Origin of the sequence: Pseudomonas sp. ANT_H4, from assembly GCF_008369295.1 — a bacterium.
GTDB lineage: Bacteria > Pseudomonadota > Gammaproteobacteria > Pseudomonadales > Pseudomonadaceae > Aquipseudomonas.
This window is the reverse complement of the sequence record NZ_VOBG01000007.1, coordinates 57,672-115,078: the sequence shown is the minus strand read 5'-3', so window position 1 is coordinate 115,078 and position 57,407 is coordinate 57,672. Positions and strand designations below refer to the sequence as shown.

Here is a 57,407-nt window from a genome sequence, read left to right as displayed (position 1 = left end):
AGTCGCCGCTGGGTGCTCAATTTCGTATCACCGGCCTGAACGGCCAGGGCGAATCGTCTGAGCTGGCGCTGCTGCTACGTGCCGGTGGCCTGGCGGCGCCAATGTACTTTGCTGAAGAGCGCACCATTGGCCCGAGCCTGGGTGCCGACAACATCACTAAAGGTATCGACGCTTCCTTGTGGGGCATGCTGTTCGTGTCGCTGTTCATCATCGCCATCTATCGCTTCTTCGGCATCATCGCCACGGTTGCGCTGAGTGTGAACATGGTGCTGCTGCTGGCCCTGATGTCGCTGCTGGGGGCTACGCTGACCCTGCCAGGCATCGCCGGTATCGTATTGACCATGGGTATGGCGGTGGATGCCAACGTGTTGATCTTCTCGCGGATTCGTGAAGAGATCGCCGCTGGTATGACGGTGCAAAGGGCAATCAGCGAAGGCTTCGGCCGGGCATTTACCGCGATTCTTGACTCCAACTTGACCACCTTGCTGGTCGGCGGGATTCTCTTTGCTATGGGCACAGGCCCAGTCAAAGGCTTTGCGGTGACCATGTCCCTCGGGATCTTTACCTCGATGTTTACGGCCATCATGGTGACCCGCGCAATGGTCAACCTGATCTTTGGCGGACGTGACTTCAAGAAGTTGTGGATTTAAGGGGCTGCCATGTTACGTACAATCAACTTCATGGGCGTTCGCAACGTTGCGTTCGGCATCACTGTGCTCCTTACCGTTCTGGCGTTGTTCAGCTGGTTCCATAAGGGCCTGAACTACGGTCTGGACTTCACTGGCGGTACGCTCATTGAGCTGACCTACGAGAAACCGGCCGATGTCGCCAAGGTGCGGACTCAGTTGGTCGAGTCTGGCTATCACGACGCCATCGTGCAGAGTTTTGGTGCGACCACAGACCTGCTGGTGCGGATGCCGGGCGAAGATCCACAATTGGGTCACCAGGTAGCTGAAGCCTTGCTCAAGGTGGGTGGCGACAACCCGGCCTCGGTCAAGCGCGTTGAGTTCGTAGGTCCGCAAGTGGGTGAAGAGCTGCGCGACCAGGGCGGCCTCGGCATGCTGATGGCTCTGGTCGGCATCATGATTTACCTGGCTTTCCGCTTTCAGTGGAAGTTCGGGGTCGGCGCTATTGTGTCGCTAATCCACGACGTGATCGTGACCGTGGGTATCCTGGCTTACTTCCAGATCACCTTCGATCTGACGGTATTGGCGGCGGTGCTGGCGATCATTGGTTACTCCCTCAACGACACCATCGTGGTATTTGACCGGGTTCGCGAGAACTTTCGGGTGCTGCGCAAGGCGACGTTGATCGACAATATCAATATCTCCACCACCCAGACCCTGTTGCGCACGATGGCGACTTCGATCTCCACCTTGCTGGCAATTACCGCACTGATGGTGTTCGGTGGCGACAACCTGTGGGGCTTCTCCCTGGCGCTGTTTATCGGCGTTCTGGCGGGTACCTACTCGTCGATCTACATCGCTAACGTGGTGTTGATCTGGCTGAACCTCAGCAGCGAAGACTTGATCCCTCCAGTTAGCACTGACAAGGAGGTTGACGACCGTCCTTGATGGGCGATTGTTGATCCGCTGTTACAAAGAAGGCGCGAGTATTGAACTCGCGCCTTTTTTTTTGCTCCAAGGCTGGGTATAGCGCGGACGTTTCAGTCCGTTTGTGATGGTCAGGAGGTTCAAGTGAACAAGTCGTTACTGGTTGGTGCGGTATTGGGTGCTGTCGGTGTGACTGCCGGGGGTGCTGTTGCCACCTACAGCCTGGTAAAAAGCGGCCCTGAGTATGCGCAAGTGCTGGCAGTGCAGCCGGTGAAAACCCAGATCAAAACCCCTCGTGAGGTCTGCAAGGACGTTGCTGTGACCCGGCAGAAGCCGGTGCAGGATCAGCATCAGATCATCGGCAGTGTCGTAGGTGCCGTGGCCGGTGGCTTGCTGGGTAACCAGATCGGTGGCGGCAATGGCAAGAAGATCGCCACTGTAGCCGGTGCGGTCGGTGGCGGTTATGCCGGTAACAAGGTTCAGGAAGGCATGCAAAATCGCGATACCTACACAACCACCCAGACCCGTTGCAACACTGTGAATGACATCAGTGACAAGGTAGTGGGTTATGACGTGCGGTATCTGCTGGATGGTAAGGAAGGCTCCGTGCGCATGGAGCGTGATCCAGGCGGCCAGATTCCGGTCGACAAGGAAGGGCATCTGGTTATCGGTCAGAACCAGCAGTAAGCCAGCCGTTCAGGTAGAACACCAGGTATAAAAAAAGCACCCCTAGGGGTGCTTTTTTGTGCTCGTTCGCTTAACGCTTTAGCGAAGCCGGCAGGTGCGGCTGGATCGCCGTCAGTACTGCCTTGAAGCATTTGGTGTTGCCAGCTACCACGTGACCCTTCTCCAGGAAGTCGTGACCGCCGGTGAAGTCGCTCACCAGGCCGCCTGCTTCTTGAATCAGCAGCGCGCCTGCAGCCATGTCCCACTCGGACAGGCCCGACTCCCAGAACGCATCAAAACGACCAGCGGCCACATAAGCCAGGTCCAGGCTTGCCGAGCCAGCGCGACGGATGCCAGCGGTCTGGCCTACCAGGGCGCGGAACATGCCCAGGTAGTTTTCCAGGTTGTCCATCTGGTCATCACGGAACGGGAAGCCGGTACCCAGCAGGGCGCCATCCAGGCTGGTACGACCGCTGACGCGCAGGCGACGACCGTTCAGCTGGGCGCCACGGCCACGGCTGGCGGTGAATTCTTCCTGGCGAACCGGGTCCAGAACAACGGCGTGTTCCAGGCGGCCACGGTATTTGCAGGCAATGCTCACGGCAAAGTGCGGGATGCCCCGCAGGAAGTTGGTGGTGCCGTCCAGTGGGTCGATGATCCACAGGTACTCTTCGCCTTCGCCGCTACCTTTGTGCAGGCCGGTTTCTTCACCGAGGATGCCGTGGGTAGGGTAGGCCTTGCGCAGAGCGTCGATGATTTTCTGCTCGGCCGCGCGATCGATCTCGGATACGTAATCCTTGGCGTCTTTTTCGTCGACCTTGATGGTATCCAGGCGCTCGATGGAGCGGAAGATCAATTCACTGGCGCTGCGGGCGGCGCGCAGCGCGATATTCAGCATGGGCTGCATGGATGTGTCACCTAAGGTTGTTAAAGAAAGCCGGGCATTCTAGCAGAAACTTTCTTCAGGTGGAGGGCGACGTTAGCTTTCATGGCATAACCTTGGGCTGTTCTGTAAGATTTGCCCCCCTTTCCTGTGTCCGAGAGCGCCTCCCTTGCTGCAAAACATTCGTGTCGTCCTCGTCAATACCAGTCATCCCGGCAATATCGGCGGGGTGGCGCGAGCCATGAAGAACATGGGGCTAACGCGCCTGGTGCTGGTCGAACCGCGCCTGTTTCCGCACCACGAGGCGGATGCCCGTGCCTCCGGCGCCAATGACGTCCTCGCAAGTGCCCAAGTGGTCGCCACGCTGGAAGACGCCCTGGTGGGCTGCAATCTGGTGCTCGGCACCAGTGCTCGCGACCGCCGCATCCCCTGGCCACTGCTTGATCCTCGTGAGTGCGGCACAAAAGTCGTCGAGGAAGCCGCTGGCGGCGCCGAAGTCGCCTTGGTATTCGGTCGTGAAGATTCCGGTCTGACCAATGATGAGCTGCAGCGATGTCATTATCACGTACATATCCCATCAGACCCCGAATTCAGCTCGCTGAATCTCGGGGCAGCGGTGCAGGTGTTGAGTTATGAAGTGCGCATGTCCTGGCTGGCGGTTCAAGGTCAGCCGAGTAAAGTGGAGAAGGGCGAGGTAGCGTCGACCAAAAGTGGCGAGTTGGCCACCATGGACGAATTGGAGCGATTCTATGAGCACCTGGAGCAAACCCTGGTAGCCATCGAATTCCTCGATCCGGAAAAACCACGGCACTTGATGGCTCGCCTGCGCCGGTTGTACGGACGCAGCTCGGTCAGTCGGGCAGAAATGAATATATTGCGTGGCATCCTCACGGAAACCCAGAAAGCGGCCCGTGGCGAGCTTCTTAAGCGGAAGGATTAAAAATGTTCGAGCGTTTGCGAGAAGATATCCAGAGTGTTTTTCATCGTGATCCGGCGGCGCGTAACGCCTTTGAAGTGCTGACCTGCTATCCGGGCATGCATGCGATCTGGATTCACCGATTGTCCGGTGCTCTGTGGAATATGGGTTGGAAGTGGCTGGCGCGGGTGGTCTCCAACTTTGGCCGCTGGTTGACCGGCATCGAGATTCACCCTGGCGCAAAGGTCGGTCGTCGGTTCTTTATCGACCACGGCATGGGTATTGTGATTGGCGAGACCGCCGAGATTGGTGATGACGTGACGCTGTACCAGGGTGTGACCCTCGGTGGGACCACCTGGAACAAGGGTAAGCGCCACCCGACGCTGGAAGATGGCGTTGTAGTCGGGGCAGGCGCCAAGGTGCTCGGGCCGTTTACTGTCGGCGCCGGTGCCAAGGTTGGCTCCAATGCCGTGGTCACCAAGGCTGTGCCGCCCGGTGCAACGGTCGTCGGCATTCCGGGTCGGATCATCGTCAAGGCTGAGGCGAGTGGCGAGCAGGAAGCCAAGCGCAAAGCTATGGCGGAAAAGATTGGTTTCGATGCCTATGGCGTTAGCGAAGACATGCCCGACCCAGTGGCCCGAGCCATCGGCCAGTTGCTTGATCATCTGCAAGCGGTGGACGGCAAGCTGGATGGCATGTGCGGCGCGTTGAAGGAGCTGGGCAGCAGCTACTGCGCCAAGGACCTGCCGGAACTGCGCGAAGAAGACTTCGCCGAGATCAAGGACGAAGGCGCCAGCAAGGCGGGCTAATCCCCTCCCATCTGTAGGTGCGAGCTTGCTCGCGAAAAGCTTGAGAGCGACGCGGGCATCCAGACACCCCGCGTAATCGCTCGCGTCCATCGCGAGCAAGCGCGCTCCTACATTTGATCGGCGTGGCTTCAGCTCCGCTGTTCGATGCCATCTCGCCCTGCTATTATTCGCGCGCCCGTTTTGCGGGTATTCCCGACTAAGGTACTAGGTCTTATAGTTGACTTAAATACTCGGGAATTGCATACTTGCTCCTATTCTGAAACACCTTGGTACTTGTCCATGAGACTGACTACAAAAGGCCGATACGCAGTGACCGCCATGCTTGACTTGGCCCTGCACGCGCAAAATGGGCCGGTGTCCCTGGCCGATATCTCTGAGCGCCAAGGCATTTCCCTGTCTTACCTCGAACAGTTGTTCGCCAAATTGCGCCGCAGCAATCTGGTTTCCAGTGTTCGTGGGCCAGGTGGTGGTTATCAGTTGTCCCGCGACATGCAGGGCATCCAGGTGGCCCAGGTGATCGATGCGGTCAACGAATCCGTCGATGCTACCAAATGCCAGGGGTTGGGTGATTGCCATGCCGGCGACACCTGCCTGACGCACCACTTGTGGTGCGATCTGAGCCTGCAGATCCATGAATTTTTGAGTGGTATCAGCTTGGCTGATCTTGTGACTCGCCGTGAGGTGCAAGAAGTAGCCCAGCGTCAGGACCAGCGCCGCTGTAACACCAGGGCGCCGCGTCTGGACAAGATTGAAGCGTCCGCCGTCGAGTGACAGCCGAAGAGCTAACGGCACGCCAGCCAGCCTGATTTAGGAGAAAGTCCATGAAATTGCCGATTTACCTTGATTACTCAGCGACCACCCCGGTTGATCCGCGTGTCGCGCAAAAGATGAGTGAGTGCCTGCTGGTTGACGGAAACTTCGGCAACCCGGCGTCCCGTTCCCACGTTTTCGGCTGGAAAGCCGAAGAGTCCGTGGAAAACGCTCGTCGCCAGGTCGCTGACCTGGTCAATGCCGACCCGCGTGAGATCGTCTGGACCTCCGGTGCCACCGAGTCCGACAACCTGGCGATCAAGGGCGCAGCGCATTTCTACGCCACCAAGGGCAAACACCTGATCACCACCAAGATTGAGCATAAGGCTGTCCTCGACACCATGCGCCAACTGGAGCGTGAAGGGTTTGAAGTTACCTACATCGAGCCTACTACTGAAGGCCTGGTGACTCCTGCGATGATCGAAGCCGCGATGCGTGAAGACACCATCCTGGTTTCCATCATCCACGTGAACAACGAAATCGGCACCATCAACGACATCGCCGCCATCGGTGAGCTGACCCGCTCCAGGGGCGTGTTGCTGCACGTCGACGCCGCTCAGTCCACCGGTAAGGTCGATATCGACCTGTCGAAGCTGAAAGTCGACCTGATGTCGTTCTCTGCCCACAAGACTTATGGCCCTAAAGGCATCGGCGCCCTCTACGTGAGTCGCAAGCCTCGCGTGCGCATCGAAGCGACCATGCATGGTGGCGGTCACGAGCGTGGCATGCGTTCTGGCACCCTGGCGACCCACCAGATCGTTGGCATGGGCGAAGCCTTCCGTGTGGCCAAGGAAGACATGGCTGCCGAAAACGTGCGTATCAAGGCGTTGAGCGACCGCTTCTACAAGCAGGTCGAAAACCTTGAAGAGCTGTACATCAACGGCAGCATGACTGCCCGCGTACCGCACAACCTGAATTTGAGCTTCAACTACGTCGAAGGCGAGTCGCTGATCATGGCGCTCAAGGACCTGGCGGTTTCGTCCGGTTCGGCCTGTACCTCGGCTTCCCTTGAACCGTCCTACGTCCTGCGCGCCCTGGGCCGCAACGACGAATTGGCGCACAGCTCAATCCGTTTCACGTTCGGCCGTTTCACCACTGAAGAAGAAGTCGATTACGCCGCGCAGAAAGTCTGCGAGGCCGTCACCAAGCTGCGTACCTTGTCGCCGCTGTGGGACATGTACAAAGACGGTATCGATATTTCCAAGATCGAGTGGGCGGCACACTAACTATAGAAGCCGCCACCCAAGGGTTCTGTAAGTACGTGGCGGAAAACGCAGGCGTATTTACAGGGTTCCAGAGCGGCCCTGATGAGTGAGGATTCAGTACCATGGCTTACAGCGAAAAGGTCATCGACCACTACGAAAACCCGCGCAACGTCGGCAAGATGAACGCGGAAGACCCTGATGTCGGCACTGGCATGGTCGGCGCCCCGGCGTGCGGCGACGTCATGCGTCTGCAGATCAAGGTCAACGACCAGGGCGTCATCGAAGATGCCAAGTTCAAGACCTATGGTTGCGGTTCGGCCATCGCCTCCAGCTCCCTGGCGACCGAATGGATGAAAGGCAAAACCCTGGATGAGGCTGTCACCATCAGCAATACCCAGCTGGCCGAAGAACTGGCCTTGCCACCAGTGAAAATTCACTGCTCGGTACTCGCAGAAGACGCCATCAAGGCGGCTGTTCGCGACTACAAGCAGAAGAAAGGCTTGATCTAAGCATTTGGCGACGAGTAAGGAGTCACGATGGCTATCAGCATGACAGAAGCGGCGGCTAAACACGTGCGACGCTCCCTTGATGGGCGCGGCAAAGGTGAGGGGATTCGTCTGGGTGTTCGCACCACGGGCTGTTCCGGTCTTGCCTATGTGCTGGAGTTTGTCGACGAGGTGGTTTCGGAAGATCAGGTGTTCGAAAGTCACGGCGAGAAAGTGATTATCGACCCGAAAAGCCTGACCTACCTGGACGGCACCGAACTCGATTTCGTCAAGGAAGGGTTGAACGAAGGCTTCAAGTTCAACAACCCCAACGTACGCGGTGAATGTGGCTGCGGCGAAAGCTTCAACATCTGAGGCTGATTGTGGGTACTCCTTGTCATTTCGCTTTATTCGAGCTTCAGCCGAGTTTTCGCTTGGACCTCGAGCAGCTTGCCGCGCGCTACCGTGAATTGGCGCGTGGGGTGCATCCGGATCGCTTCGCTGACGCTTCCGAGCGTGAGCAGCGCCTGGCGCTGGAGCAATCAGCCAGCCTCAACGAAGCCTATCAGACGCTTAAAACCCCTCCCAAACGCGCGCGCTACCTGCTCGCGATGGGTGGTCGCGAGTTGCCACTTGAAGTCACGGTCCAGGACCCTGATTTCCTGATGCAGCAGATGCAATGGCGCGAAGAGCTCGAAGACCTGCAGGACGAGGCCGATCTGGCTGGAATCGCAGTCTTCAAGCGCCGTCTGAAAGTGGCCCAGGATGAGCTTAACGAAAGCTTCGCAGCCTGTTGGGATGATGCGGCGCAACGCGAACAGGCCGAACGCCTGATGCGACGCATGCAGTTCCTCGACAAGCTCACCTACGAAGTGCGCCAGTTAGAAGAGCGCCTCGACGATTAACCCAGTGCTGCCCCGGTTGCACGCCTGATATACAGATAAGTCCTGATTACCATGGCCCTACTGCAGATCGCCGAACCCGGCCAAAGTCCTCAACCGCACCAGCGTCGTCTGGCGGTTGGGATCGACTTGGGCACTACCAATTCGCTGGTCGCTGCGTTGCGCAGCGGTCTTAGCGAGCCGCTGCCCGACGCCGATGGCCAGGTCATCCTGCCGTCCGCCGTGCGTTACCACGCCGATCGCACCGAAGTGGGCGAGTCGGCCAAGCTGGCCGCATCCACCGATCCCCTGAATACCGTGCTGTCGGTCAAGCGCTTGATGGGTCGTGGTCTGTCCGACGTCAAGCAATTGGGCGATCAGTTGCCGTACCGCTTTGTCGGCGGTGAATCCCATATGCCGTTCATCGACACTGTCCAGGGCCCGAAAAGCCCGGTGGAAGTGTCGGCCGATATCCTCAAGGTCCTGCGCCAGCGCGCGGAAACTACCTTGGGCGGCGAGTTGGTTGGCGCGGTGATTACCGTTCCTGCGTATTTCGATGACGCTCAGCGCCAGGCCACTAAGGACGCGGCAAAACTCGCCGGCCTGAACGTGCTGCGCCTGCTCAACGAGCCTACTGCTGCGGCGGTGGCTTACGGTCTGGATCAGCACGCAGAAGGCCTGGTCGCCATTTATGACTTGGGTGGCGGTACTTTTGATATTTCGATTCTGCGTCTGACCGGCGGTGTCTTTGAGGTCCTGGCAACCGGTGGCGACACTGCCCTGGGCGGCGATGACTTCGATCACGCCATTGCCGGCTGGATCATCGAGAGCGCCAGTTTGTCGGCTGACCTTGATCCGGGTGCGCAACGTAGCCTGCTGCAAACCGCCTGTGCCGCTAAAGAAGCGCTGACTGATACTGCATCCGTCGAGGTTGCCTACGGCAACTGGTCGGCCCAACTGACCCGTGACGCCTTTGATGCGCTGATCGAGCCCATGGTCGCTCGCAGCCTGAAAGCCTGCCGCCGCGCCGTGCGTGATTCCGGTATCGAACTGGAAGACGTGGCTGCCGTGGTCATGGTCGGTGGTTCTACTCGTGTGCCGCGCGTTCGCGACGCCGTTGCCGAGGCTTTTGGTCGTCAGCCGCTGACCGAAATCGATCCGGATCAAGTGGTGGCTATCGGGGCGGCGATCCAGGCCGACACACTCGCGGGTAACAAGCGTGATGGTGGCGAACTGCTGTTGCTCGACGTGATTCCGTTGTCCTTGGGGCTGGAAACCATGGGCGGCCTGATGGAGAAGGTGATTCCACGCAATACGACCATCCCCGTCGCCCGTGCTCAGGACTTCACTACCTATAAAGATGGCCAGTCGGCCATGATGATTCATGTGCTGCAGGGCGAGCGTGAGCTGATCAGCGATTGCCGCTCCCTGGCGCGCTTCGAATTGCGCGGCATTCCGGCCATGGTTGCTGGCGCCGCAAAGATTCGTGTGACCTTTCAGGTCGACGCCGATGGCCTGCTCAGTGTTGCCGCTCGTGAGCTCGGTTCGGGCGTTGAAGCCAGTATCCAGGTCAAACCGTCCTACGGCCTGACCGACGGCGAAATCGCCAAGATGCTCAAGGACTCGTTCCAGCATGCCAGTGACGACAAGGTCGCCCGTGTATTGCGTGAGCAGCAAGTCGACGCCCAGCGCCTGCTCGAAGCGGTGCAGGGAGCCCTTGATACCGACGGCGAGCGTTTGCTGGACGCTGAAGAGCGCATGGTGATCGATCTGCAAATGCAGGCGCTGTCCGAATTGATGAAAGGCACCGATGGTTACGCCATCGAGCAGCAGACCAAGCGTCTGTCGCAAGTGACCGATGCCTTTGCTGCCCGCCGAATGGACTTGACGGTGAAAACCGCCCTGGCGGGTCGCAACTTGAATGAACTTGAGGAATAACTGATGCCGCAGATCATTTTTCTGCCACACGCCGAGCATTGCCCGGACGGTATGGTCGTGGAGGCTGAGACCGGCAAGTCCCTTCTCGAAGTCGCTCATGACAACCACATTGAGATCGAAAGTGCCTGCGGCGGCGTCAACGCCTGTACCACCTGTCACTGTGTGATTCGCGAGGGTTTCGATTCGCTGAATGAAGCCGATGAGCTGGAAGAAGACTATCTTGATAGGGCCTGGGGTCTGGAACCGACTTCGCGCTTGACCTGCCAGGCGATCGTCGGCACGGAAGATATCACCGTCGAAATACCGAAATATTCGCTCAACCATGCGGCTGAAGCGCCGCACTGATTCAAGGGGTTGTTGTCATGAGTCTGAAATGGGTTGATGTGCTGGAAATCTCGATTCAACTGGCTGAAACCAAGCCTGATGTGGATCCGCGCTATGTGCGCTTCGTCGATCTTCACAACTGGGTTGTGGCGTTGCCGGAGTTTGATGACGATCATAGTCGTGGTGGCGAGAAGGTGCTTGAAGCCATTCAGGCCGCCTGGATCGAAGAAGCAGACTGAGCCCCCCTTACGCAGGTTAGGCAATACCCAAGAACCCGCGTATAATTCGCGGGTTTAATTTTTCGCAAATTACCGTTTCTGGAGTTACACCATGGCTGTTCAACGTACCTTCTCCATCATCAAGCCTGACGCTGTTGCAAAAAACGTTATCGGCGAGATCGTCACCCGTTTCGAAAAAGCCGGCCTGAAGGTTGTAGCTTCGAAACTGAAGCAACTGTCCAAAGCCGAAGCTGAAGGCTTCTACGCTGAGCACAGCGCCCGTGGTTTCTTCGGCGAGCTGGTTGCTTTCATGATCTCCGGTCCTGTTGTTGTTCAGGTTCTGGAAGGCGAAAACGCCATCGCTCTGAACCGCGAACTGATGGGTGCTACCAACCCTAAAGAAGCGGCTGCCGGCACCATCCGCGCTGACTTCGCTGAATCCATCGATGCCAACGCTGTTCACGGTTCGGACTCCGAAGCCGCCGCTGCTCGCGAAATCGCTTACTTTTTCGCTGCTACTGAAGTAACCACTCGCTAAGCATTGGCTTGAAGAGTGAAGGTGAATCCATGACTACATCGACTGCAAAAACCAACCTGCTGGGTCTGACTCAGCCGGAAATGGAAAAATTCTTCGACTCAATCGGGGAGAAGCGTTTCCGTGCCAGTCAGGTAATGAAATGGATTCACCATCTTGGCGTCGATGATTTCGACGTCATGACGAACGTCAGCAAGGCCCTGCGCGACAAGCTCAAGGTCATTGCCGAAGTTCGTGGTCCCGAAGTTGTCAGCGAGGACATCTCCACTGACGGCACCCGTAAGTGGGTGGTGCGCGTGGAGTCCGGCAGCTGCGTCGAGACCGTCTACATTCCCCAGGGCAAGCGCGGCACCTTGTGCGTTTCGTCCCAGGCAGGCTGTGCCCTGGATTGCAGTTTCTGCTCCACCGGCAAGCAAGGCTTCAATAGCAACCTCACCGCCGCCGAAGTCATCGGCCAGGTATGGATTGCCAATAAATCGTTTGGCAGCATTCCGGCGACCGCCGACCGTGCCATCACCAACGTGGTGATGATGGGCATGGGCGAGCCGCTGCTGAACTTCGACAACGTCGTCGCGGCCATGCACTTGATGATGGACGACCTGGGTTACGGCATCTCCAAGCGCCGTGTGACCCTGTCGACCTCCGGCGTGGTACCGATGATCGATGAGCTGGCCAAGCACATCGACGTCTCTCTGGCGTTGTCCCTGCACGCACCCAATGACGCATTGCGTAACCAATTGGTGCCGATCAACAAGAAGTATCCGCTTAAGATGCTGCTCGAATCTTGCCAGCGTTACATGGCGACCTTGGGCGAGAAGCGTGTGTTGACCATTGAGTACACCATGCTCAAGGACATCAACGACAAGGTCGAACACGCCGTCGAGATGATTGAGTTGCTCAAGAACGTCCCGTGCAAGATCAACCTGATTCCGTTCAACCCGTTTCCCCATTCTGGCTACGAGCGGCCGAGCAACAACGCCATCCGCCGTTTCCAGGATCAACTGCACCATGCAGGCTTCAATGTCACCGTACGCACCACTCGCGGTGAAGACATCGATGCGGCATGTGGCCAATTGGTAGGGCAGGTGCTGGATCGCACCCGTCGCAGCGAACGTTATATCGCCGTGCGCGAATTGAGCGCCGACAACGATATGCCAACCGCGACCTGAACCTGAGAGAGGACCTCTATGCCCTTGCGCCTTGCGCTGCTTTTGCTTGTTGCCAGCCTCACGGTTGGCTGTGTTTCATCGGGCCATGACAGCCCTTTGCAAACCAGTAAGGGCCGCGACGAAGCGCGTGCTGCTTATGTGCAGCTGGGGTTGGGTTACCTGCGCCAGGGGTTGAGCGAACAGGCCAAGGTGCCGTTGCAAAAGGCCCTGGTCCTCGACAGCCGCGATGCCGACGCCAATGCTGCGTTGGCCCTGGTGTTCCAGGCTCAGGATGAACCAGAGTTGGCCGACCAGTATTTCCACAAGGCACTGGCGGCGCGCTCCAATGATCCGCGTCTGCTCAATAACTACGGCAGCTTCCTGTTTCAGCAAAATCGTTATGCCGAAGCGTCCGATTATTTCCAGCAAGCGGCGGCCGATACCCTCTATCCTGAGCGTTCGCGGGTTTTTGAGAACCTGGGGGTGACCTCCATTCTTCTCGGGCAGCGCGATACCGCTCGCCAGCAACTGGAAAAAGCCCTGCACCTGAACCGTCACCAGTCACGGGCATTGCTGGAAATGGCTGAGTTGTCCTTCGAAGACAGGCATTATGTGCCGGCACGTGACTATTACGAACGGTTTAGCCTGCTCAGCGGGCAAAATGCACGTAGTCTATTGCTTGGCGTGCGTCTGGCGACGGTTCATGAAGAACGCGACAAGGCCGCACGTTTTGGCCAGCAATTAGAACGACTCTATCCCGGCTCGCCGGAATATCAGCAATACCTGTCGGAGCAATGATGAAAGCGGCGCACCCGGAAGTTGTAGCAGCTAATCGCGTAAACCCAGGCGAGACCTTGCGACAGGCCCGCGAAAGCAATGGTTGGTCGCTGGCAGACGTGGCCCTAAAGCTTAATTTAACCGTCACGTCACTGGGCAACCTGGAAACCGGCGCGTTCGACAAGCTGCCAGGGCATACCTTTGCCCGCGGCTATATTCGCGCCTACGCCAAGTTGCTGGGCATTGACCAGACCGTGTTGGTCCAGGAATTCGACCAGTTCACCGGCACCGACTCCCAGGGCAGCAATGTCCACGGCCTGGGTCGCATCGAAGAGCCGGTGCGGGTCTCCCACACTATTTTGCGAATTGTCAGCTTGTTGCTGTTGATCGCCGTGATCGGCGGTGGCTTCGTCTGGTGGCAGGATCAGACCTCCCTGCGCAGCAAGGACGTAGTCAGCAACGCCATGGAGCACGTCGAAGTCGAAAGCGCCGACGGCACCACTCAGATTCACCCGTTGGACGAGCCTGAAGACCAGGCCGTAGTCCAGGGCCAGACAGCGCCTGAAGGCCAGGCCAACCTGGATCTGCAGGCTGGCCAGTCGGCTGCCGAAGCCAGCGCTGACCCAGCCGCTATCGCTGCTGCGCCAGCCCCAGCTGCGCCTGCTACTTCACCGGCACCGACGCATACCCCAGCGGCCCCGGTCCAGGCCCCAGCCACAACGGCTCCGGTTGCACCGGTAGCACCGACGGTTGCAGCGCCAACAGCGCCTGCTCTTGTGGCGGGTGATGGACGTGTACAGATTACCTACCTCTCTGACTGCTGGACGCAAGTCACCGATGGCAATGGCAAAGTACTGTTTAGCGGTCTCAAGCGTAAGGGAGATACTTTTGACCAAGGCGGCAAGCCTCCCTTGACGCTGCGCCTGGGCTTTGCCCGTGGTGCGCAAGTGGCCTACAACGGCCAGCCTGTGGACCTGGCACCGTTCACCAGTGGCGAGACTGCTCGCCTGAAGTTGGGACAATAAAGTCATGCACGGCGAATCTCCAATCAAACGTCGCGTATCGCGCAAAATCTGGGTCGGCTCGGTGCCGGTGGGTGGCGATGCCCCCATCGCGGTACAGAGCATGACCAACAGCGACACCAACGACGTCGCGGCCACTGTCGCCCAGATCAACCGTTTGGAAGCGGCTGGCGTCGATATCGTGCGAATTTCCGTTCCGGACATGGACGCGGCTGAAGCGTTCGGCCGTATCAAGCAACTGGTCAAGGTGCCGCTGGTCGCCGACATTCACTTCGACTACAAGATCGCCTTGCGCGTCGCCGAACTGGGCGTCGATTGCCTGCGGATCAACCCGGGCAACATCGGTCGCGAAGACCGGGTACGAGCCGTGGTGAATGCTGCCCGTGATCGTGGCATCCCGATCCGTATTGGCGTCAACGCCGGATCCCTGGAAAAAGACCTGCAAAAAAAGTACGGTGAGCCCACTCCTGCGGCGCTGGTCGAGTCTGCATTGCGTCACGTTGAACACCTCGAACGCCTGAATTTCCAGGACTTCAAGGTCAGCGTAAAAGCTTCCGACGTGTTCATGGCGGTAGAAGCCTACCGCCTGCTCGCCAAGGAAATCGTCCAGCCGCTGCACCTGGGGATTACCGAAGCGGGCGGTTTGCGTTCAGGCACAGTGAAATCTGCGGTGGGTCTCGGTATGCTGCTGGCCGACGGGATTGGCGATACTATTCGCATCTCCCTGGCGGCAGACCCGGTAGAGGAAGTGAAAGTCGGCTACGACATTCTCAAATCCCTGCATTTACGCTCCCGTGGCATCAACTTCATTGCCTGCCCGAGCTGCTCGCGGCAGAACTTCGACGTGGTGAAAACCATGAACGAACTGGAAGTGCGCCTCGAAGACCTGTTGGTTCCGCTGGATGTCGCGGTCATCGGTTGCGTGGTCAACGGGCCAGGTGAGGCCAAAGAGGCTCATGTGGGCTTGACCGGTGGTACGCCAAACCTGATTTACATCGACGGCAAGCCGTCGCAGAAATTGACGAATGATAATCTGGTGGATGAGCTAGAACGGCTGATCCGCCAGAGAGCGGCCGAGAAGGTCGAAGCTGACGCAGCGGTTATCGCACGCGGCTGATCGAACGAATTTAAGGATTTTTAGTGAGCAAGTCTCTGCAAGCCATTCGTGGCATGAACGATATCCTGCCTGAGCAGACGCCCTTGTGGCGCTACTTCGAGAGCACTGTCGCACGCCTGCTGGATAACTACGGTTACAAGCAGATCCGCATGCCGATCGTCGAATTCACCGAGCTGTTCAAACGCTCCATCGGTGAAGTGACCGACATCGTCGAAAAAGAGATGTACACCTTCGAAGACCGCAACGGCGACTCCCTGACCCTGCGTCCGGAAGGCACCGCCGCGTGCGTGCGCGCCGTGCTGGAACATGGCCTCACCGGTGGTGGCCAGCCGCAGAAATTGTGGTACATCGGCCCGATGTTTCGCCATGAGCGTCCGCAGAAAGGCCGTTATCGCCAGTTCCACCAGATCGGCCTGGAAGTCTTTAACCTCGACGGTCCGGACATTGACGCCGAGCTGATCGTGCTGACCTGGCGGCTGTGGGGCATGCTGGGTATCCGCGATGCGGTCACGCTTGAACTGAACAGCCTGGGCACCAGCGAGTCCCGGGGCCGCTACCGCGAAGCCCTGGTGGAATTCCTGTCCGCTCATTTGGACAAGCTGGACGAAGACAGCCAGCGCCGTCTGAAGACCAACCCGCTGCGGGTGCTGGACACCAAGAACGCCGATACCCAAGCGGTACTCGTAGACGCGCCGAAAATGGCCGACTACCTGGATGATGAGTCACGTACACACTTTGAGGGCCTTAAGGCTCGCCTGGATGCAGCTGGCATTCCCTACATCATCAACCCCAAGTTGGTGCGCGGCCTCGATTACTACAGCAAGACCGTATTCGAGTGGGTCACCGACAAACTTGGCGCCCAGGGCACCGTGTGCGCCGGCGGTCGGTACGACGGCCTGGTGGAGCAAATGGGCGGCAAGCCGACCACCGGTGTAGGTTTTGCCATGGGCATCGAGCGGCTGATCCTGCTGCTGGAAACCCTGGAGCAGGTCCCCGAAGAAATTTCCCGTCAGGTGGACGTGTACCTCTGTGCCTTTGGCGAGGCTGCCGAACTGGCGGCCCTGACCTTGAGCGAGAAGGTTCGCGACCAGTTGCCGAACCTGCGCCTGCAAATCAATGCCGGTGCCGGTAGTTTTAAAAGCCAGTTCAAGAAAGCCGACAAGAGCGGTGCGCTGTTTGCACTGATCCTGGGCGATGACGAGTTGGCCCAGCAAGTGGTAGGTTTCAAACCCCTGCGTGGCCAGGGCGAACAACAAAGTATTGCCTTTGATGCGCTTGCTGCGCACTTGGCCACCTGCATCGTGCAGGGTTGAAGCTGTCAAACAGCCGAATTTAGCGATTAAGGAGTATTGGGGTGTCGAGTTCTGATGATGATCAGCTGGCCGAGTTCAAAGACTGGTGGCAGCGTAACGGCAAACCCCTGGTCACTGGCGGCTTGCTGGCTTTAGTAGTGGTGTTCGGCTGGCAGGCCTGGCAGAAGTATCAGGGCAATCAGTCGCAAGGCGCCTCGATACTCTATCAGCAACTGCTGGAAACCACGCTGACGCCTGACGGCAAGCCTGATCCTGCCCAGGTTGCAGGCTTGGCCGGCAAACTGAAAAGCGAATTTGGCGGTAGCGCCTACGCCCAATACGGCAGTCTGTTCGTCGCCAAGGTCGCGGTCGACACTGGCAGGCTGGATGACGCAGCCTCCGAGCTGAAAGCCATCACCGACAAACCGACCAACCCGACCCTGGGTGAAATCGCGCGTCAGCGTCTGGCTCAGGTACTGGCGGCACAGAACAAGGCTGACGAAGCACTGAAATTGCTCGACGGCGATGCTGACAAGGCATTCCTGGCTACTCGCGAAGAGCTCAAGGGCGACCTGCTGGTCCAATTGGGTCGTACCGACGAAGCCAATGCTGCGTACCAAAAAGCCAAGGCTGCGCTGTCTGATGAAGCGGCGGTCGGTGGTTTACAAATCAAGCTGGACGACTTGGCCAAAGGGGATGCGTGACGTGATCCGTTGGAAACATGCAGCATTGCTGGCTCTGGCCGTTTTGGCCGCGGGTTGCAGCAGCAACAGCAAAAAAGAACTGCCTCCGGCCGAGCTGACCAGCTTCAAGGAAGAAGTGGTCCTGCAAAAGCAGTGGAGCCGCTCTATCGGTGACGGCCAGGGCGACACCTACAACATGCTGGTACCGGCAATCGACGGTGACAACATTGTGGCCGCTGACGTGACCGGCGTGGTGATCTCCATGGATCGCATGAACGGCGACGTCAAGTGGAAGAAAGACCTCGAACTGCCAGTATCCGGCGCCGTTGGCGTGGGTTACGGCATGGTGCTGATTGGCACGCTGAAAGGCGAAGTTGTGGCCCTGGATTCGAGCAACGGTGAAGAGAAATGGCGCGCTCGCGTGACCAGTGAAGTCCTCGCACCGCCGGCCACCAACGGCGACATCGTTGTCGTGCAGACCCAGGATGACCGTGTGATTGGCCTTGACGCCAGCACTGGCGAGCAGCGCTGGTTGTATGACAGCACCCCTGCAGTCCTGACCTTGCGCGGTACCAGTGGTCCGGTTGTGACCAATCGTCTGGCACTGGCAGGCCTGTCCACCGGTAAAGTGGTCGCCCTCGACACCCAGAACGGCGTGCCGGCCTGGGAATCACGGGTTGCGATTCCTCAGGGTCGTTCGGAACTGGATCGCGTAGTGGACATCGACGGTGGCTTGCTGCTGTCGGGTGAAACCCTCTATGTCGCCACTTACCAGGGCCGTGTAGCGGCACTGGACCTGCAAAGCGGCCGCGTACTTTGGCAGCGTGATGCTTCCAGCTACGCCGGTGTCGCCCAAGGGTTTGGCAGCGTCTACGTAAGCCTCGCATCCGGCACTGTTGAAAGTGTCGACGAGCGTTCCACCACTGCACTGTGGAGCAACGACTCCCTGGCTCGCCGTCAATTGTCGGCACCGGAAGTGTTCTCCAGCTACGTGGCGGTCGGTGACCTGGAAGGTTACCTGCACCTGCTGAGCCAGGTTGACGGTCGCTTTGTCGGTCGCGAACGTATCGACAGCGATGGCCTGCGTGCCCGTCCGCTGGTGGTAGGTGACATGATTTACGTGTTTGGCAACAGTGGCAAGCTGGAAGCCCTGACCATCAAGTAAAGCTTTGACTATGCTTGGGGGTCGCCTCCAGGCAGCTTCACCTGTAGGAGCGAGTTTGCTCGCAATGGACGTCAACGATGACGCGTGTATTCTGAATAAACGCGTTGCCTTTGCGTTTTTGAGCAAGCTCGCTCCTACAGTCGAGCACCAGCCGCTGCCTTGCAGCGGCTTTTGTATTTTCTGAAATAACGAACTGGAGAGCCTCATGGTTCCCGTAATCGCCCTGGTGGGCCGACCAAACGTCGGCAAGTCCACCTTGTTTAACCGCCTGACCAGGACTCGCGACGCCATCGTCGGCGACTTGTCCGGTCTGACCCGTGATCGCCAATACGGTGAGGCAAAGTGGCAAGGGCGCTCCTACATTCTTGTCGACACCGGCGGTATCTCCGGTGACGAACATGGCATGGACGAAAAGATGGCCGAGCAGTCGCTGCTGGCCATTGAAGAAGCCGATGTCGTGCTGTTCCTGGTGGATGCCCGCGCGGGCTACACCGCTGCTGACCAGATGATTGGCGAGCACCTGCGCAAGCGCAACAAGCGTTCCTACGTGGTGGCCAACAAGATCGATAACATCGATCCGGAAATGGCCCGCGCCGAATTCAGCCCGATGGGCCTGGGTGACGCGATCCCGATCGCCGGTGCACACGGTCGCGGCATCACCCAGATGCTGGAAATCTGCCTGCGCGACTTCCCTCGCGATGACGTCGAGGAAGAAGAGGGCGAAGGCGAGATCGTTGCTGAAGGCGAGGAAGCCAAGCGCATTCCTGGTCCGAGCGAGAAAGACGGCATCAAGATCGCCATCATCGGCCGGCCGAACGTCGGCAAGTCGACTCTGGTCAACCGTATGCTGGGCGAAGACCGGGTTATCGTCTATGACGAACCCGGTACCACCCGCGACAGTATCTACATCCCGTTCGAGCGTAACGACGAGAAGTACACGCTGATCGACACCGCCGGCGTGCGCAAGCGCGGCAAGATCCACGAGGAAGTTGAAAAGTTCTCCGTGGTCAAAACCCTGCAGGCGATCAAAGACGCCAACGTGGTGATCTTCGTCATGGACGCCCGCGAAGGCGTGGTCGACCACGACCTCAACCTTCTGGGCTTTGCCCTGGAAGCCGGTCGGGCCTTGGTGATTGCGATCAATAAGTGGGATGGCATGACGCCGAGCGAGCGTGACTTCGTCAAGGTCGAGCTGCAGCGTCGTCTGTTCTTCGTCGACTTTGCCGATATCCACTTTATCTCGGCATTGCACGGCACCGGCGTGGGTAACCTCTACGCTTCGGTTCAGAACTCGTTCAAGTCCGCTGTGACCCGCTGGCCGACCAACCGCCTGACCCAGATCCTCGAAGACGCAGTTGGCGACCACGCACCGCCGATGGTCAACAACCGCCGGATCAAGCTGCGTTACGCCCACTTGGGTGGTGCCAACCCGCCGATTATCGTGATCCACGGTAATCAGATCGAGAAGGTGCCCAAGTCCTACGTCCGTTACCTGGAAAACACCTACCGCCGTGTCTTGAAACTGGTCGGCACGCCGATCCGTATCGAGTTCAAGGGTGGCGAAAACCCATACGAAGGCAACAAGAACAGCCTGACTGACCGCCAAGTGAACAAGAAGCGTCGCTTGATGAGTCACAACAAGAAGGCTGATAAAAAGCGTAAAGATAAACGCTGATCTCGATCAGCCGAAAGGGCGCCTCTGGCGCCCTTTTTTTATGCGCGCCGTATGGGCTATCCTCGGTCCTTCCCGTGCCGCCGTAGAGCCGGGTGTTCAGCAGGGACTCACCGATGATCACCAGTAAACTGCCGAATGTCGGCACCACCATTTTCACTACCATGTCCCAGCTCGCCGCCGAAACCGGCGCGCTTAACCTGTCCCAGGGCTTTCCCGATTTCAATGGCCCCCAAGCCTTGCTCGACGCGGTGGGCAAACACATCGCCAGCGGCCATAACCAATACGCCCCCATGACCGGCCTCCCTGCGTTGCGTCAGCAGGTGGCGGCCAAGATCGCCCGCAGCTACGGCTCCACGGTGAGCGCCGACAGCGAAGTGACCATCACCCCCGGCGCTACCCAGGCAATCTTCTGCGCGATCCAGACGGTGATCCGCAGCGGTGATGAAGTCATCGTATTTGACCCTTGTTACGACAGCTACGAGCCCTCGGTGGAGCTGGCTGGCGGTCGTTGCGTGCATGTACAGTTGGGCCTGCATGACTTCACCCTGGATTTCGAGAAGATCAAGGCTGCACTGTCGCCGCGCACCCGCATGATCATTCTCAATACCCCGCATAACCCCAGCGGTGCCTTGATCAATCGGGCCGAGCTGGACCAGTTGGCCGAACTGATCCGCGACCGCGATATCTACCTGGTCAGCGACGAGGTTTACGAACACTTGGTGTTCGATGGTGTGCCCCACGTCAGCGTGTTGGCCCATGAGGAGCTGTATCAACGTTCATTTGTGGTCAGCTCTTTTGGCAAAACCTACCACGTTACCGGCTGGAAAACCGGCTACGTGGTCGCGCCCCCGGCCCTGACTGCCGAACTGCGCAAGGTGCATCAATACGTCAGCTTCTGCGGCGTGACTCCTTTGCAGTACGCGCTGGCGGATTTCATGGCCGAACACCCGGAACACGTCGAAGAGCTGCCGGCCTTTTATCAGGCCAAGCGCGACCTGTTCTGCGACTTGCTGGCGCCGTCGCGTTTCAGTTTTACCCGAGTGACCGGTACTTACTTCCAGTTGGTGGATTACTCGCGGATTCGCCCCGACCTCAATGACGTCGAGATGTCGCTGTGGATGACCCGCGAGCACGGCGTGGCAACCATCCCGGTCTCGGTGTTCTACCAGAGCCCACCCCAAGGCCAGCGCCTAGTGCGCCTGTGTTTTGCCAAGCGCGAGGAGACGCTGCGCCAAGCAGCAGAAAAATTATGCGTGATCTGAGTGCGTTGCCCAACCTGAATATCGCCCTGGTGCAGACCACCCTTGTCTGGCACGACCGCCAGGCCAACCTGGAGCATTTTGAGCCGCTGCTGGACCAGACCAAGGGGGCGGACCTGATTGTGCTGCCGGAGATGTTCACCACCGGCTTTTCCATGGCGTCGCAAACCCTCGCCGAAGTGGAAAATGGTCCAACCCATGAATGGCTCAAGGCCCAGGCGAAGAAACACGACGCGGTGATCACTGGCAGCGTGATCATCCTGGCTGCTGACGGCAGCCACCGTAACCGCCTGTTGTGGGCGCGGCCTGATGGTGAGGTGCTGCATTACGACAAGCGCCATCTGTTCCGCATGGCCGGTGAGCACGACCACTACACCCCTGGCGAGCGCCAGGTGCAATTCGAACTCAAGGGCTGGCGGATTCGTCCGTTGATTTGCTATGACCTGCGTTTTCCGGTGTGGAGCCGCGATGCCCAGGACACTGACCTGCTGCTGTACACCGCCAACTGGCCTGGCGCGCGGCGTCAGCACTGGAACCGCCTGCTGCCGGCGCGGGCTATCGAAAACCTCTGCTACGTGGCGGCGGTGAATCGGGTGGGCACTGACGGCAAGGGCTTTGCCTACACCGGTGACAGCCAGGTCCTGGACTTTCAGGGCGAAAGCCTGCTGAGTGCAGGGGAGGCGGACGGGGTGTTTCAGGTGTGTTTGGATGCTGCGGAGTTGGTGGCGTATCGCACACGGTTTCCGGCGAACCTGGATGCCGACAGCTTCCAGTTTATCTGACGCTAACTTTCCCGTAGATACCGTCTGGAACCTCACCGCGCAATACCGAGTTGCACCTGACGCAGCTGCGGCCAAAACAAAAAGGCCCCTGGATTCTCACCCAGGGGCCTTTTGTCTTTCTGCGAAGGCTTACGCCGCTTTCGCTTCCGTCTGGCTCAGGGAGCGGTTCAGCGCACTGAACAACGCCTTGAAGCTGGCAGTGGTGATGTTTTCATCAATGCCCACGCCGTGCACCGCGCGCCCACCATTGACCCGCAGTTCAATGTAGGCCGCCGCCTTGGCATTGGTCCCCGCACCGATGGCGTGTTCGTTGTAATCCATGATCTCCACCGGAATCGGCAGGCCGGCCACCAGCGCTTCCAGCGCGCCGTTGCCCTTGCCCTGCCAGCGCAGGTTGGTTTCGCCCTGGCCCTTGCCGGAGACTTCAACTTCTACCGAGCTGTTGCCGTTTTCTTCCTGCAGGCGATGGCTGACCAGCGCGTATGGAGTGTTGGCTTGCAAGTATTCACGCTGCAACAAGCTGTGAATCTGCGAGGCCGTCATCTCCAGGCCCACGCGGTCGGTTTCCGCTTGTACCACCTGGCTGAATTCGATCTGCATGCGGCGTGGCAAGCTGATGCCGTATTCCTGCTCCAGCAGGTAGGCGATGCCGCCCTTGCCCGACTGGCTATTGACGCGAATCACCGCCTCGTAGCTGCGGCCGATGTCGGCCGGGTCGATCGGCAAGTACGGCACTTCCCACAAGGCATCCGGTTTTTGCTGGGCAAAGCCCTTGCGGATCGCGTCCTGGTGGGAGCCGGAGAAGGCGGTGTGAACCAGATCACCGACATACGGGTGACGCGGGTGCACCGGAATCTGGTTGCACTCTTCCACGACCTTGCGTACGCCGTCGATGTCGGAGAAGTCCAGCTCAGGGTGTATGCCCTGGGTGTAGAGATTCAACGCCACGGTCACCAGATCGACGTTGCCGGTGCGCTCGCCATTGCCGAACAGGCAGCCTTCGACACGGTCGGCACCGGCCATCAGGCCCAACTCGGTGGCGGCTACGCCAGTGCCACGGTCGTTATGGGTGTGCAGGCTGATGATCACGCTGTCACGACGGTTGATATGACGACCGAACCACTCGATCTGGTCGGCATAGATGTTCGGCGTGGCGCATTCAACGGTGGCGGGCAGGTTGAGGATCACCTTGTGCTCAGGTGTCGGGTTCCACACCTCGATCACCGCGTCACAGACTTCCTTGGCGAACTCCAGCTCAGTGGCGCTGAAGGTCTCTGGCGAGTATTCGAAGGTCCACTGGGTATCCGGCTGCTGGGCGGCGTATTTGACGAACAGCTTGGCCGCGTTGACAGCGATGGCCTTGACCCCGTCCTTGTCCTGATTGAAGACAATGCGGCGGAACGACGGCGAAGTGGCGTTGTACAAGTGAACGATGGCTTTTTTCGCCCCGCGCAGAGATTCGAAAGTACGGGCGATCAAGTCTTCACGGCCCTGGGTCAGCACCTGGATGGTGGTGTCCTCGGGGATATGGTTGTCTTCGATCAGGGTACGGACGAAGTCGAAGTCGGTTTGCGAAGCGGCCGGGAACGAGGCCTCGATTTCCTTTACTCCGACCGATACCAGGGTTTTCCAGAAGCGCAGCTTTTTCACCGCGTCCATCGGTTCGATCAGCGACTGGTTGCCGTCGCGCAAGTCGGAACTGCACCAGATCGGCGCGGCGGTGATGGTCTTCGACGGCCAGGTACGGTCCGGGATATCAATGGTCGGGAACGCGCGGTATTTCGAAGACGGGTCTTTGAGCATGCTCATCGGGAGAATCCTTGTTGTAGGGCCGAGAAGAGGCGGCCTGCCAGAAATCTATTGTTGGGGATAAAGCTTGGGGCGAGGCAGTTCGATTCAGCTTGGTAGTCGTGCGCTGACAAGGCACAGGCTGAGGTGCTGGCGAAGCTGAATGAGGGTGTGAGAGGTTTTCATAGGTTCAACCCTAACCGTAGGGGTGAAAGATGGCAAGCAGTCGGAAAAAATTGAGAGAAGTTCTGTTATTGGCGTAATAAACGAGATTTTATGGTTGAGAATTGTTTTGCGAGTGATTTTATTTGCGCGAGCTTTGTAAGGTGCGCAATTGAGGTTGCCGGTTGTGGCGAGCGGGCTTATCGGATCGCCGCCCCGCCGCGTTGGGCTGCGCAGCAGCCCCAAAAGAATCACCCTTTACGTCAAGGCTGAAACGACCCAATAAATATCGCCGGATCTACCCGCGCATCATTCAAGCTGATATTCCAGTGCATATGCGGCCCGGTCGCCCGTCCGGTGGAGCCCACCTTGCCCACTACCGCACCGCGAGCCAGTTGCTGGCCCACGCTCACATCGATCTTGGACATATGGCAAAACATGCTGATAAAACCCTGGCCATGGTCGACGAATACGGTGTTGCCATTGAAAAAGTAGTTGCCGGTCAAAATTACCTTGCCACCCGCCGGGGTCTTGATCGGCGTACCGGCGCCCACGGCAAAATCGAGGCCCGAATGAGGGTTACGCTCCTCGCCATTAAAGAACCGTCGCACACCAAACTTGCTCGACAGCGGCCCGTTGACCGGCTTGTCCAGCACCAGGTTGCTCGGCGTGTTCGGACTGAAACTGCGGTAAGCCTTAAGCTGAACCGCCAGTTCGCCTTCGATACGTTTGAGTTGTGCAGGGTCCGGGTTCACCTGGCTTTTGTTCTTCAAGGTGATGTGTTGTTCCGGGTATTTCTTGTTGCCCACGGTGAACGCCAGATTGCGGCTGCCACTGCTGATTTGCTGGCTGCCGGGTTTGACGGTTAGCGGGATGCCGACAATTGCCCGCCAGTTCTCCTGCTCCTTGACCACCAGCACCGGTTTACCTTGGTAGCTGGCTTTAGGTGCCACCGCTGAGGCGCCCAGGTCAATCACCGCGACACCACCGGGAACAGGCTTGTTCAGCACCCGAGTGATGTAGCTGTCGGCATGGGCATTGAAGGTCAGGCACAACAGCATCAACAAGCTAAGAAAACGTGGCATGAATCAATCCAGTAACGAGAGAGTGACGGGCGTGAGGTGGTTGTCTTCCACCCGAACCTGCAATTGACCTTCACCGAGTCTCGCGCTAAGGCGCTGGCCGGTGTGGGTTTGCGCGGCGTTGCGAATTGCCTGGCCGCGCTCGTCCAGCAAAATACTGTAGCCACGGCCCAGTGTTGCCAGCGGGCTGACCACTTGCAGCGTCTGCACCTGGCTTTGTAGCTGGAGGCGCCGCGCCTTGAGGCCTTCGCGCATAGCCCTGGGCAGGCGTTCGGCGAGGCTGTCCAGGCGTTGGCGCAGCAGCGCCAGTTGGCGGCCTGGATGTTGGCCGGCGAGGCGGGTTTCCAGGCGGATCAAACGTTCACGACGGGTATTGAGGCTGCGCTCGAAGGCGCGGCGCAGGCGCATATCCAGATCGTCCAGGCGTTGGGCTTGCTGGCGCAGACGTTCACCCGGATGACGCAGGCGGCGGGCCATGCCTTCCAGGCGCAGGCGGTCATGCATCAACCGGTTGCGTATGCGCATCACCAGGCGCCGGTGCAGGCTTTCGACCTGGCGCACCAGATCGCTGGAATCGGGGGCGAGGAGTTCGGCGGCAGCAGAAGGCGTTGGCGCGCGTACGTCGGCGACGAAATCACTGATGGATACATCAGTTTCATGGCCGATGGCGCTGACAATTGGCGTCACGCAGGCATCCACGGCGCGGGCTACGGCTTCTTCGTTGAAACACCAAAGGTCTTCCAGGGAGCCGCCGCCACGGGCCAGGATCAACGCGTCGAAGCCACGAGCGTCGGCCAGCTTCAAGGCGCGGACGATCTGCGTTATCGCTTCACGGCCTTGAACCGCCGTAGGGATCAACGTCAATTGCACTTGCGGCGCACGGCGGCGGAACACACTGATGATGTCGCGGATCACTGCGCCAGTGGGCGAACTGATAATGCCGATGCGCTGCGGATGGGCCGGCAGCGGCACCTTGCGTTCGGCGCTGAACAAACCTTCGGCGCTGAGCTTTTCCTTCAGCGCATCGAAGGCTAGGCGAAGGGCGCCGTCACCGGCAGGCTCCACGGTGTCGAGAATCAGTTGATAGTCGCCACGGCCTTCAAACAGCGAGACCTTGCCCCGCACCTTGACAGCCAGGCCATCCTTCAAGGCTTGGCGTACCCGTGCGGCGTTCTGCCGGAACAGCGCGCAGCGCACCTGGGCACCGCTGTCCTTGAGGGTGAAATACACGTGGCCGGAAGCCGGGCGGGCAAGGTTGGAGATTTCGCCTTCAACCCAGATATTGGTGAACACGTCTTCAAGCAACACCCGCGCGCGGCCGTTGAGCTGGCTGACAGTCAGGACTTCGCGGTCCAGGCCCAGACGGGCAAAGGGATCTTTAATCATGGGCGGCAGTTTATAGGCATTCGCCCAGTGTTTGACAGAATTGCTCCACCAGCGCAGTTGGCGCTTGCCGGCAGGCGAGGGCGATGGTGCTTAGGCAATCAGGATCAGCCAACGGCAGGAAGTGGATATTGGCCGGGGCGATGTCCTGCATCGACTCAGGCAACAGGGCGATGCCAAACCCGGCCTGAATCAACTGCAATTGCGTGGTCTTGCGTGACATTACCCGCGCCGCCTTGGGGAAAAATCCGGCACGCATGCACAACTCGGCTGACAGGTAACTCAGCCCGCCGCGCTGTGGGTGAGGGATCGAGATAAAGGCCTCGTCCTTGAGCTGGGCCAAGTCGATAGCCGTCTTGTTGAGCGCCAGCGGGTGGTCGGGCGGCACCGCCAACAACAATCGCTCGCTATATAAAGGCACGATTCGCACCCCCTCGCGCTGGCGCAATACCGGCAAGCGCAATAGCCCAACCTCCAGCCGCCCCTCGGCGATTTCTTCCAGTTGCGCTTCGGAGGACAGTTTGACGATGTCCATCGACACGTCAGGGCACTGTTGCAGGTAGGAGCTGATCCCTTGCAGCAGGCGACCGCTCATCGGCACCGTGCTGGAATGACTCAAGCGTAGAGTTCCTAGTTGACCGTTGCCCACTTGCGTGGCCATCTCACTGGCCTTGTGCAACTCGCCCAGCAGGTTGCGGGCTCGTGGATAAAACGCTTCGCCCGCTGCGGTTAGCCGTGGCTGGCGGGCGGTGCGTTCGAATAATGGGGTTTGCAGTTGAGATTCAAGCTCCTTGATCTGCCGGCTAAGGGCCGATTGCGCGACAAACAGCCGCTCGGCGGCGGCGCTGAAGCTGCCGCTCTCGGCGATCTCGACGAAGTAACGCAGTTGCCGGGTGGAAATCACAAGTCATGCCTTTTCGAGATGGGTAGTGGCCTTTGAAGATATTAGTCGCAACCCTCGCCAATGGCTAAAGTGATGGCCATCTTCATTAAGGAATACGGCATGAGCCCAGTCGAACTGATGAGTAGTTGGTCCTTTGGTGGCGTTGACTGGCTGGTGATTGGCTTGGGAGTCGTCGTGGCCTACATAGTGTTTGGCATTGCCGGCTTTGGCACGGCGCTGGTGGCGGGGCCGATCCTGATCCTGTTCATGCCGCTGTCGAAGATCATCCCGTTGCTGGTGTTGCTGGATTTTGTCGCGGCCTTTGGCAACCTCCTACAATCGCGGCGAGATGTGGCGAAGCCGGAACTGTTGAGGTTGCTGCCGTGCATGGCGATTGGCTGCACCCTCGGGGTGATCTTTTTGCTCAACCTTCAATCGGATCTATTGCTGCTGCTGATGGGGCTGTTTATCAGCGCCTATGCGATCTATAGCTTGGCGATGAAGGCCAAGCCCCGGCAGCTCGCTGTCGGCTGGGCGATTCCCATGGGCACCGTCGGTGGGCTGTTTGGCGCGTTGTTTGGCAGTGGCGGCTTTTTATATGCGATCTACCTCAACAGCCGCCTACCCAAGGAAGCGGCGCGGGCGACCCAGAGTGCGTTGATCAGTTGCAGCACGGTGGTGCGCCTGAGTCTGTTTTTGATCGCGGGAGTGTATGCCGAGCTATCCTTGTTGATGTTGGCAGTGTGCCTGTTACCGGCAATGGCGCTGGGGTTGTGGGCTAGTCGGCGGCTGACCCTGCGCATGTCCCGTGAGGCGTTCGTGCGGTTGGTGACCTGGCTGGTGCTGGCCAGCGGTATTGCCTTGATTGCCCGTTACTTGAGTACTTGACCTGTGGGTGTCAGGGATTAAGCTGCCGTCCTTTCGGCCAGAAGCCACACCGCAGGACATCCAGGCCTCATGAATTCCCAAAGCATCCTAGTCCCGAAAATATCCACATTGCCCGTCCACGAACCACGGGCCCGGGCGATTGTGCGCTGGCTGGTGCGCAAGAACATCGTCAAGGAAGAACTCACCACCTGCGGTCGCACTGGCAGCCGTATGGCCTACGCCATCGCCGACGGTGCCCGCGCCGTGGTGCTGCACCCCGAAGCGCTGCCGTTCAACGAACCGGTCAATGGCCTGGAGATTATCTACAAGCGCTGTATCTACACCCCGGCCAAGGGTTTTCTCGAAGAAGCTGGCTGCCCGGAATGCCTCAAGGAAGTCGGCGAAGCGCTGTTCGACAGCCTGGAAGACTGGATGCCCGGTCACACCGATAACTTCACTTGCCCGTTGTGTGGCCATGAAGACGACATCAACGGTTTCCTATTCCTGCAGGAATGTGGCTTTTCCAACCTGGGCTTCATCTTCAACAACTGGGCGGAGGCGGGGTTCAAGCAGAGTTTTATCGACGAATTTGCCGACTGGCTCGACCAGAAGATGAGCTGGGTCAAAGTCGAGCTTTAAACCAATATTTTCTCCTTCTATCAGTATTACCAATAATGTCAGAGTTTTACATTGAGCCCTGGTAGGTCTCTGAGTATAATGGCGCGCTTCCATTTTCCCGCTCGGGAGCCCCCGCGATGCTGCGTATCAGCCAAGAAGCTCTGACATTCGACGACATTCTCCTAGTGCCCGGTTATTCCGAGGTGCTTCCTAACGAAGTCAGTCTCAAGACCCGCCTAACCCGTGGCATCGAGCTGAATATCCCCCTGGTTTCCGCTGCCATGGACACCGTCACTGAAGCCCGTCTGGCCATCGCCATGGCTCAGGAAGGCGGCATCGGCATCATCCACAAGAACATGACCATCGAGCAGCAAGCTGCCGAAGTGCGCAAGGTCAAGCGTTACGAAGCCGGTGTGGTCAAGGACCCGATCACCATCGAGGCCGACGCCACCGTTCGTGAACTGTTCGAACTGACCAGCCTGCATAACATCTCCGGTGTTCCGGTGCTTCATAATGGCGACCTCGTTGGCATTGTCACTTCCCGTGACGTGCGTTTCGAAAACCGTCTGGAAGCCACTGTCCGCGAAGTGATGACGCCTAAAGAACGACTGGTCACGGTCAAGGAAGGCGCCGACAAGAACGACGCTCGCGAATTGCTGCACAAGCACCGCATCGAGCGCGTGCTGATCGTCGACGACAAATTCGCCCTCAAAGGCATGATGACTGTCAACGACATCGAAAAAGCCAAGGCGTACCCGCTGGCCAGCAAGGACGATCAAGGTCGTCTGCGTGTAGGGGCTGCGGTCGGCACGGGTAAAGACACCGGCGAGCGCGTCTCGGCCTTGGTGGCTGCCGGTGTTGACGTGGTGGTGGTCGACACTGCCCACGGTCACTCCAAAGGCGTGATCGACCGCGTTCGCTGGGTCAAAGAGAATTTCCCTGAAGTACAAGTGATCGGCGGCAACATTGCTACCGGCGCTGCTGCCAAGGCATTGGTTGAAGCGGGCGCTGACGCAGTCAAGGTCGGTATCGGCCCTGGCTCGATCTGCACCACCCGTATCGTCGCCGGTGTCGGCGTACCGCAAATCAGCGCCATCGCCAATGTCGCCGAGGCCCTTGAAGGCACCGGCGTGCCGTTGATTGCCGACGGCGGTATCCGTTACTCCGGTGATCTGTCCAAGGCCATCGTTGCCGGTGCTTCCTGCGTGATGATGGGCTCGATGTTTGCGGGTACTGAAGAAGCACCCGGCGAGATCGAACTGTACCAGGGCCGTTCCTACAAGGCTTACCGTGGCATGGGCTCCCTGGGAGCAATGTCCCAGGCGCAAGGTTCTTCCGACCGTTACTTCCAGGACTCCTCCGCGGGCGCCGAGAAGCTGGTACCGGAAGGCATTGAAGGGCGTGTTCCGTACAAGGGCACCCTGGGCGCTATCATCCATCAACTGATGGGCGGCCTGCGTTCCTCGATGGGCTACACCGGCAGTGCCGACATCGAAGAAATGCGCACCAAGCCAGAGTTCGTGCGGATCACCGGTGCTGGCATGGCCGAATCCCACGTCCACGACGTACAGATCACCAAAGAAGCGCCGAACTACCGCGTAGGTTGATGCTTCCAGAAAAACGTTAAGTAACCGGGGCTGTTTTATTCAGCCCCGAGTTGTTTCTGAATTCCATAGACGAGACTGACTCCATGGCCCTCGACATTCACGCCCACCGCATCCTGATCCTCGACTTCGGTTCCCAGTACACCCAACTGATCGCCCGCCGCGTGCGTGAAATCGGTGTGTACTGCGAACTGCATCCGTTCGACATGGACGACGAAGCGATTCGCGAGTTCGCTCCAAAAGGCGTCATTCTCGCCGGCGGTCCTGAGTCCGTGCACGAAGCCAACAGCCCGCGTTGCCCGCAAGCCGTGTTTGACCTGGGCGTGCCGGTTTTCGGTATTTGTTACGGCATGCAGACCATGGCCGAGCAACTGGGCGGCAAGGTCGCAGGTTCCGAGCTGCGTGAATTCGGTTATGCCCGTGTCGATGTGGTCGGCAAGAGCCGCCTGCTGGACGGCATCGAAGACCACATCGACGCCGACGGCCTGTTCGGCCTCGACGTGTGGATGAGCCATGGTGACAAGGTCACCAAAATGCCAGAGGATTTCCACATCCTCGCCAGCACCCCGAGCTGCCCGATTGCCGGCATGTTCAACGACGAGCGTGGCTACTACGGCGTGCAGTTCCACCCGGAAGTGACCCACACCAAGCAGGGCGGTCGCATCCTCTCGCGCTTCATCCTCGACATCTGCGGCTGCGAAGCGCTGTGGACCCCGTCGAAAATCGCTGAAGACGCCATCGCCAACATCCGTGCCCAGGTTGGCACCGACAACGTCCTGCTGGGCCTGTCCGGCGGCGTTGACTCTTCGGTAGTTGCTGCGCTGCTGCACAAGGCCATTGGCGACCAACTGACCTGCGTCTTCGTCGACAACGGCCTGCTGCGTCTGCACGAAGGCGAGCAAGTGATGGCCATGTTCGCTGAGAACATGGGCGTCAAGGTGATCCGCGCCAACGCCGAGGAGCAGTTCCTCAACAATCTGGCCGGCGAGTCGGACCCGGAGAAGAAGCGCAAGATCATTGGGCGCACCTTCATAGACGTGTTTGATGCCCAGTCCAACAGCCTGGACAACATCAAGTACCTCGCCCAGGGCACCATCTACCCTGACGTGATCGAGTCGGCGGGCGCCAAGAGCGGCAAGGCCCATGTGATCAAGTCCCACCACAACGTCGGTGGCCTGCCTGATGAAATGAACCTCAAGCTGGTAGAGCCGCTGCGTGAGTTGTTCAAGGACGAAGTCCGTCGTCTGGGTCTGGAACTGGGCCTGCCGTACGACATGGTCTACCGTCACCCATTCCCAGGCCCAGGCCTGGGCGTGCGGATTCTCGGTGAAGTGAAGAAGGAATACGCCGACCTGCTGCGTCGCGCCGACCATATCTTCATCGAAGAACTGCGTAAGGCCGACTGGTACCACAAGGTCAGCCAAGCGTTCGTGGTGTTCCAGCCGGTGAAATCGGTCGGCGTGGTCGGTGACGCCCGTCGTTACGCCTGGGTTGTGGCCCTGCGAGCGGTGGAAACCATCGACTTCATGACCGCCCGTTGGGCACACCTGCCGTACGAACTGCTGGAAACCGTCAGCGGCCGTATCATCAATGAAATCGAAGGCATCTCCCGCGTTACTTATGATGTGTCGAGCAAGCCGCCGGCGACCATTGAGTGGGAGTGATCCTGCGTTAGCGCCTGCTGAGCCAGGCGCTGGCTACACAACAAAACCCCAGCCTTGGCTGGGGTTTTGTGTTTCTGGGAAATGTATTGGGTATCAGCGCCGCGCAATATCCGAAAAGTAAAACTTGTCCAGCGTATGCCGCGACTCGGTGTACTCAAACTGCCGCCCATCCTGCAAAAACGTCTGGTTACTCACCACGATCACATGGCTCTGGCCGTCGAGGTCCAGGTGCAGTTGGTCGTCCTTGCCCCTCGGCAGTGCTTCGATGGTGCGCTGGGCGTAGCTGATGTGCAGTTGCAGGGTCTGTTCGATAAAGGCGTAGATCGACTGCTCGGCAATGGCCCGGTCCAGCCCAGGGATCAGGTCGGCGACGAAGTGGTTGATGTCCAGGATCACCCGCTTGCCGTCGATGCGCCGTACCCGCTTGATTCGGGTGATCAGGCTGCCGGCTGCGGCTTCGATGTGTTGCAGCAGCGAGCCTTCCAGGGGGAATTGGCTGAACTCGACGACCTCGGTGCTGACGTCATCTCCCAGGTCTGCATGGGTTTCGCGAAAGCTGACAATTCCGCCCAACTGAAATTCGATGGGGTTGGGCGACAGCACGAAGGTGCCCTTGCCGTGAATTTTTTGCGCAAAGCCGCGCTCCTGCAACTGCTCTATAGCCCGACGCACCGTGCCACGGCTCGCCTGGTAGGTGTCCATTAATTCGGCTTCGGAGGGGAGGCGCGTGCCGCGTTGCAGGCGTTCGGTGGTGATGTTGGCAAGCAGATCGGTATAGATCTGGTTGTATTTGCTCATGGGTAGGGCTCTGTGCCGCGTTTGCGTTTAAGGCAGGAACCTTAGAGGCAGAGGTGCGGTTTGTCCATCGGGCCCATGGATATTTGCGCCCTCTGTAGGCGCGAGCTTGCTCGCGAAGAACTCAAGGGCACCGCGTTTATCCAGGATGCACGCGTTATCGTTAACGTTGCTTCGCGAGCAAGCTCGCTCCTACAGGAAGTTTATAATTTGTAACTCGTACAGACGAGTTATTGCTTTAACTCGTCTGTACGAGTACTTTTCTCCTGGGCGTGCTGCCAATGACTGCCCCCAATAACAAAAAATCAAAGTGGATACCAAGCATGAGCCACGACTACCCCAATATTGCCCGCGAGATTCTGCAAGGCCTCGGTGGCAGCGACAACCTTGAGCAAGCTGCCCACTGCGTGACCCGCCTGCGCCTGGCCCTTAAAGACCCGAGCCTGGCCAATAGCGGCGAGTTGAACCAGATCGATCTGGTCAAGGGTTCGTTCTTCACTGGCGGCCTGTTCCAGATCGTCATCGGCCCCGGTGAAGTGGAAAAGGTCTACGCCGCCCTGCGGGAACAGACTGGTCTTGGCGCCTCGACCATCGCCGACGTGAAGCAGAAGGGCTCTGAAAAAATCAACCCGATGCAACGCCTGGTGCGGGTGTTTTCCGACGTGTTCATGCCGATCCTGCCCGCGCTGATCATTGCCGGTCTGTTGATGGGCGTGAACAACCTGATGGGCGCCAAGGGCATGTTCATCGAGGGCAAGACGCTGCTGGAGGCCTATCCGAACCTGGATGGCCTGTGGAGCCTGATCAACCTGATGGCCAATACCTCGTTCGTATTCTTGCCCGCGCTGGTGGGCTGGTCGGCGGCCAAGCGCTTTGGCGGCAGTGAAATCCTCGGCATCGTCCTGGGCCTGATGCTGGTTCATCCCGATTTGCTCAACGCCTGGAACTACGGCAAGGCGGTGGCCGGCCTCGACGGCCAGAGCCTGCCGTACTTCGATATTCTCGGCTGGTTCCAGATCGAGAAAGTCGGTTATCAGGGGCAAATCCTGCCGATCCTGATGGCTGCCTACGTCATGAGCGTCATTGAAAAATGGCTACGGGCGCGGGTGCCAAACGCGATTCAACTGTTGGTCGTCCCCATCACTACCATTGTCGTTACCGGCGTGCTGGCACTGGCGATCATTGGCCCGGTGACCCGTCACCTGGGCATCCTGATCACCGAAGGCGTGGTCACCCTGTTTGACCTGGCGCCGATGGTGGGCGGAGCGATTTTCGGCCTGTTGTATGCGCCGCTGGTGGTCACCGGTATGCACCACATGTTCCTCGCCGTGGACCTGCAACTGATCTCCACCCAAGGCGGCACCTTTATCTGGCCAATGATCGTCATGTCCAACCTGGCCCAGGGCAGCGCGGCGCTGGGCGTGTTCTACATGAGCCGCAATGCCCGCGACAAAAGCATGGCGTCGACCTCGGCGATTTCGGCTTATTTCGGCATCACTGAGCCGGCGATGTTTGGCGTCAACCTGCGCTTCAAATTCCCGTTTTATGCCGCCTTGCTTGGGTCGGCGCTGGGCAGCATTTTCCTGTCGCTGAACAAGGTCCAGGCCACGGCCATCGGTGTTGGCGGCTTGCCTGGATTTATTTCGATCATGCCGCAGTACATCCCGGTGTTTGTCATTGGCATGGCTGTCGCGATTGTCGTGCCGTTTGTTTTGACCTGCGCGTTGAGCATGAAAATTGTTCGGCCCGGTTATCGCGTCGCTTGATCGACCGCTATCGCAGCCTCGTTGCACTCGACAGCTCCTACGCGAGGTTGCGTTTATCCAAATTGAGGAACCCACCATGCAAGACTGGCAACACTCGGTGATCTACCAGATCTACCCAAAAAGCTTCCATAGCCACGCGGGTAATGCCACCGGTGACCTGCTGGGCGTCGTGGACAAGCTCGATTACCTCAAGTGGCTGGGCGTCGATTGCCTGTGGATCACTCCGTTCCTGCGTTCGCCACAGCGCGACAACGGCTACGACATCAGCGACTACTACGCCATCGACCCCAGCTACGGAACCATGGCCGACTGCGATTTGCTGATCAGCGAAGCGGCCAAGCGCGGCATCAAGCTGATGCTGGACATCGTGGTCAACCACACCTCCATCGAGCACGAGTGGTTCCAGCAGGCCCGCAGCAGCCTCGACAACCCGTACCGCGATTTCTACATCTGGCGCGACCAGCCGAACAACTGGGAATCCAAGTTCGGCGGCTCGGCCTGGGAATACGAGGCGCAAACCGGCCAGTACTTCCTGCACCTGTTCGACCACACCCAGGCCGATCTCAATTGGGAAAACCCCAACGTGCGCGCCGAGGTGTTCAAACTGATGCGCTTTTGGCGCGACAAGGGCGTCGGCGGTTTCCGCCTGGACGTGATCAACCTGATCTCCAAACCAGCGGACTTTCCTGAAGACAACAGCGACGGTCGGCGCTTCTACACCGACGGCCCGAACGTGCACGAGTACCTGCAGGAAATGCACCGCGAAGTCTTCGAAGGCCATGACCTGATCAACGTCGGCGAGATGTCCTCCACCAGTCTTGAGCACTGCATTCGCTATTCGAGTCCTGAGTCGAAAGAGCTGTCGATGACCTTCAATTTTCATCACCTGAAAGTGGATTATCCGAACCTGCAAAAGTGGGTGCGGGCTGACTTCGACTTCCTTCAACTCAAGCAGATTCTTTCCGACTGGCAACTGGGTATGCAGGCCGGCGGCGGCTGGAACGCGCTGTTCTGGTGTAACCACGACCAGCCACGGGTGGTCTCGCGCTTTGGCGATGACGGCGAGCACCGGGTGGTCTCGGCCAAGATGCTCGGCACCGCGCTGCACTTTTTGCAGGGCACGCCTTTTGTCTACCAAGGCGAAGAGTTGGGCATGACCAATCCGGGCTTCGACACAATCGAGCAGTACCGCGACGTCGAGACCCTGAACATCTATCGACTCAAGCGCGAAGCCGGTGAGTCCGAGGCCGACAGCATGGCGGCGATCATGCAGAAGTCCCGCGATAACGGCCGCACGCCGATGCAGTGGAATACCCAGGCGAACGCTGGTTTCAGCAGCGGCGAACCGTGGATCGGCATCCCCGCCAATGCGGCGCAGATCAACGTTGAAAGCCAGCTCGACAACCCTGAATCGGTGCTGCATCACTACCGTGCGCTGATTGCCCTGCGCCGCGTTGAGCCGCTGATCCAGGAAGGCGTGTATCGCCAACTGCTGCTGGAGCACACCCAGGTTTGGGCGTACCTGCGCGAAGGCCAGGGCGAGCGTTTGCTGGTGCTCAACAACTTCTACGGTACGCCGTGCCAGATCCAATTGCCGGACGGCGTGATCAACGTCGCGAGCCAGCAACGCGTGCTGATCAGCAACTACGACGATTGCCCGATGCGTACGGGCCAGATATCGCTGCGCCCGTATGAATCCTTCGTGCTGCACCTGAAGGATTGAGACATCGCATTACCCCCGGCGTGGGAGCGCAGGGAATGCTTCAAAAAAACACAATAAAAATAATGGAGTGCTTCATGAGAACAACAATAAAGCTGGGCCTCGTTGCATCCTGTCTAACGTTGCCATTGGCGGCCCAGGCTTTGGAGTTTGCAGGCTACTTGCGTAGCGGCGCGGGGACTTCAACGGGCAGCGGTCCACAGCAGTGTTTCCAACTGCCCGGTGCGCAATCGAAATACCGTCTGGGCAACGAATGCGAACAGTATGCCGAGCTGGAGTTGCGCCAGGACCTGTTCACCCTTGATGACGGCTCGGTGCTCAGCGTCGACGCCATGGCTTCGCTGTACAACAAGTACGATCGCGAGCTGAAGTTCCAGGGTGAAAACAACGGCTCGGCGCGCATGCCGCAGATGTATGCGCAGTGGTCGAATATGCCCAGCCTCAACGGTGGTTCGCTGTGGGCCGGTCGGCGTTACTACAAACGTAATGACATCCATATTTCCGACTTCTACTACTGGAACCAGAGCGCGACAGGCGGCGGTATCGAAGACGTGCTGATCGGCGATCTGAAATACAGCTACGCCATTTCCCGCAAGGACAACCTGTACCAGAAGGAATACGCCACCCGTCACGACTTCAACGTCGCAGGCTTCAAGACCAACCCTGGCGGCGAGCTGGAGCTGGGCTTGAGCTACATCGAAAAAGCCGGCGGCCGCGAAGCCAACAGCGGTTGGGCGCTGACTGCCCAGCATGTGCAGACGCCGTTTCTTGGCGGCAAGAACAAGTTCGCCCTGCAGTACGGCGAAGGTCCCGGCACGGGCTTGGGCTACACCGGTAATACTGCCCTGGACAACAGCAGCAAAAGCTACCGTGCGGTGGAGTTTTTCGACTGGCAGGTGACACCACGGTTTGGCGGCCAGATCGAGGCGGTCTACCAGAAAGACATTCGCCCCGGCAGCCAGGACCAGACCTGGATTTCCCTTGGTGTGCGCCCGGCCTATGCGATCACTGAACAGTTCAAGCTGGTCACCGAGTTGGGCCATGATCAAGTGGACGCCACCGGCGGCACCCGCAAGCTGAGCAAATTTACCTTCGCCCCGACCTGGTCGCCTAAAGGCCCGGATTTCTGGGCAAGGCCGGAGGTGCGTTTGTATTACACCTACGCTACCTGGAACGAAGCAGCCAAGCGTGCGGCCAATGAACTGGCGGCGGGCTCGGCACTGTCCGACACCGGCAGCTATGGCACGGCGCGGCATGGTTCCAACTTTGGTGTGCAGGTTGAGTATTGGTGGAAGTAACAGTTTTCCGATCAATGATTTTTACAGAACAAAACAACAGGTGAAATCATGACCACAACCCAACCCCTGGAACTGCTGGCGCCCTTGTCCGGGGTGCTTGTGGCCCTGGATCAGGTGCCCGATCCAGTGTTCTCAAGTCGCCTGATTGGCGACGGCCTGTGCATCGATCCGACCTCGCAGACTCTCTGCGCTCCCCTTGCCGGGGTGATCAGTAATATCCAGGACAGTGGTCATGCGGTGAGCGTCACCAATGATCACGGAGTCCAGGTGCTGATACACATTGGCCTGGACACAGTGAACCTGGCAGGCAAGGGTTTTACCCGACTGGTCAAGGAAGGTCAGCGTGTTGAGGCCGGCCAGCCGTTGATTGAATTCGATGCCGATTTTGTTGCGCTCAACGCCCGTAGTTTGCTGACCCTGATGTTGGTGGTCAGCGGCGAGCCCTTCACGCTGCTGACACCGGGCAGCGGCCTGGTGGTGCTTGGGCAACCCTTGTTGCGCGTGAGCTCTGAAGGCTGCACGGATGAAACCGTGGAAGAAGAGGGCGACGCCCTGTTCTCCAAACCCCTGATACTGCCCAACGCCAATGGCCTGCACGCCCGTCCGGCGGCGATTTTTGCCCAGGCGGCGAAGGGCTTCAAGGCGAGCATTTACCTGCACAAGCAAACCCAAAGCGCGAATGCCAAGTCGTTGGTGGCGATCATGGCGTTGCAGACCGTACGGGGCGATACCTTGCAGGTGAGTGCGGCGGGGGAGGATGCCGATGCGGCCATCAAGGCCCTGGTGGTGTTGCTGGCTGAAGGATGCGGGGAAACGGTAATTGCCCACGTCGAGATTGCCGAACCAGTGGCACCGCTTGGCTCGGCGACCTTGCTGCGGGGCGTGTGTGCATCGCCTGGTTCTGCGTTCGGCCAAGTGGTGCAAGTCGCCGAGCCTGAATTGAACATCACTGAAGCCGGTACTGGCGAAGCGGCTGAGCGCGTCGCGCTGGATCGTGGCCTGCTTCACGCGACCGAGGCGCTGCAAGGCTTGCAGGCCAAGGACGTCGGCAGCGCCCAGGCGGAAATTTTTCGTGCCCACCAGGAGTTGCTGGAAGACCCAACCCTGCTGGAGCAAGCCGATGCACTATTGGCGCAAGGCAAAAGCGCCGCCTTCGCCTGGAACGGCGCCACTGAAGCGACTGCCAGCCTGTTCCAGGGGTCGGGTAACACGTTGCTTGCCGAGCGCGCCGCCGACCTGGCAGACGTCGGCCAACGTGTCCTGAAACTGATCCTTGGGATCAAGGACAGCGCCTGGGACCTGCCGGAGCAGGCAATCCTCATCGCCGAACAACTGACGCCGTCACAAACCGCCAGCCTCGACACCCGCAAGGTGCTGGGTTTTGTCACCGTCGGTGGCGGCGCCACCAGCCACGTCGCAATCCTCGCCCGTGCCCTGGGGTTGCCCGCCATTTGCGGCGTGCCGGCCCAGGTGCTGAGCCTGAGCAACGGTAAGCAAGTCCTGCTGGATGCCGACAAGGGTGAATTGCACCTGGAGCCGGACCTGGCCGAGATCGAGCAACTGCAGGTCGCCCGCCAACAGCAGGTTCTGCGTCGTCAGCAGGAGGTGGCGCAGGCCTCACTGGCCGCCATCACCCGCGACGGTCATCGCGTCGAAGTCACCGCCAACGTCGCCTCGCTGCAAGAGGTGGAGCAAGCCCTGGCCCTGGGCGGCGAAGGTGTTGGCTTGCTGCGCTCGGAATTCCTCTACCTGGATCGCAACCGCGCGCCCAGCCCCGATGAGCAGGCCGGCACCTACAGCGCCATCGCCCGGGCCCTGGGGCCGGAGCGCAACCTGGTGGTGCGCACCCTCGACGTCGGTGGGGACAAGCCCCTGGCCTATGTGCCGATGGACAGTGAGACCAATCCGTTCCTTGGCCTGCGGGGCATTCGACTGTGCCTGGAGCGTCCGGAACTGCTGCGCGAACAGTTCCGGGCGATCCTCGCCAGTGCCGGTTTTGCTCGTCTGCACATCATGTTGCCGATGGTCAGCCTGCTCTCGGAGCTGCGCCTGGCGCGGCAGATCCTTGAGGAGGAAGCCTTGGCCATGGGGCTTACGCAACTGCCTAAGCTGGGGATCATGATTGAAGTGCCGTCGGCGGCGTTGATGGCCGACCTGTTTGCGCCCGAGGTGGATTTCTTCTCCATCGGCACCAACGACCTGACCCAATACACCCTGGCCATGGACCGCGATCATCCGCGCCTGGCCAGCCAGGCCGACAGCCTTCACCCGGCGGTACTGCGCCTGATCGCCAGCACCGTCAAGGCCGCCCATGCCCATGGCAAATGGGTGGGTGTTTGCGGCGCGCTGGCGTCGGAGGCGCTGGCGGTGCCGGTGTTGATTGGGCTGGGAGTGGATGAGTTGTCGGTCAGCGTGCCGCTGATCCCGACCATCAAGGCCGCCGTGCGCGAGCTGGACCTGGCGGACTGCCAGTTGATCGCCCGCCAGGTGCTGGGCCTGGAAGAGGCCGTCCAGGTACGTGAGGCCATGCGCCAATACCACGCGGCCACCGTCGAAACCTCATTGGTTGTGGAGAACTGAGTATGTTCGAGAAAATGCAGCGGGCGTTCTGGAAGGCCCTGACGCCGGATTTGATTGCAGAGACGCCACAGGCAGTGGTTGCACCTGTGGGCGAAACGCCGTTGTCGCCGGGCGTATTGAGTGCGTTGGGGGGGGCTGACAACCTCAAGTCGCAACAGCGGGTGGCGCTGACTCGGGTGCGGGTGCAGTTACTAAATTCGGAGCGCTTGGATGAGGTGGCATTACGAGCGGCGGGAGTACCAGGGGTGATGGTATTGGCGGGTGGGGTGGTGCATTTGATTACGGGACTTTAACGTTCAAATCAAATGGCGAGCCCGCTCGCCACAAAGCCTGGCTTCCACAGACTTTTACATTGTTTGAGGGGCCGCATTTTTATAGTTGCGGGGTTTCTTCGGCCGGTTTTGTCTTGTCTACACCCGGCACATGCAGGTTGCCTTCAACCACCTGGTTCCCCTCCAGCTGCGGCTGCGTCACCCAGGTCAGGATGTCGTAATAGCGCCGGATGTTGGCCACAAAGTGCACTGGCTCGCCGCCCCGGGCGTAGCCGTAGCGGGTCTTGCTGTACCACTGCTTCTGCGCCAGGCGCGGCAGCATTTTCTTCACGTCCAGCCACTTGTTCGGGTTCAGGCCTTCTTTCTCGGCCAGCTTGCGGGCGTCGTCCAAATGGCCGCCGCCCACGTTGTAGGCTGCCAGGGCAAACCAGGTGCGGTCCGGTTCCTGGATCTTGTCGTCCAATTCACCCTTGATCATGGCCAGGTACTTGGCGCCACCCTTGATACTTTGCTTGGCGTCCAGGCGGTTGGACACGCCCATCGCCTGGGCGGTGTTCTGGGTCAGCATCATCAAACCGCGCACGCCGGTCTTGGAGGTGACCGTCGGTTGCCATAGGGATTCCTGATAACCGATGGCCGCCAACAGCCGCCAATCGACTTTTTCTTCCTTGGCCGAAGCCTTGAAGTGTTTCTCGTACTTGGGCAGGCGCTGCTGCAAATGCTGGGCGAAGGTGTATGCGCCGACATAGCCAAGGACATCGACGTGCCCGTAATAGCGATCTTTTAGACGCTGCAGGGTGCCGTTCTTCTCCACCTTGTCCAGAAAGCTGTTGACCTCGTTGAGTAGGCTGTTGTCTTCACCGGCGGCCACGGCCCAGCTTTGGTTGCGGGCGTCGCCCAGGTCGAAGGCGACCCGTACGTTGGGGAAGTACACCTGGTTCATTGCCACTTCGTTGGAGTCCACCAGAGTCAGGTCGATCTGGCCTTCGTCGACCATGCGCAAAAGGTCGACCACCTCAACGGCGTCGGATTCTTCGTATTCAATGGCGGGATTTTTCTGCTTCAGCTCGGCCAGTTGTTCGGCGTGGGTGCTGCCCTTGAGCACCATGATCTTCTTGCCCACCAGGTCCGTCGCGTTGGTAGGGCGGGACTGGCCGTTGCGGTAGATGATCTGCGGGGTGACTTCCAGGTAAGGGTGGGAGAAGCGCACCAGTTGGCGGCGCTGCTCGCTGCTGACCAGGCCGGCGGCGGCCAGTACCGGGCCGTTGGGTTTGCCAAGCTGACCGAACAGGTCGTCGAGGTTGTCAGCCGTTTCTATCTCCAGCTTCACCCCCAGGTCTTCGGCAAAGCGCTTGACCAGTTCGTATTCGAAACCGGTTTCGCCGTTGCGGTCCTGGAAATAGGTGGCCGGGCTGTTTCGGGTGATCACCCGCAATACGCCATCCTCCTTGATCCGCTCTAGCGCGCTGGGGTTATCAACACAGGCGCTGAGCATCAGGAAGAGTCCGATTGCGAAGAGCCATTTGGCGCAACGCGGGCATAAAGCAGTTGGGGAGAACATCTGCGCAGTATACGCAAAGGACCCCCGGCGCCATATATCGACAGCGTGGCTGTTGTCTGCTAGCGCCCGAAAACCTAAGCTGCAGCCCGCAGAAATGGGCCTTGGCGCGCGATTGTGACGGTTAAAATAACTGCCTGAAATGACCGGGATGGCGTCCTGGCAGCCGTGCAGTCGGGCCAACTGACGTCCGGCAGCGGCCACAGGTAGCGTTTCGGGTGCCGTTGGCGGCGGTTTACGCTAGAATGCACGGCCTCAAAGCACACCCCTTCCCGAGGCTGTCCCGAAGATGTTGATCCTGCGCGGCGCTCCTGCCCTTTCTGCCTTTCGCCACAGCAAACTCCTTGAGCAACTGAGCCAGAAAGTCCCGGCTGTCAGTGGCTTGTATGCTGAATTTGCTCACTTCGCCGACGTTACCGGCGTCTTGACCGCCGACGAACAGCAAGTGCTGGCGCGTCTTCTGAAGTACGGCCCCAGCGTTCCCGTTCAAGAGCCCACCGGTCGCTTGTTCCTGGTCCTGCCACGGTTCGGCACTATCTCGCCCTGGGCGAGCAAGGCCAGCGATATCGCCCGCAACTGCGGCCTGGAAAAAATCCAGCGTCTGGAACGCGGGATCGCCTTCTATGTCGCCGGCCAGTTCAGCGATGCCGAGGCCGAGCTGATCGCCAGCAGCCTGCATGACCGCATGACCCAGATTATCGTCAGCCAGTTGGAACAGGCCGCCGGCCTGTTCAGCCACGCCGAGCCCAAGCCGCTAACCGCGATTGACGTGCTCGGCGGCGGTCGCCGCGCCCTGGAAAAAGCCAACACCGAACTGGGCCTGGCCCTGGCTGAAGACGAAATCGACTACCTAGTCGATGCCTTCACAGGTCTTGCGCGCAACCCCCACGACATCGAATTGATGATGTTCGCCCAGGCCAACTCCGAGCACTGCCGCCACAAGATCTTCAACGCCAGTTGGGACATTGACGGCCAGAGCCAGGAAAAAAGTCTGTTCGGCATGATCAAGAACACCTACGTGATGCACAGCGAAGGCGTTCTGTCGGCTTATAAAGACAACGCCTCGGTCATCGTCGGCAGTGTTGCCGGCCGTTTCTTCCCGGACCCTGAAACCCGCCAGTACGGCGCGGTGCAGGAGCCGGTGCACATCCTGATGAAAGTCGAGACCCACAACCATCCGACCGCGATTGCCCCGTTCCCGGGCGCAGCCACCGGTTCTGGTGGTGAGATTCGCGACGAAGGTGCCACCGGTCGTGGCGCCAAGCCAAAGGCTGGCCTCACCGGCTTCACCGTGTCCAACCTGCAGATCCCGGGCTTTGAACAGCCGTGGGAAGTGCCGTACGGCAAGCCTGAGCGCATCGTCACCGCACTGGACATCATGATCGAAGGCCCGCTGGGCGGCGCCGCGTTCAACAACGAATTCGGTCGTCCGGCCCTGACGGGTTACTTCCGTACCTTCGAGCAGTCCATCACCACCCCTCACGGTGATGAAGTGCGCGGTTACCACAAGCCGATCATGCTGGCCGGCGGCCTGGGCAACATCCGCGCCGAACACGTACAGAAAGGCGAAATCATCGTCGGCTCCAAGCTGATCGTCCTCGGCGGCCCAGCGATGCTGATTGGCCTGGGCGGTGGCGCCGCTTCCTCCATGGCCACCGGCACCAGCTCGGCGGACCTGGACTTCGCTTCCGTACAGCGCGAAAACCCAGAGATGGAGCGTCGCTGCCAGGAAGTCATCGACCGTTGCTGGCAGTTGGGTGACAAGAACCCAATCAGCTTCATCCACGACGTCGGCGCAGGCGGTTTGTCCAACGCCTTCCCGGAACTGGTCAACGATGGCGACCGTGGCGGCCGCTTCGAACTGCGCAACATTCCAAACGACGAGCCGGGCATGGCCCCGCACGAAATCTGGAGCAACGAATCTCAGGAACGCTACGTATTGGCCGTTGGCCCTGCGGACTTCGAGCGTTTCCAGGCGATCTGCGAACGTGAGCGTTGCCCGTTTGCCGTGGTCGGCGAAGCCACTGCCGAGCCGCAATTGACGGTCACCGACAGCCACTTCGGCAACAGCCCGGTGGACATGCCCCTGGAAGTGCTGCTGGGCAAGGCCCCGCGCATGCACCGTTCGGCGGTCCGCGAAATCGAACTGGGCGACGACTTCGATCCGTCGACACTGGCCATCACCGATTGCGTGGAGCGCGTCCTGCACCACCCGGCTGTTGCCAGCAAAAGCTTCCTGATCACCATTGGCGACCGCACCATCACCGGTCTAGTTGCCCGTGATCAGATGGTCGGCCCGTGGCAGGTTCCTGTGGCCGACGTTGCCGTCACCGCCACCAGCTTCGACGTCTACACCGGTGAAGCCATGGCCATGGGGGAGCGCACGCCGCTGGCCCTGCTGGACGCTCCAGCGTCGGGCCGCATGGCCATCGGTGAAACCCTGACCAACATCTGCGCTTCGCGCATCGGCAAGATCTCTGACATCAAGCTGTCGGCCAACTGGATGTCCGCTGCCGGTCACCCAGGTGAAGACGCCCGTCTGTACGACACCGTTAAAGCCGTCGGCATGGAGCTGTGCCCTGAGCTGGGCATCACCATCCCGGTGGGCAAGGACTCCATGTCCATGGCCACTCGCTGGAACGATGACGGCGTGGACAAGAGCGTCACCTCGCCGCTGTCGCTGATCGTTACCGGCTTTGCGCCGGTCACCGATATTCGTCAGACCCTGACCCCGCAACTGCGCATGGACAAGGGCACCACTGACCTGATCCTCATCGATCTGGGCCGTGGCCAGAACCGCATGGGCGCCTCGATCCTTGCCCAGGTTCACGGCAAACTCGGCAAGCACGCGCCGGACGTTGACGACGCCGAAGACCTGAAAGCCTTCTTCGCCGTGATCCAGGGCCTGAACGCCGACGGTCACCTGCTGGCTTACCACGACCGTTCCGACGGTGGTCTGCTGACCAGCGCCGTGGAAATGGCCTTCGCCGGTCACTGCGGCCTGAGCCTGAACCTCGACGGCCTGGCGGAAACATCTGCGGACATCGCCGCGATTCTGTTCAACGAAGAACTGGGCGCCGTAATCCAGGTTCGCCAGGACGCCACCCCGGACGTGCTCGCGCAATTCAGCGCGGCCGGCCTGGGCGACTGCGTGGCAGTGGTTGGCCAGCCGATCAACAACGGCGAAATCAACATCGTCTTCAACGGCGAAACCGTCTTTGAAGGCCAGCGCCGTCTGCTGCAACGCCAGTGGGCCGAGACCAGCTACCAGATCCAGCGCCTGCGGGACAACGTCGACTGCGCCGAGCAGGAATTCGCCGTGATCCTGGAAGAAGATAACCCGGGCCTGAGCACCAAGCTCAGCTTCGACGTCAACCAGGACATCGCTGCGCCGTACATCAAGAAAGGCATTCGCCCACAGGTTGCCGTACTGCGTGAGCAGGGCGTCAACGGCCAGGTGGAAATGGCGGCCGCGTTCGACCGTGCCGGCTTCAATGCGATTGACGTGCACATGAGCGACATCCTCGCCGGTCGCGTTGATCTCAACGAGTTCAAAGGCCTGGTGGCCTGCGGCGGTTTCTCCTACGGCGATGTGTTGGGTGCCGGTGAAGGCTGGGCTAAGTCGGCGCTGTTTAACAGCCGCGCCCGCGATGCGTTCCAGGGCTTCTTCGAGCGCAACGACAGCTTCACCCTGGGTGTGTGCAACGGTTGCCAGATGATGTCCAACCTCAGCGAACTGATCCCAGGCAGCGAGTTCTGGCCGCACTTTGTGCGCAACCGTTCCGAGCAGTTCGAAGCCCGTGTGGCCATGGTCCAGGTGCAGGAATCGAACTCGATCTTCCTGCGTGGCATGGCCGGTTCGCGCATGCCAATTGCCATCGCCCACGGTGAAGGCCATGCCGAGTTCGAAAGCGAAGAAGCGTTGCTGGAAGCTGACTTGTCCGGTTGTGTGGCCATGCGTTTCGTCGACAACCACGGCAAGGTCACCGAAGGCTACCCGGCCAACCCGAACGGCTCGCCGCGCGGGATCACCGGGCTGACCAGCCGCGACGGTCGCGTCACCATCATGATGCCGCACCCGGAGCGTGTCTTCCGTGCCGTGCAGAACTCCTGGCGCCCGGAAGAGTGGAACGAAGACGGCGCGTGGATGCGCATGTTCCGCAACGCTCGTGTGTGGGTGAACTAAGGCCGTGTACAAGCTCAGCTTCTTTGTGCCCGACAGTCACGTGGACACGGTGAAAACCGCCGTCTTCGCAGCTGGCGGCGGGCGCATCGGCCACTACGACAGCTGCGCCTGGCAAGTGCTGGGCCGCGGCCAGTTCCGCCCGATGGACGGCAGCCAGCCGTTTATCGGCCAGGTGGGGCAGGTTGAAGTGGTTGAGGAATGGAAGGTTGAGTTGGTGGTGGCGGATGAGTTGATCAAGGCCGTTGTGGCTGCGTTGAAGCTTAGCCATCCCTATGAGACGCCGGCTTATGAGGTGTGGCAGTTGGCGGATTTTTGATTCGCTGGCTGTAAAAACAAGAAACCCGCTGGGCCTGAATGGTCAGCGGGTTTTTTGTTGGCTGTGAGGGCCTCATCGCGGGCCAGTAGAGATTTAGGCTCGGGCTCCTATTTCACGGTCACTGACCAACCGCTCCAAGGCCTCACCCAACCCCGATGCCTTGTCACCAATCAGCAAGTGCCAAATGCCGCTTTCCAGCTGGCTTACACCCTGGCAGCCAAGCGCCGTGAGCTGGGATTTCGACAACACCGAACCATCCCCTAATTCCACCCGCAACCGGGTCATGGCTACGGTATTCAGTTGCAGCACATTGGCCCGACCGCCCAGGGCATTCAGCCATTTCTCGGCCTCGTGAACATTGACCTGTGCGCTCTTTTCAACAGGCGCAGCAACCACTGGCGCGGCTTTGACAAACGACGGCATGGCCAGGCGAATCTCGTCAGCAATGCTGTCGGCCATCGGCCCTACCACCACCTGCAAGCTGCCGCCGTTGCCGGGGCGAACCACGGCCATCGCACCCAATGCCTTGAGCTCGGCGTCCACCACCTTGTTGCGGTCCACCATGTCCAGGCGCAGACGCGTAGTGCAGGCACCCACGCTGAGCAGATTGTCAGCCCCGCCCAGCGCACGAATGTAGGCACCGGCACGCTGGTTGTCGGTCATGGCTTCGGTGCGCACGACCTGTATGTCTTCGCGCCCCGGTGTCTTCAAGTTGAAGCGACGGATGCAGAAATCAAACACCGTGTAGTAGACCACCGCGTAGGCCAGGCCCACCGGCACCACCAGCCAGCCATTGGTGGACTTGCCCCAGCCGAGGACCATGTCGATAAAACCACCGGAAAAGGTAAAGCCCAAGTGGATGTTCAGCAGGTTAGTGATGCCCATCGACAGGCCGGTTAATAGCGCATGCAGCAGATACAGCAGCGGCGCGAGGAACATGAAGGCGAACTCGATGGGCTCGGTGACGCCGGTGAGGAACGAGGTCAATGCCATCGACAGGAAGATCCCGCCCATGATCTTGCGCCGCTCCGGCAAGGCATTGCGGTACATCGCCAGGCAGGCTGCGGGCAGGCCGAACAGCATCACCGGGAACATACCGGTCATGAACTGGCCGCCCTTGGGGTCGCCGGCAAAATAGCGGGTCAAATCGCCAGTGACCACCGCGCCGGTCACCGGGTCGGTGAAGCTGCCAAACACAAACCAGGCCATGTTGTTGAGGATATGGTGCAGGCCAGTGACGATCAGCAGGCGGTTGAGTACGCCGAAGATGAATGCGCCGAAGCTGCCACTTTCCAGCAGCAATACGCCGAAGCTGTTGATGCCATGCTGGATCGGCGGCCAGATCAGGCCGAACACCACGCCCAGGCCGACCGCCGAGAAACCGGTGACAATCGGCACAAACCGCCGCCCACCGAAGAACGCCAGGTATTCGGGCAGCTTAATGTCCTTGAAACGGTTATACAGCGCGCCGGCCATCAGCCCGCTGACGATCCCGGCGAGCATGCCCATATTGATGCTGGCGTCCATCACCTTGAGGGTAGAGATCATCACCAGGTAGCCAATGGCCCCGGCCAAGCCTGCGGTGCCGTTGTTGTCTCGGGCAAACCCCACGGCGATACCGATGGAGAAGATCAACGCAAGGTTGGCGAAGATCGCTTGCCCTGCGTCGTGCATCACGGCGATGTTCAGCAGGTCGGTGTCGCCCAGGCGCAGCAGCAGGCCGGCGATCGGCAGGATCGCGATCGGCAGCATCAGCGCGCGGCCCAGGCGTTGCAGCCCTTCGATGAAATATTGGTACATGGCGTGTCTCCCTTTTCTTGTTGTTGTCAGCTCAGCGGCCAGTGGTGTTGACAGGCTTGGCGAACGGCTTTGGCGCTGCTCAGGTTAAGCAGGCCTTGGCTCAATTGCCGGCATTGCGCCGCGTCCAGGTGGCGGACGCGGTCCTTGATTTCTCCGATTTGCAGCGGGCTTACCGACAGCTCGTTGATGCCCAGGCCGATCAGCACCGGTGTGGCCAGCGGGTCGGACGCCAGGGCGCCGCATACGCCGACCCAACGGCCGTGTTTGGCCGCCCCGGCGCAGGTCTGGGCGATCAGGCGTAGCAACGCCGGGTGCAGGGCGTCGACCCTGGCGGCGAGGCCGGCGTGGTCGCGGTCCATGGCCAGGGTGTACTGGGACAGGTCATTGGTGCCGATGGACAGGAAGTCCGCATGCTCGGCCAGTTGCTCGGCCATCAAGGCGGCGGCCGGTACTTCGATCATTACCCCCAGCTCCGGGCGTTGGGTCAGTTTCAGCTCAATGCACAGCTCATCCAGGCGTTGGCGGATGTGCAGCAACTCGTCCACTTCGCTGATCATCGGCAACAGGATGCGGCAGCGCTGCAACGGGCTGACCTGGAGCAGGGCGCGCAGTTGCTGGTCCAGCAGTTCCGGGCGGACCTGGGCCAGGCGTATGCCCCGCAGGCCCAACACCGGGTTGGCTTCGGCGGGCAGCGGCAGGTAGTCCAGTTGTTTGTCGCCGCCGACGTCGATGGTGCGGATGATCACCGACTTGTCGCCCATGGCATCCAGTACGGCTTGATAGGCCTGGCGCTGCTCTTGTTCATCGGGCGCGGTGCGGCGGTCGACAAAGAGGAATTCGGTGCGCAACAGGCCGACGCCGTCGGCGCCGTTTTCATGGGCCATCTGCGCTTCAGCGCTGGAGGCGACATTGGCGGCCACCTCGATACTTACGCCATCCAGGGTGCGGGCGGGCGCCTGGGCTTGGGTTTGTTGCTGCTGGCGGCGGAGTTTTTGTGCCTCGCGTATCTGATGGACTTGTGCGTGGCGCGCGTCATCGGGGGCCAACTCCAGGCGACCGTTGATGGCGTCGAGCACAACCCGTTGGCCTTGGGGCGCATCCAATACGGCCGAGCCCAGTGCGACCACGCAAGGCAAGCCTTTGCCCCGTGCCAGAATCGCCACATGGGAGGTCGCGCCGCCTTCGGCCATGCAGATACCGGCGGCGTTTTGTGCGCTCAGTTGCAGCAGGTCCGACGGTGTCAATTCATGGGCCGCAACAATGGCGCCGGCGGGCAATTCGAAGTGCCAGGCTTCACCCAGCAGCACCCGCAGCACGCGCTGCTGCAAATCCCGCAAGTCATTGGAGCGCTCGGCCAATAAGGGTTTGCCCAATGCCAGCAGTACGGCGCACTGGGCCTGGATCGCATCGCGCCAGGCGTGGGTAGCGGCGCGGCCCTGAGCGATGGCGACACCGGCGGCCACCAGCAGCGCCGGGTCTTCCAGCAGCGCCAGGTGGGCGGCGAAGATTTCCTCTTCTTCAATGTCTTTGTGCCGCCGGGCTTGGGCCAGTGTGTCGCGGATATCGTTGCGCACTTGTTCCAGGGCGTTGTCGAGCAAACGCAGTTGCTCCTCGGCGACGTGGTTGCCGGTGTCTTTCGGCAGCTCAATGCCATTGAGTCGAAACAGTGGCCCACACACCAATCCAGGCGCGGCGCATACACCTTGCAGCACGCCGGGTTCACTGTTGGCGCGACGAGTAGCGACGGCCACCGGCGCATGGGTTTGTGCATGGACCGCCACCGACAAGGCGGCGATCAGCGCTTGCAGCGCCGCGTCGCAATCCTTGCCACGGCAAGTGACCTGAACGTCGTCCTGTTCACCGATACCCAGGCCCATCAAGCCGATCAGGCTGTCGCAGGACGCCGACTTGCCGGCGAAATGCAACTGCGCCTGGCTGCTGAAACCCTGCGCCGTTTTGCGGATCAAGGCTGCGGGGCGGGCATGCAAACCGCCACGGTGAGTGATGCGAATGCTGGCGCTGGCTTGCGCGATTGAGTCATCGACCGCCTGCGGTTGCGCTGGCGAAGAACCGTGTGCGACCACCTGCAATAGCGGCTCCCCGACGTTCACCGCGTTCAATGCAAGCGGGCGCAGCGCAAATTGATCACTGTTGGTGAGAATGATCAGGCTGATAAGACTTTTGCACTGGCGGGCGATGCGATCCAGTTCGAAGCGCACCAGCGGCTGGCCATTATTGACCCGCGCGCCTTGTTCGACCAACAGCTCAAAACCTTCGCCGTTCAACTCCACGGTGTCGATGCCCACGTGCAGCAGCAGTTCGGCGCCGTTATCGGCGCGAATCGTCAGCGCATGCCCGGTACGGGCGACATGAATGATGACCCCATCGCAGGGCGCATGCAGGCAATCATTAATCGGGTCGATGGCGATGCCATCGCCCATGGCGCCGCTGGCGAACACTTCGTCGGGAACGCTGCCCAGGGTCAGTACCGGCCCGCTGAGGGGGGCGCTGAGGGTGAGGTCATTATTATTGTGGGACATGGGCACGGTACTCATCAGGAATGCGCAAAAATCAACTCAGTGGGTACGGGTCACTTTGCTCAGGTGACGCGGCTGGTCCGGGTCCATGCCTCGGGCTTCGGCCAGGCCTGCGGCCATCACGTAGAAGCTCTGGATGGCAAGAATCGGATCAAGGGCCGGGTGTTCGGCGCGGCTCAAGGTCAGGTCACGTTCGGCGATGTCATCGGGTGCGGCCAGCAACACGCGGGCGCCGCGTTGGCGCATATCGGCGGCCAGGCTCAGCAAACCGGCCTGTTCGGCACCGCGTGGGGCGAACACCAGCAGCGGGTAGTTGTCACCGATCAAGGCCATCGGCCCGTGGCGTACTTCGGCGCTGCTGAAGGCTTCGGCCTGGATCGCCGAGGTTTCCTTGAGTTTGAGCGCGGCTTCCTGAGCGATAGCAAAACCGGCGCCACGGCCGATGACCATCAACTGCTGGCAGTCGCGCAGGGCGTCGATGGCCAGGCTCCAGTCCTGTTTGGCGGCTTCACGCAAGCCGTCGGGCAGGGCTTTGCAGGCTTGCAGCAGTTCGGTTTCCTGGTTCCAGTGACCGATCAGTTGGGCGCTGGCGCTCAAGGTGGCGATAAAGCTTTTGGTGGCGGCGACGCTGCGTTCGGGCCCGGCACACAGCGGCACATGGAATTCGCAGGCTGCTTCCAGTGGTGAGTCCTCGGCATTGACCAGCGAAATGCTCAAGGCGCCACGCTTGCGCAGCAGGCGCAGGCTGTTGACCAGGTCCGGGCTTTGCCCCGACTGGGAGAAACCGAAGGCCACCTGGCCACTGACCTTGAGCGGCGATTGCAACATGGTCACCACCGACATCGGCAACGACGCCACGGGAATCCCCAGGTGCTGCATGGTTAGGTAGGCAAAGTAGCTGGCGGCGTGATCCGAGCTGCCACGGGCGATGGTCAACACCACTTGCGGCGGCTGGCGACGCAAGCGTCCGGTAACCTCCACCAGCATTGGTTCCAGGCGTTGCAGTTGAGCCTCGACGGCGTCGCAGGAGGCCAGGGCCTCTTCAAGCATTTTTGAAGTCAATGGTTTCTCCTTCGACCATTACGTCGGTGAGGTTCAGGGAGCGATCCAGGCGCACGCAGTCGGCAAAACTGCCGGGTTGCAGGCGGCCGCGTTCTGTAAGCCCCAGGTAATCGGCGGGAAATTGCGACAGGCGTTGTGAGGCTTCGCTGATGGGCAGGCCGATTTTCACCAGGTTGCGCAGCGCCTGATCCATGGTCAGCGTGCTGCCGGCCAAGGTGCCGTCGGCCAGGCGCACGCCGCCCAGGCATTTGGTCACGGTGTGGCTGCCCAGCTTGTATTCGCCGTCGGGCATGCCAGCGGCAGCGGTGGAATCGGTGACGCAGTACAGGCACGGAATCGCCCGCAAGGCCACGCGCATGGCACCGGGGTGAACGTGCAGCAAGTCGGGGATCAGCTCGGCGTATTTGGCGTGGGCCAATGCAGCGCCAACGATGCCCGGCTCGCGGTGATGCAGCGGGCTCATGGCGTTGTAGAGGTGGGTAAAACTGGTGGCACCGGCAGCGAGGGCGGCGACGCCTTCTTCGTAGCTGCCCAGGGTATGGCCGATCTGCATGCGCACGCCGCGTCCGCTGAGGGCGCGGATCAGACCGTCGTGGCCAGCGATTTCCGGGGCAATGGTGATCACCCGGATCGGCGCCAGGCGCAGGTATTCCTCAACTTCGCTCATCAGCGCGGTGTGGGCGAAGTTCGGTTGTGCGCCGAGTTTTCCGGGGTTGATATAAGGGCCTTCCAGGTGCACACCAAGCACGCGGGCGCTGCCCGCCGGGCGGTTTTCGCAGAAGCGGCCGAGGGCGTCGAGCACGCTGGAGATTTCGTCCACCGGCGCGGTCATGGTCGTGGCCAGCAGCGAGGTGGTGCCAAAGCGCACGTGGGTGCGGGTGATGGTCTCGAAGGCGCTGGCGCCTTCCATGATGTCCTTGCCGCCGCCGCCGTGAACGTGCAAGTCGATAAAGCCCGGCAGCAGGTACGGCAGGTCGTTGTCGCCAGGGTCGCACGGGCTGCCTTCAACGGCGCTGACTTTGCCGTGCTGGTGCACCAGGCGGCCGCGAATCCAGCCTTGAGGCGTGAGGATATTGTCTTCGGACATGGGCAGTTCTCTAAGGCCGCAATTCAGCGGCAAAGTCATAGCGGCGCAGCTCTGCGACAAAGTCGTAGTAGTCGTTGCGGCAGTAGGTATCGGTGATTTCGATCGGAGTGTTGTCTTCGGTGTAGCCGACTCGGGTCATCAGCAGCATGGCGGTGCCGGGGGCGATGCCCACCAGTGCGGCGAACTCGTCCGAGGCGTTGATTGCCTGGATGTGCTGCAGCGCGCGAACGATGGGCTTGCCGATGCCCTCCAGGTATTCGTAGAGGGAACTGCCAATGGCCTGCGGGTTGGGGATGATCGAGGCGGGCAGTGCGCTCATTTCGATAGCCATCACCGTGTCATCGGCCTTACGCAGGCGCTTGAGCCGCACCACCTTGTCAGTGGGCGATAGGCACAGGCGGATCAGTTCTTCGTGGGTGGGCGGGGTGATTTCCCGCTCCAGCCATTGGGAGCTTGGGACAAAACCCTTGAGCCGCAACATCTCGCTGAACCCCGAAAGGCGTGACAACGGCTGTTCCAGGCGCGGGGTAATGAAGGTTCCGGAGCCTTGGCTGCGACGGATCAGGCCTTGTTCGAACAGCACTTCCAATGCCTTGCGGGCGGTTACTCGGGAAATGCTCAACAGTTCGCTGAGGGTGCGTTCCGACGGCAACGCCTGCTCGGATTTCCACTGGCCAGCATGAATCGCCGCTTCCAGCTTGCGGGCCAGTTGCAGGTACAGCGGCGTGGATTGTTTACCGTCGGGGCGCAGGGCCAGGATGGGATTCATCTGTAGGGTTTCCGATGCGTTATTGGAGTGTTGTCGCCCGGTAGTGGCTGGAAATTAATACCACTTAAATACCATGTCAATGCTGCCTAAATGGTGCGGGCAAGTGTTTACGGGCGCCTTTATAGTGCGCTTGAGCAAGTGGTATTAGAGAGGTCTTTATTTGGCGCAGAAGTGCGCAGCCTGCGGGGGTGAAATGGTATTCACCGGCAGGCGCTGCCGAGGGCAGGAATTTATTTGGATTTATTTTACGGACGGTTGAAAACTACGGACGAATCTCGATCATCGTGCCGTCCTTGACCAGGTTCCAGACTTCGCGCATGTCGACATTGCGCATACCGATGCAGCCGTCGGTCCAGTCCAGAGTGTGGAACCACTCCTCGGGGTAATCCTCGGCGTCGGGGGTGCCGTGGATCATGATCATGCTGCCCGCCCGCACACCTTCACGGCGCGAGCGGGCGGCGTCGCTGATGTTCGGGTAGGAGATGTGCATGGACAGGTTGAAACGGTCGCTGGTCTTGCGCCAGTCGATCCAATAGAGGCCTTCCGGGGTCTTGCGGTCGCCTTCCACGAGCTTGTGGCCCTTGGGGTTTTTGCCCAGTGAAATGCGGTAGGTCTTAAGGGGCTTGCCGTCGTTGATCAACTGCAACTGATGGGCGGACTTGAGGACCAGGATTTTCTCGACAGGTTTGCCGCCCAGGGTTTCCAGGGTGGAGGCTGACGACAGCGTGGCGAACGACAGGCAGAGCAGAGCAAGCAACCAACGCATTAAAACGGTATCCCTTCAGGTGCTGCCTGGATTGTTATTTTGCCAACTGGGCCAGTGGCGGCACGGACTCGCTGCGCACCGGGAACAGCTGTAGCCGACGGTCGGCGAAAAAGCATTCTAAGGTACGCCCCACCGTGCGGAAAGCCAGCTCGGACCAAGGGATGTCGGCTTCATTGAAAAGCTTCACTTCCAGGCTTTCGGGCCCTGCGCAGAAGTCCAGGTCGATCAGCTCGGCGCGATAGAAAATATGCACCTGGCTGATGTGCGGCACGTCGATCAGCGTGTAGATGCTCAGGTTGCGCACCCTGGCACAGGCTTCTTCCATGGTTTCGCGCATGGCCGCCTGTTCGACGGTCTCGCCGTTTTCCATAAACCCAGCGGGCAGCGTCCAATAGCCCTGGCGCGGTTCGATGGCGCGACGGCACAGCAGCACCTGATCGCCCCAGACCGGCACGGTGCCGGCGACGATATTGGGGTTCTGATAGTGAATGGTCTGACAGTGATCACAGACATAACGCAGGCGCGCGTCGCCTTCGGGAATGCGCTGGGTGACCGGTTTACCGCACTGGCTGCAGAAGTTCATGCTGGGGTTCCTGGAGAGTGCGCCTATCTTGGCGTGGCGGCGTGCCTGCCTGCAAGTTGTCGTTTAGCGACACGGTCCAGGTTTTGGGGTTGGGCGCCCGCACGCTTTGGTGCATGATGCAAGGTAGCCAACAGATCGAGATGACTCATGCTGGACGAGCTACTTCGCCGGGTAAGCAATCATACGCCACGCACGCTGGAGACCGACGCTCGTTTCCCGGAAGCCGCGGTGCTGGTGCCGATTACCCGCAGTGACGAACCCGAACTGATCCTGACCCTGCGGGCCAGCGGCCTGTCGACCCACGGTGGCGAAGTGGCTTTTCCCGGCGGCCGCCGCGACCCGGAAGACCCGGACCTGGTGTTCACCGCCCTGCGTGAGGCCGAAGAAGAAATCGGCCTGCCACCGGGACTGGTGGAAGTGATCGGCCCCTTGAGTCCCTTGATCTCCCTGCACGGTATCCGCGTCACGCCTTATGTCGGGGTCATCCCCGATTACGTCGAGTACCTGGCCAACGACGCCGAGATTGCTGCCGTGTTCAGCGTGCCCCTGGAGTTCTTTCGCAAGGACCCACGCGAACACACCCACCGCATCGATTACCAGGGCCGCAGTTGGTACGTGCCCAGTTATCGTTTTGGCGAATACAAGATCTGGGGCCTGACGGCGATCATGATCGTCGAGCTGATCAACCTGATCTATGACGACGCCGACATCAGCCTGCATCGTCCACCGAAAAGCTTCATCAATACCTAAGCCATCGTTTCGTATGGCAAGCCTTGAGGACCACACCATGAAATACCGCCTGGGCGACGCCCGCGTCGAGACCCATCCCCAAAGCTGGGTGGCCCCCAATGCCACGCTGGTGGGCAAGGTCAAGCTGGAAGAGGGTGCCAACGTCTGGTTCAACGCGGTGTTGCGCGGTGATAACGAGTTGATCCTGATCGGCAAGAACAGCAACGTCCAGGACGGCACGGTGATGCACACCGACATGGGCTACCCGCTGACCCTGGGCACCGGCGTGACCATCGGCCATAACGCCATGCTGCACGGCTGTACCGTCGGCGATTACAGCCTGATCGGCATTAATGCGGTGATTCTCAACGGGGCGAAGATCGGCAAAAACTGCATCATCGGCGCCAATTCGCTGATCGGCGAAGGCAAGGAAATTCCCGATGGCTCGCTGGTGATGGGCTCGCCCGGCAAAGTAGTGCGGGAACTGACCGAGGCGCAGAAGAAGATGCTTGAAGCCAGCGCTGCGCACTATGTGCATAACGCTCAGCGTTATGCCCGTGATCTGGTCGAGCAAGAAGAATGAACGCCCCTGAACGACCGGTGGCCTCGCCCTGTGTGAATATTTGTGCGCTGGATAACGATGATATCTGCACCGGCTGCCAGCGTACCGTGGACGAAATCACCCGCTGGAGCCGCATGGACAATGCCGCGCGGCGGGTGGTGCTGGGGTTGTGTCACGAGCGGGCGAAGGTGAGTGGGTTGGTGTGGATGATTCCTGGAAAATCTGGCGCCTGATCTTGTGGCGAGCGGGCTTGCCCGCGTTGGAGTGCGCAGCACTCCCTGGCCGGTCGCTGTGATCTATCAGAAAGACCGCAGTGATTGGTTTTATGGCCGCTTCGCGGCCCAACGCGGGCAAGCTCCCTCGCCACATTGCTTCGTTGTGCAGTACCCTGTCGCCTTGTCCACAGGTCTCTCGCCCCATGCTCTTCCTGATCGCCTATATCAGCAGCGTCGTGCTGATCAACTACGCCTTTTCCACCGCTCCCCACCTGGACGTCATCTGGTCCGCCTGGGGCGGGTTGGTGTTTGTCCTGCGCGACATGGTGCAAACCCGTTTCGGTCACGGCGCGATCATCGCCATGCTGGCGGCGTTGGTGCTGTCTTACATCACTTCCGATCCGTCCATCGCCCTGGCCAGTGCCACGGCGTTCGCGGTGTCCGAGTGCATCGACTGGCTGGTGTTCAGCATCACCAAGCGCCCGCTCCACGATCGCCTGTGGATAAGTTCGGCGCTGAGCATTCCCCTCGATACCTTTATCTTTTTCGGCCTGATCGGCGCGCTGACGCCCGCCGTGGTGGGGACCGCTCTGGCCTCGAAATTTGCCGGAG

General features: G+C 59.9%; 53 protein-coding genes (2 of these 53 cut by a window edge). 39 read left to right on the top strand and 14 right to left on the bottom strand.

The features are described 5' to 3' along the window. The 3 genes from secD to FQ182_RS11265 all read left to right on the top strand — a co-directional run. On the top strand, positions 1 to 650 hold the 3' end of the coding sequence (secD, locus tag FQ182_RS11275; protein ID WP_149411645.1) for a protein translocase subunit SecD. It extends 1,219 nt beyond the left edge of the window; only the last 650 of its 1,869 coding nucleotides appear in the window; its start codon lies beyond the left edge, outside the window; the stop codon is at positions 648 to 650. 9 nt (positions 651 to 659) lie between these two features. Further along, entirely contained in the window at positions 660 to 1,574 is a 915-nt protein-coding gene (gene secF / locus FQ182_RS11270; protein WP_149411644.1) for a protein translocase subunit SecF, read from the top strand. 123 nt (positions 1,575 to 1,697) lie between these two features. Continuing rightward, the gene (locus tag FQ182_RS11265; protein WP_133102073.1) at positions 1,698 to 2,240 is read left to right on the top strand and encodes a glycine zipper 2TM domain-containing protein; all 543 of its coding nucleotides are present in this window, start codon (positions 1,698 to 1,700) and stop codon (positions 2,238 to 2,240) included. 70 nt (positions 2,241 to 2,310) lie between these two features. Here the strand turns inward: FQ182_RS11265 and suhB are convergent, their stop codons facing one another. After that, positions 2,311 to 3,126, bottom strand: a complete 816-nt coding sequence (suhB, locus tag FQ182_RS11260; RefSeq protein ID WP_149411643.1) for an inositol-phosphate phosphatase — start codon at positions 3,124 to 3,126, stop codon at positions 2,311 to 2,313. A gap of 145 nt (positions 3,127 to 3,271) precedes the next feature. Here suhB and trmJ point away from each other — a divergent pair, with 145 nt between their 5' ends. From trmJ to FQ182_RS11155, 21 genes are all read left to right on the top strand, one after another. Then, positions 3,272 to 4,042 (top strand): tRNA (cytosine(32)/uridine(32)-2'-O)-methyltransferase TrmJ, encoded by a 771-nt coding sequence (gene trmJ / locus FQ182_RS11255; RefSeq protein ID WP_149411642.1) that lies wholly within the window; start codon positions 3,272 to 3,274, stop codon positions 4,040 to 4,042. Positions 4,043 to 4,044: 2 nt separating this feature from the next. Beyond that, positions 4,045 to 4,827 carry a serine O-acetyltransferase gene (cysE, locus tag FQ182_RS11250; protein ID WP_149411641.1) on the top strand — a complete coding sequence of 261 codons (783 nt, stop codon included), beginning with the start codon at positions 4,045 to 4,047 and terminating at the stop codon, positions 4,825 to 4,827. A 279-nt stretch (positions 4,828 to 5,106) separates the two neighbouring features. Continuing rightward, positions 5,107 to 5,598: a Fe-S cluster assembly transcriptional regulator IscR gene (gene iscR / locus FQ182_RS11245; RefSeq protein ID WP_133102077.1), complete on the top strand. Its 492-nt coding sequence runs from the start codon at positions 5,107 to 5,109 to the stop codon at positions 5,596 to 5,598. A gap of 50 nt (positions 5,599 to 5,648) precedes the next feature. Then, positions 5,649 to 6,863 (top strand): IscS subfamily cysteine desulfurase, encoded by a 1,215-nt coding sequence (locus FQ182_RS11240; RefSeq protein ID WP_149411640.1) that lies wholly within the window; start codon positions 5,649 to 5,651, stop codon positions 6,861 to 6,863. Positions 6,864 to 6,964: 101 nt separating this feature from the next. Next, positions 6,965 to 7,351, top strand: coding sequence for a Fe-S cluster assembly scaffold IscU (gene iscU, locus FQ182_RS11235; RefSeq protein ID WP_133102079.1), 387 nt, complete (start codon positions 6,965 to 6,967; stop codon positions 7,349 to 7,351). Between the two features lie 27 nt (positions 7,352 to 7,378). After that, entirely contained in the window at positions 7,379 to 7,702 is a 324-nt protein-coding gene (gene iscA, locus FQ182_RS11230; RefSeq protein WP_149411639.1) for an iron-sulfur cluster assembly protein IscA, read from the top strand. Between the two features lie 8 nt (positions 7,703 to 7,710). After that, entirely contained in the window at positions 7,711 to 8,232 is a 522-nt protein-coding gene (hscB, locus tag FQ182_RS11225) for a co-chaperone HscB (protein ID WP_149411794.1), read from the top strand. Positions 8,233 to 8,283: 51 nt separating this feature from the next. Beyond that, positions 8,284 to 10,146 carry a Fe-S protein assembly chaperone HscA gene (gene hscA / locus FQ182_RS11220; protein WP_149411638.1) on the top strand — a complete coding sequence of 621 codons (1,863 nt, stop codon included), beginning with the start codon at positions 8,284 to 8,286 and terminating at the stop codon, positions 10,144 to 10,146. A gap of 3 nt (positions 10,147 to 10,149) precedes the next feature. Continuing rightward, positions 10,150 to 10,491, top strand: coding sequence for an ISC system 2Fe-2S type ferredoxin (gene fdx, locus FQ182_RS11215; protein ID WP_133102083.1), 342 nt, complete (start codon positions 10,150 to 10,152; stop codon positions 10,489 to 10,491). A gap of 17 nt (positions 10,492 to 10,508) precedes the next feature. Beyond that, the gene (gene iscX / locus FQ182_RS11210; protein ID WP_133102084.1) at positions 10,509 to 10,709 is read left to right on the top strand and encodes a Fe-S cluster assembly protein IscX; all 201 of its coding nucleotides are present in this window, start codon (positions 10,509 to 10,511) and stop codon (positions 10,707 to 10,709) included. A gap of 91 nt (positions 10,710 to 10,800) precedes the next feature. Beyond that, a complete protein-coding gene (gene ndk, locus FQ182_RS11205; RefSeq protein ID WP_133102085.1) occupies positions 10,801 to 11,226 on the top strand; it encodes a nucleoside-diphosphate kinase in 426 nt (141 codons plus the stop codon). 29 nt (positions 11,227 to 11,255) lie between these two features. Beyond that, a complete protein-coding gene (gene rlmN, locus FQ182_RS11200; RefSeq protein ID WP_149411637.1) occupies positions 11,256 to 12,392 on the top strand; it encodes a 23S rRNA (adenine(2503)-C(2))-methyltransferase RlmN in 1,137 nt (378 codons plus the stop codon). Positions 12,393 to 12,410: 18 nt separating this feature from the next. Continuing rightward, positions 12,411 to 13,169: a type IV pilus biogenesis/stability protein PilW gene (pilW, locus tag FQ182_RS11195; protein ID WP_149411636.1), complete on the top strand. Its 759-nt coding sequence runs from the start codon at positions 12,411 to 12,413 to the stop codon at positions 13,167 to 13,169. Next, a complete protein-coding gene (locus FQ182_RS11190; protein WP_149411635.1) occupies positions 13,169 to 14,173 on the top strand; it encodes a RodZ family helix-turn-helix domain-containing protein in 1,005 nt (334 codons plus the stop codon). The genes pilW and FQ182_RS11190 overlap by 1 nt, the downstream gene beginning before the upstream one ends. Before the next feature lie 4 nt (positions 14,174 to 14,177). Next, positions 14,178 to 15,287 carry a flavodoxin-dependent (E)-4-hydroxy-3-methylbut-2-enyl-diphosphate synthase gene (gene ispG / locus FQ182_RS11185; RefSeq protein WP_149411634.1) on the top strand — a complete coding sequence of 370 codons (1,110 nt, stop codon included), beginning with the start codon at positions 14,178 to 14,180 and terminating at the stop codon, positions 15,285 to 15,287. A gap of 23 nt (positions 15,288 to 15,310) precedes the next feature. Beyond that, positions 15,311 to 16,600 carry a histidine--tRNA ligase gene (hisS, locus tag FQ182_RS11180; protein ID WP_149411633.1) on the top strand — a complete coding sequence of 430 codons (1,290 nt, stop codon included), beginning with the start codon at positions 15,311 to 15,313 and terminating at the stop codon, positions 16,598 to 16,600. Positions 16,601 to 16,641: 41 nt separating this feature from the next. Continuing rightward, a complete protein-coding gene (locus tag FQ182_RS11175) occupies positions 16,642 to 17,283 on the top strand; it encodes a YfgM family protein (RefSeq protein WP_149411632.1) in 642 nt (213 codons plus the stop codon). Then, entirely contained in the window at positions 17,276 to 18,427 is a 1,152-nt protein-coding gene (gene bamB / locus FQ182_RS11170; RefSeq protein WP_149411631.1) for an outer membrane protein assembly factor BamB, read from the top strand. The genes FQ182_RS11175 and bamB overlap by 8 nt, the downstream gene beginning before the upstream one ends. Before the next feature lie 205 nt (positions 18,428 to 18,632). Further along, entirely contained in the window at positions 18,633 to 20,102 is a 1,470-nt protein-coding gene (der, locus tag FQ182_RS11165) for a ribosome biogenesis GTPase Der (RefSeq protein WP_149411630.1), read from the top strand. 113 nt (positions 20,103 to 20,215) lie between these two features. Further along, positions 20,216 to 21,364, top strand: coding sequence for a pyridoxal phosphate-dependent aminotransferase (locus FQ182_RS11160; protein WP_149411629.1), 1,149 nt, complete (start codon positions 20,216 to 20,218; stop codon positions 21,362 to 21,364). Continuing rightward, a complete protein-coding gene (locus FQ182_RS11155; RefSeq protein WP_149411628.1) occupies positions 21,352 to 22,143 on the top strand; it encodes an amidohydrolase in 792 nt (263 codons plus the stop codon). The genes FQ182_RS11160 and FQ182_RS11155 overlap by 13 nt, the downstream gene beginning before the upstream one ends. A 129-nt stretch (positions 22,144 to 22,272) precedes the next feature. On the opposite strand, the gene leuA is transcribed toward FQ182_RS11155, so the two are convergent. The 4 genes from leuA to FQ182_RS11130 all read right to left on the bottom strand — a co-directional run bounded on the left by leuA (position 22,273) and on the right by FQ182_RS11130 (position 27,462). Continuing rightward, positions 22,273 to 23,952 (bottom strand): 2-isopropylmalate synthase, encoded by a 1,680-nt coding sequence (gene leuA, locus FQ182_RS11150; protein ID WP_149411627.1) that lies wholly within the window; start codon positions 23,950 to 23,952, stop codon positions 22,273 to 22,275. 404 nt (positions 23,953 to 24,356) lie between these two features. Continuing rightward, positions 24,357 to 25,178, bottom strand: a complete 822-nt coding sequence (locus FQ182_RS11140) for a peptidoglycan DD-metalloendopeptidase family protein (RefSeq protein ID WP_149411626.1) — start codon at positions 25,176 to 25,178, stop codon at positions 24,357 to 24,359. Positions 25,179 to 25,181: 3 nt separating this feature from the next. After that, on the bottom strand, positions 25,182 to 26,561 hold the full coding sequence (xseA, locus tag FQ182_RS11135) for an exodeoxyribonuclease VII large subunit (protein ID WP_149411625.1): 1,380 nt from the start codon (positions 26,559 to 26,561) through the stop codon (positions 25,182 to 25,184). 10 nt (positions 26,562 to 26,571) lie between these two features. Then, positions 26,572 to 27,462: a LysR family transcriptional regulator gene (locus FQ182_RS11130; RefSeq protein WP_149411624.1), complete on the bottom strand. Its 891-nt coding sequence runs from the start codon at positions 27,460 to 27,462 to the stop codon at positions 26,572 to 26,574. A 99-nt stretch (positions 27,463 to 27,561) separates the two neighbouring features. On the opposite strand from FQ182_RS11130, the gene FQ182_RS11125 reads away from it, so the two are divergent. The 4 genes from FQ182_RS11125 (at position 27,562) to guaA (ending at position 32,194) form a co-directional block, all read left to right on the top strand. After that, the gene (locus tag FQ182_RS11125) at positions 27,562 to 28,329 is read left to right on the top strand and encodes a sulfite exporter TauE/SafE family protein (RefSeq protein WP_149411623.1); all 768 of its coding nucleotides are present in this window, start codon (positions 27,562 to 27,564) and stop codon (positions 28,327 to 28,329) included. 69 nt (positions 28,330 to 28,398) lie between these two features. Beyond that, the gene (locus FQ182_RS11120) at positions 28,399 to 28,947 is read left to right on the top strand and encodes a sugar ABC transporter ATPase (RefSeq protein ID WP_133102101.1); all 549 of its coding nucleotides are present in this window, start codon (positions 28,399 to 28,401) and stop codon (positions 28,945 to 28,947) included. 116 nt (positions 28,948 to 29,063) lie between these two features. Then, a complete protein-coding gene (guaB, locus tag FQ182_RS11115) occupies positions 29,064 to 30,533 on the top strand; it encodes an IMP dehydrogenase (protein ID WP_133102102.1) in 1,470 nt (489 codons plus the stop codon). Positions 30,534 to 30,616: 83 nt separating this feature from the next. After that, a complete protein-coding gene (guaA, locus tag FQ182_RS11110) occupies positions 30,617 to 32,194 on the top strand; it encodes a glutamine-hydrolyzing GMP synthase (RefSeq protein WP_133102103.1) in 1,578 nt (525 codons plus the stop codon). Between the two features lie 93 nt (positions 32,195 to 32,287). Here guaA and treR read toward each other — a convergent pair whose 3' ends face one another. Next, a complete protein-coding gene (treR, locus tag FQ182_RS11105; RefSeq protein WP_149411622.1) occupies positions 32,288 to 32,992 on the bottom strand; it encodes a trehalose operon repressor in 705 nt (234 codons plus the stop codon). 320 nt (positions 32,993 to 33,312) lie between these two features. Here treR and treP point away from each other — a divergent pair, with 320 nt between their 5' ends. The 5 genes from treP to FQ182_RS11080 all read left to right on the top strand — a co-directional run bounded on the left by treP (position 33,313) and on the right by FQ182_RS11080 (position 40,646). Continuing rightward, complete coding sequence (gene treP / locus FQ182_RS11100; RefSeq protein WP_149411621.1) at positions 33,313 to 34,755, top strand: PTS system trehalose-specific EIIBC component; 1,443 nt, start codon at positions 33,313 to 33,315, stop codon at positions 34,753 to 34,755. Between the two features lie 76 nt (positions 34,756 to 34,831). Continuing rightward, positions 34,832 to 36,478, top strand: coding sequence for an alpha,alpha-phosphotrehalase (gene treC / locus FQ182_RS11095; RefSeq protein WP_149411620.1), 1,647 nt, complete (start codon positions 34,832 to 34,834; stop codon positions 36,476 to 36,478). A gap of 74 nt (positions 36,479 to 36,552) precedes the next feature. Beyond that, a complete protein-coding gene (locus FQ182_RS11090; RefSeq protein WP_149411619.1) occupies positions 36,553 to 37,773 on the top strand; it encodes a carbohydrate porin in 1,221 nt (406 codons plus the stop codon). 48 nt (positions 37,774 to 37,821) lie between these two features. Further along, entirely contained in the window at positions 37,822 to 40,353 is a 2,532-nt protein-coding gene (ptsP, locus tag FQ182_RS11085) for a phosphoenolpyruvate--protein phosphotransferase (protein WP_149411618.1), read from the top strand. Between the two features lie 2 nt (positions 40,354 to 40,355). After that, positions 40,356 to 40,646, top strand: a complete 291-nt coding sequence (locus FQ182_RS11080; RefSeq protein WP_149411617.1) for a PTS transporter subunit EIIB — start codon at positions 40,356 to 40,358, stop codon at positions 40,644 to 40,646. Between the two features lie 79 nt (positions 40,647 to 40,725). Here the strand turns inward: FQ182_RS11080 and mltF are convergent, their stop codons facing one another. Next, entirely contained in the window at positions 40,726 to 42,186 is a 1,461-nt protein-coding gene (mltF, locus tag FQ182_RS11075) for a membrane-bound lytic murein transglycosylase MltF (protein WP_149411616.1), read from the bottom strand. A gap of 286 nt (positions 42,187 to 42,472) precedes the next feature. Here mltF and purL point away from each other — a divergent pair, with 286 nt between their 5' ends. Together purL and FQ182_RS11065 are read left to right on the top strand one after the other, a co-directional pair. Beyond that, positions 42,473 to 46,369, top strand: a complete 3,897-nt coding sequence (gene purL, locus FQ182_RS11070) for a phosphoribosylformylglycinamidine synthase (RefSeq protein WP_149411615.1) — start codon at positions 42,473 to 42,475, stop codon at positions 46,367 to 46,369. Positions 46,370 to 46,373: 4 nt separating this feature from the next. Next, positions 46,374 to 46,685 carry an NGG1p interacting factor NIF3 gene (locus FQ182_RS11065; protein ID WP_133102112.1) on the top strand — a complete coding sequence of 104 codons (312 nt, stop codon included), beginning with the start codon at positions 46,374 to 46,376 and terminating at the stop codon, positions 46,683 to 46,685. Between the two features lie 93 nt (positions 46,686 to 46,778). On the opposite strand, the gene nagE is transcribed toward FQ182_RS11065, so the two are convergent. The 7 genes from nagE to FQ182_RS11030 form a co-directional block, all read right to left on the bottom strand. Continuing rightward, positions 46,779 to 48,485, bottom strand: a complete 1,707-nt coding sequence (gene nagE / locus FQ182_RS11060; protein ID WP_149411614.1) for an N-acetylglucosamine-specific PTS transporter subunit IIBC — start codon at positions 48,483 to 48,485, stop codon at positions 46,779 to 46,781. 26 nt (positions 48,486 to 48,511) lie between these two features. Then, the gene (gene ptsP / locus FQ182_RS11055; RefSeq protein ID WP_149411613.1) at positions 48,512 to 51,025 is read right to left on the bottom strand and encodes a phosphoenolpyruvate--protein phosphotransferase; all 2,514 of its coding nucleotides are present in this window, start codon (positions 51,023 to 51,025) and stop codon (positions 48,512 to 48,514) included. A 36-nt stretch (positions 51,026 to 51,061) separates the two neighbouring features. Beyond that, the gene (locus tag FQ182_RS11050) at positions 51,062 to 52,072 is read right to left on the bottom strand and encodes an SIS domain-containing protein (RefSeq protein WP_371923874.1); all 1,011 of its coding nucleotides are present in this window, start codon (positions 52,070 to 52,072) and stop codon (positions 51,062 to 51,064) included. Further along, complete coding sequence (gene nagA, locus FQ182_RS11045) at positions 52,065 to 53,171, bottom strand: N-acetylglucosamine-6-phosphate deacetylase (RefSeq protein ID WP_149411611.1); 1,107 nt, start codon at positions 53,169 to 53,171, stop codon at positions 52,065 to 52,067. The genes FQ182_RS11050 and nagA overlap by 8 nt, the downstream gene beginning before the upstream one ends. 10 nt (positions 53,172 to 53,181) lie before the next feature. Continuing rightward, a complete protein-coding gene (locus FQ182_RS11040) occupies positions 53,182 to 53,940 on the bottom strand; it encodes a GntR family transcriptional regulator (RefSeq protein WP_149411610.1) in 759 nt (252 codons plus the stop codon). 262 nt (positions 53,941 to 54,202) lie between these two features. After that, on the bottom strand, positions 54,203 to 54,706 hold the full coding sequence (locus FQ182_RS11035) for a murein L,D-transpeptidase family protein (protein ID WP_149411609.1): 504 nt from the start codon (positions 54,704 to 54,706) through the stop codon (positions 54,203 to 54,205). 34 nt (positions 54,707 to 54,740) lie between these two features. Then, positions 54,741 to 55,289: an NUDIX hydrolase gene (locus FQ182_RS11030; protein WP_149411608.1), complete on the bottom strand. Its 549-nt coding sequence runs from the start codon at positions 55,287 to 55,289 to the stop codon at positions 54,741 to 54,743. Positions 55,290 to 55,436: 147 nt separating this feature from the next. On the opposite strand from FQ182_RS11030, the gene FQ182_RS11025 reads away from it, so the two are divergent. The 4 genes from FQ182_RS11025 to FQ182_RS11010 form a co-directional block, all read left to right on the top strand. Beyond that, complete coding sequence (locus FQ182_RS11025) at positions 55,437 to 56,039, top strand: CoA pyrophosphatase (RefSeq protein WP_149411607.1); 603 nt, start codon at positions 55,437 to 55,439, stop codon at positions 56,037 to 56,039. 37 nt (positions 56,040 to 56,076) lie between these two features. Continuing rightward, complete coding sequence (locus FQ182_RS11020; RefSeq protein WP_149411606.1) at positions 56,077 to 56,601, top strand: gamma carbonic anhydrase family protein; 525 nt, start codon at positions 56,077 to 56,079, stop codon at positions 56,599 to 56,601. Further along, complete coding sequence (locus FQ182_RS11015; protein ID WP_149411605.1) at positions 56,598 to 56,813, top strand: DUF1289 domain-containing protein; 216 nt, start codon at positions 56,598 to 56,600, stop codon at positions 56,811 to 56,813. Before FQ182_RS11020 ends, FQ182_RS11015 begins: the two co-directional genes overlap by 4 nt. Positions 56,814 to 56,998: 185 nt before the next feature. Next, positions 56,999 to 57,407: the 5' portion of a VUT family protein gene (locus FQ182_RS11010; RefSeq protein WP_149411604.1), read on the top strand. The gene runs 59 nt beyond the window's last position; 409 of the gene's 468 nt are visible here — the first part of the coding sequence; its start codon is at positions 56,999 to 57,001; the stop codon falls past the right edge of the window.

Bases quoted from the DNA above. Each gene is read 5' to 3' on its own strand.
- secF (WP_149411644.1), top strand. From the start codon at position 660: ATGTTACGTACAATCAACTTCATGGGCGTTCGCAACGTTGCGTTCGGC.
- suhB (WP_149411643.1), bottom strand. From the start codon at position 3,126: ATGCAGCCCATGCTGAATATCGCGCTGCGCGCCGCCCGCAGCGCCAGT.
- cysE (WP_149411641.1), top strand. From the start codon at position 4,045: ATGTTCGAGCGTTTGCGAGAAGATATCCAGAGTGTTTTTCATCGTGAT.
- iscR (WP_133102077.1), top strand. From the start codon at position 5,107: ATGAGACTGACTACAAAAGGCCGATACGCAGTGACCGCCATGCTTGAC.
- FQ182_RS11240 (WP_149411640.1), top strand. From the start codon at position 5,649: ATGAAATTGCCGATTTACCTTGATTACTCAGCGACCACCCCGGTTGAT.
- iscU (WP_133102079.1), top strand. From the start codon at position 6,965: ATGGCTTACAGCGAAAAGGTCATCGACCACTACGAAAACCCGCGCAAC.
- iscA (WP_149411639.1), top strand. From the start codon at position 7,379: ATGGCTATCAGCATGACAGAAGCGGCGGCTAAACACGTGCGACGCTCC.
- hscA (WP_149411638.1), top strand. From the start codon at position 8,284: ATGGCCCTACTGCAGATCGCCGAACCCGGCCAAAGTCCTCAACCGCAC.
- fdx (WP_133102083.1), top strand. From the start codon at position 10,150: ATGCCGCAGATCATTTTTCTGCCACACGCCGAGCATTGCCCGGACGGT.
- iscX (WP_133102084.1), top strand. From the start codon at position 10,509: ATGAGTCTGAAATGGGTTGATGTGCTGGAAATCTCGATTCAACTGGCT.
- ndk (WP_133102085.1), top strand. From the start codon at position 10,801: ATGGCTGTTCAACGTACCTTCTCCATCATCAAGCCTGACGCTGTTGCA.
- rlmN (WP_149411637.1), top strand. From the start codon at position 11,256: ATGACTACATCGACTGCAAAAACCAACCTGCTGGGTCTGACTCAGCCG.
- pilW (WP_149411636.1), top strand. From the start codon at position 12,411: ATGCCCTTGCGCCTTGCGCTGCTTTTGCTTGTTGCCAGCCTCACGGTT.
- FQ182_RS11190 (WP_149411635.1), top strand. From the start codon at position 13,169: ATGAAAGCGGCGCACCCGGAAGTTGTAGCAGCTAATCGCGTAAACCCA.
- ispG (WP_149411634.1), top strand. From the start codon at position 14,178: ATGCACGGCGAATCTCCAATCAAACGTCGCGTATCGCGCAAAATCTGG.
- bamB (WP_149411631.1), top strand. From the start codon at position 17,276: ATGCGTGACGTGATCCGTTGGAAACATGCAGCATTGCTGGCTCTGGCC.
- der (WP_149411630.1), top strand. From the start codon at position 18,633: ATGGTTCCCGTAATCGCCCTGGTGGGCCGACCAAACGTCGGCAAGTCC.
- FQ182_RS11160 (WP_149411629.1), top strand. From the start codon at position 20,216: ATGATCACCAGTAAACTGCCGAATGTCGGCACCACCATTTTCACTACC.
- FQ182_RS11155 (WP_149411628.1), top strand. From the start codon at position 21,352: ATGCGTGATCTGAGTGCGTTGCCCAACCTGAATATCGCCCTGGTGCAG.
- leuA (WP_149411627.1), bottom strand. From the start codon at position 23,952: ATGAGCATGCTCAAAGACCCGTCTTCGAAATACCGCGCGTTCCCGACC.
- FQ182_RS11140 (WP_149411626.1), bottom strand. From the start codon at position 25,178: ATGCCACGTTTTCTTAGCTTGTTGATGCTGTTGTGCCTGACCTTCAAT.
- xseA (WP_149411625.1), bottom strand. From the start codon at position 26,561: ATGATTAAAGATCCCTTTGCCCGTCTGGGCCTGGACCGCGAAGTCCTG.
- FQ182_RS11125 (WP_149411623.1), top strand. From the start codon at position 27,562: ATGAGCCCAGTCGAACTGATGAGTAGTTGGTCCTTTGGTGGCGTTGAC.
- FQ182_RS11120 (WP_133102101.1), top strand. From the start codon at position 28,399: ATGAATTCCCAAAGCATCCTAGTCCCGAAAATATCCACATTGCCCGTC.
- guaB (WP_133102102.1), top strand. From the start codon at position 29,064: ATGCTGCGTATCAGCCAAGAAGCTCTGACATTCGACGACATTCTCCTA.
- guaA (WP_133102103.1), top strand. From the start codon at position 30,617: ATGGCCCTCGACATTCACGCCCACCGCATCCTGATCCTCGACTTCGGT.
- treR (WP_149411622.1), bottom strand. From the start codon at position 32,992: ATGAGCAAATACAACCAGATCTATACCGATCTGCTTGCCAACATCACC.
- treP (WP_149411621.1), top strand. From the start codon at position 33,313: ATGAGCCACGACTACCCCAATATTGCCCGCGAGATTCTGCAAGGCCTC.
- treC (WP_149411620.1), top strand. From the start codon at position 34,832: ATGCAAGACTGGCAACACTCGGTGATCTACCAGATCTACCCAAAAAGC.
- FQ182_RS11090 (WP_149411619.1), top strand. From the start codon at position 36,553: ATGAGAACAACAATAAAGCTGGGCCTCGTTGCATCCTGTCTAACGTTG.
- ptsP (WP_149411618.1), top strand. From the start codon at position 37,822: ATGACCACAACCCAACCCCTGGAACTGCTGGCGCCCTTGTCCGGGGTG.
- FQ182_RS11080 (WP_149411617.1), top strand. From the start codon at position 40,356: ATGTTCGAGAAAATGCAGCGGGCGTTCTGGAAGGCCCTGACGCCGGAT.
- mltF (WP_149411616.1), bottom strand. From the start codon at position 42,186: ATGTTCTCCCCAACTGCTTTATGCCCGCGTTGCGCCAAATGGCTCTTC.
- purL (WP_149411615.1), top strand. From the start codon at position 42,473: ATGTTGATCCTGCGCGGCGCTCCTGCCCTTTCTGCCTTTCGCCACAGC.
- nagE (WP_149411614.1), bottom strand. From the start codon at position 48,485: ATGTACCAATATTTCATCGAAGGGCTGCAACGCCTGGGCCGCGCGCTG.
- ptsP (WP_149411613.1), bottom strand. From the start codon at position 51,025: ATGTCCCACAATAATAATGACCTCACCCTCAGCGCCCCCCTCAGCGGG.
- FQ182_RS11050 (WP_371923874.1), bottom strand. From the start codon at position 52,072: ATGCTTGAAGAGGCCCTGGCCTCCTGCGACGCCGTCGAGGCTCAACTG.
- nagA (WP_149411611.1), bottom strand. From the start codon at position 53,171: ATGTCCGAAGACAATATCCTCACGCCTCAAGGCTGGATTCGCGGCCGC.
- FQ182_RS11040 (WP_149411610.1), bottom strand. From the start codon at position 53,940: ATGAATCCCATCCTGGCCCTGCGCCCCGACGGTAAACAATCCACGCCG.
- FQ182_RS11035 (WP_149411609.1), bottom strand. From the start codon at position 54,706: ATGCGTTGGTTGCTTGCTCTGCTCTGCCTGTCGTTCGCCACGCTGTCG.
- FQ182_RS11030 (WP_149411608.1), bottom strand. From the start codon at position 55,289: ATGAACTTCTGCAGCCAGTGCGGTAAACCGGTCACCCAGCGCATTCCC.
- FQ182_RS11025 (WP_149411607.1), top strand. From the start codon at position 55,437: ATGCTGGACGAGCTACTTCGCCGGGTAAGCAATCATACGCCACGCACG.
- FQ182_RS11020 (WP_149411606.1), top strand. From the start codon at position 56,077: ATGAAATACCGCCTGGGCGACGCCCGCGTCGAGACCCATCCCCAAAGC.
- FQ182_RS11015 (WP_149411605.1), top strand. From the start codon at position 56,598: ATGAACGCCCCTGAACGACCGGTGGCCTCGCCCTGTGTGAATATTTGT.